This window comes from Streptomyces sp. B3I8 (assembly GCF_030816915.1).
Classification (GTDB): Bacteria; Actinomycetota; Actinomycetes; order Streptomycetales; family Streptomycetaceae; genus Streptomyces.
Genome location: NZ_JAUSYN010000002.1, coordinates 6,979,112 through 7,036,782, shown reverse-complemented (window position 1 = coordinate 7,036,782; position 57,671 = coordinate 6,979,112). Strand labels below are relative to the sequence as shown.

Below are 57,671 nucleotides of genomic sequence, written 5' to 3'. Positions count from 1 at the left end.
CGCTGCGGCTGTCGGGCACCGAGCGGGCCCATCTGTTCCGGCTGGCCGGGTTGCTCGCGCCGGGCGGCAACACCGTGCCGACCCATGTGACGCCGAGCGTGCAGCGGATGCTGGACCGGCTGGCGGAGACGCCGGTCGCGGTCTTCGACGCGTCCTGGACGCTGCTGTTCGCCAATCCGCCGTACGCGGCGCTGATGGGCGATCCGTCGGGGTGGCGGGGCAATGAACGCGACAGTGTGTGGCGGCACTTCGTCGGGCCGGGCAGCCGTGCCCGGCACACCCCGGAGTCGTTGCGGGCGTTCGAGCGGGCGCTCGTGGCCGATGTGCGGGCGACCGTCGCCCGCTACCCCGACGATCCGCGGCTGCGGGATCTGGTGGCCGGGCTGCGGGCGCGGAGCGAGCGGTTCGCCGAGCTGTGGGACTCCGGGGCGGTCGGTGTGCACGAGGCGGCGCGCAAGATCATCGATCACCCGCGGGTGGGGGCCGTGATGCTGGACTGCGACGTGCTCTCCGTGTCCGGCAGCGATCTGCGGATCATGGTGTACACGGCGGAGCCGGGCAGCGAGGACGCCGACCGGCTGGCGCTGCTGACGGTCCTCGGCACGCAGACGCCGGCGCACTGAGCCCTCGCGCGGGACCACTCGGGACCACGCGGGAGCGGGTGGGGTGAGTGCTCAGACGTCGCTGCCCGTGCCCGTGCCGGCGCCCAGTCCCCGTGTCGTATAGGCGCATTCCGTATACACGTACCCGGGGCGGAGCTCGGCCGTGTCGGACGACGGCGTCGTGGTGGTCGAGCCGGAGCGGGACTTGTGGACGAAGTACGTCGTGCCGGCGGGCAGCGTGATCGTCCGTTGCGGGTAGTGCCGGCCGCTCCTGCCGCACGGCTCGAAGCCGGGGGACAGGGTGCTGCCCCAGTCGTACTCCGTGCAGCCGCCGCATCCCCCGAGGGTGAAACTGCCGGTGACCGGGCCCGTGTAGAGGACCCTGATGTCGTCGGGGCTGTCGTTCTTGACCGTGACCGAGATGCTCCCGCCGGAGGCCGTCGTGGGCAGCCGCCTGCCCGCGGCCGGGACGGTCTGCGCGACCTCCGCGGCGATGGCGATCTTCTGGGCGCGGGCCCGGTTCTTGTGATGCCTGTTGTGCTCGAGGAAGTCGTTCATGCTCTTGAGGGCCGCGTCGAAGTCCTTGTCCTTGTACTCGTCGACGCCGCAGGCGTAGGCGCCTTCGTCGGCGCCCCGGCCGGCCCGGTCGGCGTCCTTGGCCAGGGCCTCGTCCACACCGGCCTCCTCCCCCGGCAGATCGGTGATCTGCGCGGAGAGGCCTTCGAGCCGGGAGACCGCGGTGCACGGTTCCTTCCCGTCCACGGCCTCGACCGCCTTGCCGACCGCCGACTTCACGGCCGGTTCCACCTCGGCCGCCTGCGCGGACCGCGGGAACGTGGTCAGCAGGTCCCCGAAGAGCCCCGGCCATTCCGCGCCGCCGTCGCCGCCGCCCGAGCCACCGCCGTCGCCGGAGGTGAGCCCGTCCGACGCGCAGCGGTAGAGGGAGGTGGCCAGCCGGTCGTCGGGCCAGCGGGTCAGCGGGCCGAGCTGCTCGCGGCCGACCGTGCGGGGCACGGTGCGCAGGAAGGTGAGCGCCGGCACGGCGTCGCAGTACTGGCGACGCGCGTAGGGCGCACCGACCGCCGTGTAGAAGTCGTGCAGCCGGTCGGGCACACGAGCGGCGGCGCGGGAGCCGGGGTGGTCCGTGGCGAGGGCGTCGTAGGCGTTCAGGGCGCGGCGGTAGTCGGCCCTGGCCTCCTCGAACGGCTGCTCGGAGGCGGCCTCCACCAAGTGGTCGGCGCGGTCCAGCCGGTCCAGGAGCATCTGCTCGGTGGCCTCGTCGCGGGCGCCGTCGTACAACACGGCGCCGCCCGCGGGGACGGCGAGGAGCAGGACGCCGAGCGCGAGGGCCAGGGGGGTCCGCGGCGGCCACGCGAGCCGGGTGCGCAGGCCCACCACGGCCCCGTGGGCGGCGGCGGCGAGGAGGAGGACGGCGTAGAGGACGAGGGCGAGCGCCGGGACGCCGTCCGGGTCCGCGGGCAGCGCGACGAGGAGCAGGCCGGCGGTCGCGGCGCAGCACAGCAGGGCCGCGAGCGGGCGGCGGACGAGCGCGTACCCGAGCCCGAGACCGCTGAGGTTCAGCAGTGCCACGGCGGCGGCCCGCGGGCCGTCCGCGGGGGCGGGCGGCGGGGAGGAGGGCATGGGCGGAACGTGGAATCCGTCCCCGTACGGCGTGCCGGGCGACCCGTCCGGGGTGCCCGGGGTGTCCGGGGTGCCGTACGGGGCCGACGGAGGTCCCGCGGGGCCGGGCGGAATGCCCGGTGGGCCGTACGGCGTCCCGGGCGGCTCGGGCCGACCGCCCTGGAGCGGGACGGGTCGGCTCCAGCCCGCGTCCGACCGGTTCCCGGCCGCGCCGGCCCGGCCTGCGGGCTCGCCACCCGGCCGTCCTCCGGGCGCTTCCGGCCGGTCACCCGTTCTGCCGTCGCCGGTTCCGTCGTCTCTGCTGCCGCCGGCTCTGTCGTCGCCGCCGAATCCGGACGTGCCGTACTGATCCCCGGACATGCCGTTCCCCCCACTCACCCCGGCCGCGCACGCGCGGGTCGCAGTCCCAACCCGGCCCGCGCACGCGTGGGTTGCAGTGTACGGTCGGTCGACCGGATCTGACAGTGAGTGTCCGGCTCCCGGAGCCGTCCTCATGCCCCGCGGGGTCGGCGTGGCCGAACACGGACGTGCGCACCGCCGTCGAGCGGGTACCCGGAAGGTCCGTGCCGGGAGTGAGCCGGACGGCCCTCTCCGGGCAAACGTCGCCCGTGGGAGCGGCGCACGCGGGTGTGCGCGGCGGTCCGGGAGACGAACACGTGGAACGGTGAGGTCATGTCTGAAGCCGACGGTGTGGAAGCCGCTCGTGTCGTGGTCGGTGCGAGCGATTCCCTCAGCAGCCGAACGGCCCTGTACCGGGCCGCCGAGGAAGCCCGGCGCAGGGGCGCCGAAATGTGGGCCGTGCTCGCCTGGGACGTACCGGGCGGGGAGCTCACCGCCCACCGCCCGGCCGGTATCGAACCCCTGCTCGACGAGTGGCGGCGGGCGGCCAGGCGCGCCCTGCTGACGGTGCTCCACGAGACGTTCGGCACGGCGGGACCCGGGGTGCCGCTGCGGGCCGTCCTCGGACGGGGGCCGGCCGGGCGGGCCCTGGTGCAGATCGCCGACCGTGCCGGTGACCTCCTGGTCGTCGGCGCCGGCCGGCGCGGGCGGCTGCACCGCCTGCTGTCGCCCTCGGTGAGCCGGTACTGCGTCGCCCATGCCGCCTGCCCGGTCCTCGCGGTCCCGCCCTCGCCGCTGGAGGCCGACTGGAAGGCGGCGCACCGGCGCAACGCCCTGCGGCTGCCGCTCGACACCCGTCACCTCACCGACGAGACGCGAGCGACGGTGCGGCCCGAGCGGTGACGGGCCGGTGGCGGTGCGACGGCGGGACGGATTGACCGCCGGGCCGGTGGGGAACCCGGCACTGGCCGCGCGCGGTCCTGGTCCCGCTGCTGGTCCTGTGTGCCGCGCCGCGCGAATGCGCCCGTCCTAGCCGTCCCACCTGTCCGAGAGGTTCGACCATGAGTCTGTTGCGAGTGCTGGGCCGTCCGATGCTGGCCTCCATGTTCATCACGGGCGGCCTGGACTCCGTCCGTCACCCGGAGCGGGTGGCAGAGGCCGCCGAGTCCGTGGTCCAGCCCCTGTCCGACCGTGTGAAGGTGCTGCCCGACAGCACCCTGCAGTCCGTACGGCTCAACGGTGCCGTTCAGGTCGCGGCCGGCCTGCTGCTGGGGCTCGGCCGCATGCCCCGGCTCTCCGCCCTGGCCCTCGCCGGCACGCTCGTGCCGACGACGCTGGCGGCCCACCGTTTCTGGGAGGCGGAGGACGACGCCGACCGCGCCCAGCAGCGCATCCACTTCCTCAAGAACGTGTCGATGCTGGGCGGACTCCTCGTCGCCGCGGACGACACCGGTGGCGTCCCGTCCCTGTTGTGGCGCGGCCGGCACACCGCCAAGGAGTTGCGGCGCGAGGCGAGGCTGGTGCACCGCTCGGCCCGGATGGGCGCGCTTCCCGGGGCCGCGGCGGGCAGCGTCCGGGCCGGCGCGAAGGGCCTGAAGGCCAAGCTCCCCGGCTGAACCCGGGAGGCCGAACGGCCGGTCGAGAGTGCGGAACGACCGAGACGGCCGAACAGCCCGGTCTGTGCTCCCTCGGCCGGGTGGCGCGAGACACCGTCAACTTCGGTGCGCCGCCCGCGCCGAGGCGCCCTTCCCCCGCGCGGCCGCGCGCAATCACGGAACCTTGATTTTCCTGAGACTGCTGTGAACATCCTGTGTCCCGGCTCCGTATAGAGCCCGAGGGCGGTTCCGCCCTGTCCGGTGGCAAGTCGAGGAGGAAGTCGTGACCGGAGGGACCCGCAGGAGACCGAAGGCCGCGCGGCGCAGTACGGCGGCGGCGATCGCACTGATGCTCGGCGGGGCCGGTCTGATCGCGGTCAACACCTACGCGTCGGCGACCGAGACGAATGCGGCGGAGACGGCACAGCTACCGGCCGGCGCCGCCGGGAGCACCATCGACTGTCCCGAAGTCGCCGACCACCTGCCCAAGTTGCCGGAGAAGGCCCTGGCCGGTGTGAGCGACGACCTGGCCGCGATGGACACTCAGATCACCGACGCCTATCAGCGGCTGACCCGGATGGGTACCGCGTCCGGCGACGCCGCCGGGGAGAAGGTGAAGGGCGAAGTCCTCGATCCGCTGCGGAAGTCGCGGGCGGAGAGCATCGGCCGGATCACCGACTCCATCGACAGGACCACCGGCCGGCCTCCCTCGGGGCTGGACGACTTGGCCGCCTGCGAGGTGAAGACCGCCCCGGGCGGCACCGCCGGCGACAGCAGCACCGGCGACGCGGGCTCCGGCGACGCGGGCAATGCCGACAAGGGTGAGGGCAACGGTGGCGGCACCGCGCCGCCGAGCGCCGGCAACGGCAACGGTCCGGACGCCTCGGACTTCGTCGACATCCGCACCGTGAAGCCGAACGTGAGCAGCCCCCCGGCGGCGCGGGCGGACGCCTCCCGGGGTTCGTTCCTCACGGACTGCGGGGTCAACGGGAACAAGAACTACAACACCGACAACGTCATCGCGGCGCCCGGCGTGACCAACGGCGCGCACCACCTGCACGACTACGTGGGCAACCAGGACATCAACGCCTTCTCGAACAACGACACGTTCGCGGCGGCCGCCACCTCCTGCAAGGAGCAGGGCGACAAGTCGGCGTACTACTGGCCGGTGGTCCGCGTCCAGGACGGTACGCAGGACTTCGACCAGAACAGCGACGGCGGCGGCAAGGAGGGCAACGTCGGCAGGATCCTCACCGCCAAGCAGGCCGAGATCAAGTACGTCGGCAGCCCGGCCTCGAAGGTCGTCGCCATGCCGAAGTTCCTGCGCATCATCACCGGTGACGCGAAGGCCTTCACCAACGGCCCCGCCAACGCCAACGCGCACTTCAGCTGCACCGGCTTCGAGAACAAGGTCCAGCTCACGGACAAGTACCCGATCTGCCCCAAGGGCAGTGACGTGGTCCGCTCGTTCTCCTTCCAGAGCTGCTGGGACGGCCAGAACACCGACAGCGCCAACCACCGCACGCACATGGCCTTCGCCGACGCGGACGGCAACTGCGCCAATGGTTTCAAGGCGATCCCGCAGCTCACCATGCGCCTCGTGTACGACGTCCCGGCCCCGACCGTCGAGAACGGACAGGTGAAGAACGCCTACGCCGTCGACGGATTCCCCGAGCAGTTGCACAAGCCGATCAACGACCACGACGACTTCATCAACATCATGGACCAGAGCCTGATGGACCAGGTCGTGGACTGCCTCAACAAGGGCCGAACCTGCGGCGCCGGCGCCCCGCCGGCGAACGGGACCGGTGACGACAAGGGCGACGACACCGGCGGCAAGGGCGACGACGGAAAGAACGACGACGGCGGGACGAAGGACGACGGCAAGGGCGGTGACGACGGCAAGGAAGACGACAACGGCGGGAAGGGCGACACCGGAAACGGCGGCGCAACCGAGACCCCGGGCAAGGGCGGCACGCAGAACGGGCAGAACGGGCAGGGTGACGCCAAGGGGTCCGATGACGGGGCCGTGACGTCCGGCGGCACCGCCGACACCAAGGCCGGGGCCGGGGCCGACACCCCGAAGTCCGAGTCGACCGTGGCGTCCGACGCCCGGCGCACGGAGGCCGGCACGGCGCCCGACGGCTCTGCTTCCCCTTCCGCGGTCTCCCGTGCCGAGGGCGGTGACGACCAGGACTCGGTGGGTTCGGTCAACCCCGTACCGCAGGCCGAGGGTTCGCAGGGCAGCCTGGCCGAGACCGGGTCGCAGCTCTGGCCCGCCGCGGCCGGCGCCCTGATGCTCTGCGCCGGTCTGGTGGTGCTGCTCCGTTCACGGCGTTACACCGCACGCCGCTGAGCGAGGCCGCGGCACCTGATCACCCCGGCGGGACACGTACGGCATCACGCGTCCCGCCGGGGTTCGGCATATTCCGGCGATCTTGGGCACACGTTCGAGGAGAGTGATCTTCGGAGTGTGATCCGCGAGGGGGGACCGCCGTCCATGACCACCACCACGCCTGTGCGCCGGATACGTGCGCGACGCCGCGGCCGCGATTTCGATCTGCGGCGGACCTCGCTGTTCTTCGCTCTGCTCGCCCTGGCGGTGGTGGGGTCGGGGCTCGCCGCGCGGACGGCCGCGCGGGCCGCGGCCCACCGGCCGGTGCCGGCGGTGGCGTTGTGTCTGGTGGTGCTGTCGTCCGTCGCGTTCGCCCTGCGGCAGGGGCGCCGCGGCTTCTCCGCGCGACGAGCTGCGCGACGGGCCGCACGCAACGCGATCACCGCGTTCGACGCGGCGACGACGACGGCCCTGGAGTCGCTGGACTCGCTGGAACCGGCCCCCGTCACCGCCGGTCCCCGGGCGGCCGAGCCCGCACCCGTCGGATGCGCCCCGGCCGAACCCGCGCCCGTCGCCACGGAGTTCGCACCGGAGGGCGCACCGGGCCTCCGCCCCGACCCGGCCCCCGGCCTCGGCCTCGTTCCCGGACCCGACCCCGGCCCGGATCCCGACCCCGTGCGCTACACCACCGTCGACTACGGTCTGCTCGACGCCGACGCGTTCGAGCAGGCGGTCGCCGCGCTGTGCGAGCGGGACGGGTGCACGGAGGTGGAGGTGGTCGGCGGCGCCGGGGACCTCGGCGCGGACGTGGTGGGGCTCGCTCCCGACGGCCGGCGTCTCGTCGTCCAGTGCAAGCGCTACGGCGACACCCACAAGGTCGGCTCGCAGGACCTCCAGCGCTTCGGCGGCACCTGCTACACCGTGCACGAGGCCGAGGTCGCCGCCGTGGTGAGCACGAGCGACTTCACCGCGCCCGCCGTGGAGTACGCAGAGCAGTGCGGCATCCTCTGCGTCGATCGGGACACCCTGCAAGCGTGGAGCGACGGCACCGGTCCGGCGCCCTGGAGCATGGACCGGCCCCCGCGCCCCCACGACCACCAGTGACGGCACCCGGCCACCGGAAAAGGGAGACCCACCATGACGGACCAGGACAGGATCGCGGACGACTCGATGCGCGCCATGACCTACGACCGCTTCGGCGGCAACGAGGTGCTCTCGCAGACCCGCAGGCCCCGCCCCCGCCTGGGCCCGGGCGAGGTGCTCGTACGGGTGCGCTGCGCGTCGGTCAACCCCGTCGACTGGAAGCTCATGGCGGGCGGGCTGAAGGACCTGATGGACACCGTCTTCCCCGTGGTGCCCGGTTGGGACGTGGCCGGTGTCGTCGAGCAGGTGGGCATCGACGTGCCCGAATTCTCGGTCGGCGACGAGGTGGTCGCCTACGCGCGGAAGGACTACGTGCACGGCGGGACCTTCGCCGAGTTCGTCACCGTACCCGTGCGTGCCCTGGCCCGGCGGCCGGCGTCGCTGTCGTGGGAGCAGGCGGGCGGACTGCCGCTCGCGGGGCTGACCGCGTACCAGACGCTGACCCGGCTGGGCACCGGCCAGGGCAGTACGGTGCTGATCCACAACGCGGCGGGCGGGGTGGGCACCCTGGGCGTGCAGATCGCGGTGGCGCTCGGCGCACGGGTGATCGGCACCGCCTCGCCCGAGCGCCACGACACGCTGCGCGAGCTGGGCGCCGAGCCCGTGGCCTACGGTGACGGGCTCGCCGACCGGGTGCGGGAGCTGGCGCCGGACGGGGTCGACGTGGTGGCGGACTTCGTGGGCGGTGTCCTGGACGTCACCCGGACGGTCCTCGCCGAGGGTGGACGGCACGCCTCCATCGCCGACAACAGTGTCGTCGAGGCGGGCGGGCAGTGGATGTGGGTCCGGCCCAGCGGCGGCGACCTGACCGAACTGGGCCGGCTGGCGGACGGGGGGAAGCTGACGGTGCCGATCGCCGCGACGTACCCGCTGGAGCGGCTCCCGGACGCCTTCGCGCGCAGCCAGGAGGGCCACACCCACGGCAAGATCGTCGTGACTGTCTAGACACGCCGTGCCCCCGGGGCAGCGCTGCCGCCCCGCCCCGGAGTGGCGATGCCGTCCCCGCCGAATGCTGCCGCGCGCCGATTCCGGCGTGCCGGGACGTGTCAGGTGCCGCAGCCTGGTTACGCGGTTCCCACGGCACCGCGGGGCTCCGGCCGCCGCGTGCGCCGCGACCGCGTCCCGCCGCGACGGAAGGCTCCCCACGCCATGGACGGTCCGCACCACGAGACAGGCACCGGCGACCGGTCCCGCGACGGCGCCCGGCCCACCGGCTCCGGCCCCGGACGCGGGGCGCCCGCTGAGGGCGGTGCCGTCGGCACCCTGCCGGACCACTGCCGGTCCACGACGACACTCCGCGTCAACGGCGTGTCGCACACGCTCACCGTCGACAACCGGCGTGTCCTGCTGGACCTGCTGCGCGAGGATCTCGACGTGGTCGGGGCGAAGAAGGGCTGTGACCACGGTCAGTGCGGCGCCTGCACGGTGCTGCTCGACGGTCGCCGGGTCAACAGCTGTCTGCTCCCCGCCGTGGCCCTGGACGGCTGCGGGATCACCACCGTCGAGGGCCTCCCGGCGCTCGCCCCGCCCGAGGACCGCACCGACGGCCACGAGAACGGCGAGTACGACGACGGCGACGGCCCGCTCCACCCGTTGCAGCGGGCCTTCCTGGAGCGCGACGCCTTCCAGTGCGGCTACTGCACCCCGGGCCAGCTCTGCTCCGCCGTCGGCGTGATCGGCGAGGCGGTGGCGGGCCATCCCTCGCACGTCACCGATCCGGCCGCGCCGTCCGGCGAGCCGGTGCCGCTGACGCGGGAGGAGATCCGCGAGCGGCTCAGCGGCAATCTGTGCCGCTGCGGCGCCTATCCGCACATCGTCGAGGCCGTGGAGGACGTACTGCCGTGAAACCTTTCACGTATCTGCGGGCCGGCAGCGTCGAGGAGGCCGTCGACGCCCATGCCGCCCACCCCGGTGCCCGTTACCTCGGGGGCGGCACCAATCTGATGGACCTGATGAAGCTGGACGTGGAACGGCCCGGCACCCTGATCGACGTCAGCCGGCTGCCGCTGGACGATGTGCGCGAGCTGCCCGACGGGGCACTGTGGGTCGGGGCCACCGTCCGCAACAGCGACCTGGCCGCCCACCCCGCCGTCCGCGACCGCTACCCGGCGCTCTCCCAGGCGCTGCTCTCCGGCGCCTCCGGGCAGCTCCGCAACGTCGCCACCACCGGCGGCAATCTGCTCCAGCGCACCCGCTGCCCGTACTTCCAGGACGTCACCAAACCGTGCAACAAGCGGGAGCCTGGCAGTGGTTGCGGCGCCCTGACGGGCGTGCACCGCGACCACGCGGTCCTCGGGTACTCCGAGCGGTGCGTCGCCACGCACCCCTCGGACATGGCGGTGGCGCTGGCCGCGCTGGACGCCCGGGTGGAGCTGTACGGCGCGGACGGGAAGCGGACCGTGCCGGTGACGGAGTTCCACCGGCTGCCGGGAGAGCATCCCGAGCGGGACACCGAGATCCGCCCCGGGGAGCTGATCACCGGGGTCGTGCTGCCCGCGGCCGCGGCCGGGCTGCCCTCGGCGTACCGCAAGGCCCGGGACCGCGCCTCGTACGCCTTCGCGCTGGCCTCGGTGGCGGCGGTGCTGGAGGTGGCGGACGGTGTCGTGCGCCGGGCCGGGATCGCGTTCGGCGGGGTGGCGCACCGGCCGTGGCGGGCGCGGCGGGCCGAGGAGGCGCTGCTGGGCGCCGCGCCCACGGCCGACGCCTTCGAACACGCCGTCGACCTGGAACTCGGCGCGGCCCGGCCGCTGCGCGACAACGCCTACAAGGTGCCCCTGACCCGGGGGGTGGCTTTGGACGTCCTCACCCGGCTGGCGCACCGCACCGCGACGCCGGTCTGATCCCGGCGTCCGGGACGGCCACCGCCGCACACCCGGCCGCCGTTCACCCACCGCTCCCCACTCCGCGCATCGCTTCCCGCTCCACTCCGTGCATCGCTTCCCATTCCGTACCCGCAGGGCATGTCAGGAGGACCTCATGGTTTCCGTCGCCGCCACCGGCTCCGCCGTCGGCGCCCCGGCCGAGCGCCGCGAAGGGCGGGAGAAGGTCACGGGGCGGGCCCGCTACGCCGCCGAACACCCGCTGCCCGGCCGGGCGTTCGGGTGGCCGGTGGCCGCGTCGGTCGCGCGCGGCCGGGTGCGTTCCCTGGACACCTCGGCCGCCCTGGAACTGCCGGGGGTGCTCACGGTCCTGACCCCGGACGACGCCCCCCGGACGACCGAGCCCGACGACCCGACCCTGAAGCTGCTGCAGGACGACCGGGTACCGCACCACGGCTGGTTCGTCGCCCTCGTCGTCGGCGAGAGCCCGGAGGCGGCCCGGGCCGGCGCCGCCGCCGTGCGGGTGGAGTACGCGGCCGAGGAGCACGACGTGACGCTCACCGCGGACCACCCGGCCGCGTACACCCCCGAGCAGGCCAACGGCGGGTACCCCGGCCGGCGCCTGCGGGGCGACCCGGAGGCGGCGTTCGCCTCGGCCGCCACCCGGGTGGACGTGTCCTACCGGGTGCCGCCGCTGCACAACCACCCGATGGAGCCGCACTCCTCCACCGCCCACTGGGACGGGGACCGGCTGCGGGTGTACGCGTCCACGCAGGGCGCCACGACCGTACGGGCCACGCTGGCCGCGCTGTTCGAGCTGCCGGAGGACCGGATCACCGTCACCGCCGAGCACGTGGGCGGCGGCTTCGGGTCCAAGGGCACCCCGCGTCCGGACGTCGTGCTGGCCGTGATGGCCGCGCGGCACACGGGACGCCCGGTCACCGTCGCGCTCCCCCGGCGCCTGCTGCCCGCCACCACCGGCCACCGGGCGCCCACCCTGCACCGGCTGCGGCTGGGCAGCGGGCCCGACGGCCGGCTGACCGGGCTGCTGCACGAGGTGACGACGTACACCTCGCGCGTCAAGGAGTTCGTGGAGCAGGCCGCGGTGCCCGCCCGGGTGATGTACGCGGTGCCGCACAGCCTCACCGAGCACCGGGTCGTCCCGCTCGACGTGCCCACCCCGTCCTGGATGCGCGCCCCCGGCGAGGCGCCCGGGATGTTCGCGCTGGAGTCCGCGATGGACGAGCTCGCCACGGCGCTGGACCGGGACCCGGTCGAGCTGCGGATCGCCAACGAGCCGGACGCCGAGCCGGACAGCGGAAGGCCGTTCAGCAGCCGGCACCTGGTGGAGTGCCTGCGCGAGGGGGCCCGCCGCTTCGGCTGGTCCGGGCGCGACCCGCGCCCCGGCGCCCGCCGCGAGGGCCCCCTGCTGGTGGGCACGGGCGTGGCCGCCGCCACCTATCCCGTGCTGGTGCGGCCCTCCGCCGCGAGTGCCGAGGCCCGGCCCGACGGCACCTTCGTGGTGCGGATCAACGCCACCGACATCGGCACCGGCGCCCGTACGATCCTGGCGCAGGTCGCCGCCGACGCGCTCGGGGCGCCGCTGGACCGGGTGCACAGCGAGGTCGGCAGCACGGAACTGCCGCCCGCCCCGCTGGCCGGCGGCTCCGCCGGCAGCTCCTCGTGGGGCTGGGCGGTGCACCAGGCGTGCACCGAGCTGGCGGCCCGGCTCGCCGAGCACGACGGCCGCGTTCCGGAGGGCGGGCTGAGGGCACTGGCCGACACCACGGGATCGGCCGACGCCGAGAGCCCCTACGCGCGGCACGCGTTCGGCGCGCACTTCGCCGAGGTCGCCGTGGACACGGTCACCGGGGAGACCCGGGTGCGCCGGCTGCTCGGGGTGTTCGCCGCCGGCCGCATCCTCAACTCCCGCACGGCGCGCTCGCAGTTCATCGGTGGCATGACGATGGGGATGGGCATGGCGCTGACCGAGGGCAGCACGACGGACCCCGGGTTCGGCGACTTCGCCGAGTCGGACCTGGCGTCGTACCACGTGCCCTCCCACGCCGACGTGCCGGACGTCGAGGCGTACTGGCTGGACGAGGACGACCCGCACACCAACCCGATGGGCAGCAAGGGGATCGGTGAGATCGGCATCGTCGGCTCGGCGGCGGCCGTCGGCAACGCCGTCCACCATGCCACCGGCGTGCGCTTCCGCGAGCTGCCGCTCACCCCGGACCGGGTGTTGACGGGCCTGCGGGCCGCCGGACGCTGACGTCTCGTCAAGGTGTCGGGATGCCCGCCGGGCGGGCGGGGCGGCCCAGTTCCACCGGCACACCGGGCGAGTACAGCACGCTGACCGGCTCCCCCGGTTCGCCGGGCAGGCCGGCCGCCGCCAGCAGGTTCTCCTCGCAGGCCACCAGTTCGGCGCGGTGCAGCGGCCAGCGCGGATGCGCGTTGGGCAGGAAGCCGGTGTCGCCGAAGAAGGCATTGTGCATCCCCCACCGGGCCGTCAGGAAGTGCTCCAGACCCGTCGGCTCGGCGATCGCCTCGCCGCGCCGCACCACCAGCCTGCAGTACGCGCCCCGGGGGCCGGGGCGGCGCCGGGCGCTGGTGTAGCCGACCAGGTCACCCTTGTGGTGCACGGCCAGCCGGGACCACATGTACGGCAGCCGGAACAGCGCCCGGCCCATCAGGACGGGGAGCAGCCGGGAGGCGTCCATGGAGCGGAACACCACCCCGCGCCGTCCGTGCGCGTCGACCGAGTAAAGGCGCACGTTGGTCTCCGGGAACGAGCCGAGGTAGGGCACTCCGGGCGAGCGCAGCCAGCCGACCCGGTGCATGCGGAACGCCACCAGGCCGACGTACGTCCGCCCCTCGTACACGTCCGGCACTGTCCCGGCGGGCAGCAGCGGGGCGACGGCGTCCGGGTCGAACGCCCAGTGGACGAAGGTGAGGTCCAGCCACTCCTGCGTGAGCAACGGCCACTTCAGGGCGGCGGGCGCGTCGGGGGTGACGGGCTCGGGAGGGACGGGCTCGGGAGGGACGGGCCCCGGGATGACGGGCCCGGGAGCGGGCGGGAGCTGCGGGGGCATCGGCATGGCGTCAGCATGACAGGGGCCGAGCTACGCCGTCCGGGTGGCACGCGGGACCACGGTTCACTCCGCGCCGCGGTCCGATCCGGGCCAGAAGTACGGCAGATCGTCCGGAACGCCGGGGAAGTGCGAGGCGTAGAAGTCGGGGTCCTTGCGGACCAGGGCGGAGCGGTGGCTGATGTGCAGCTCGTCAACGCCGAGCCAGGGCGGCAGTTCACCGGCGTCGGCCAGTTCCGCCTGCTCCCGCACCCGCGTCCCGGGGCGGTGGGCGGCGAGGTCGGCGACCATGGTGGCCGCGCAGCTGTCCTGGTGGCCCAGGTCGCGCCAGACGTGGCACATCTGCAGCCCGTAGCGGACGAGGGCCTCCTCGTACCCCGTCCACATCCGCACCGCCGGATGCCGGCGCCAGCCGTAGCCCGGCACGGTCAGCCCGCGCAGCACCTGGAGCGCCTCGACGCGCTGTTTGCCCAACCGGCGGCGGTCCAGGACACGGGCCGACTCGGTGAAGTCCGGATACGGAAGAAATGTCTGCACGGCACATGTCGTACCGCGCGGCGAAGGGATCGAATCACCCGCGTTCGTTGCCGGTGACGCAGCGGGCGGCGGCGTCCGTACTGCCGGCGCGCTCCAGGACTCCGTGAACGCCCGGCGTCTTCGGATCCCTCAGCCGTTCGGCGGGGCGAGGTCTTACGGAGCGGTGACGTGCGGGCGGACGGTGCCGACGCCGGGCCCCGCCCGCCCTACCGTGGTCGGCATGCGCGTACTGGTCACCGGCTCGGCCGGGTTCATCGGGTCCCATGTCGTCGAGGCGCTCGCCTCGCGCGGCCACGAGAGCGTCACCCTGGACATGCGTGAGGACGGCGCCGACGTGCGGGACCCCGAGGCGGTCGCCGCCCGGCTGCGCGGGGTGGACGCCGTCTGCCACCAGGCGGCGATGGTCGGGCTCGGCACCGGCTTCGCGGACGCGCCGGAGTACGTCTCCCGCAACGACCTCGGCACCGCCGTGCTGCTCGCGGCCATGGCCGAGGCGGGCGTGCGACGGCTGGTACTGGCGGGCTCGATGGTGGTCTACGGCGAGGGCGCGTACGCCTGCGCGCGGCACGGGGCGGTGCGGCCGGGGCCGCGGACGCCGGCCGATCTCGACGCCGGTCGCTTCGAGCCGCCCTGCCCGCGCTGCGGCGCGGCCCTCGCCCCGGGACTGGTCGGCGAGGACGCCCCCGTGGACCCCCGCAACGTCTACGCCACGACCAAACTGGCCCAGGAGCACCTGGCCGCCGCGTGGGCGCGTGCGACCGGGGGTTCGGCGGTGTCGCTGCGCTACCACAACGTGTACGGCCCCCGGATGCCCCGCGACACCCCGTACGCGGGCGTCGCCTCCTTCTTCCGCTCGGCGCTGGCCCGCGGCGAGGCCCCCCGCGTCTTCGAGGACGGCGGCCAGCGCCGCGACTTCGTCCACGTCCGCGACGTGGCGGCGGCCAACGCGGCGGCCCTGGAGGCGGACGCGCCCGGGGGCGCGCTCACCGCGTACAACACCGGCAGCGGCACCCCGCGCACGATCGCCGACCTGGCCGAGGCCCTGGCCACGGCCTGCGGAGGCCCGAGGCCGACGGTGACCGGCGAGTACCGGCTGGGCGACGTCCGCCACATCACGGCGGACTCGGCCCGGCTGCGGGCGGAACTCGGCTGGAAGCCGGAGGTCACGTTCGAGGAGGGAGTGCGGGAGTTCGCACGGGCGTGAAGGAGTGCGGGAGTTCGCACGGGCGCCCGCAGGAGCGCGGGAGTTCGTACCGGCGCCCGGGGGCCGCGGCCTGTCGGGGCGCACGCCCGCCGGGGCCGGTCGAGGGGCGCGCCGGGAGGCAGGCGGGGGCCGGGGCGGGCCCTAGACGCCCACCACCGGCAACGTCACCTCGAACCGGCAGCCGCCCACCACGTTCCGCACCTCCGCCCTGCCCCGATGCGCCTCCACGATGCCCCGGACGATGGCGAGGCCCAGCCCGGCGCCCGCCGGAGGTGTCCGCGCGTCGGTCCCGCGCCATCCCGTGTCGAACACGCGCGGCAGTTCCTCCTCCGGAATTCCCCCGCACGCGTCCGTGACCGACAGCACCACCCCGTCCCCCGACCGTTCCGCCGCCACCGCGACCGTTCCGTCCGCCGGTGTCCGCCGGATCGCGTTGACGAGCAGATTGCCCAGGACACGGCTCATCTCCTTGCCGTCGACCTCCACCGGCACCGCCTCGATGCGGTCCCCCACGAGCCGTACCCCGTGCTCACGGGCGAGCGGATCCGCCCCGGCGAGGGCGTCGCCGACGAGGTCGTACACCGACATCCGCGACGGCGACAGCGCCAGCGCGCCCGCGTGAATGCGGGAGAGTTCGAAGAGGTCTCCCACCATGCCGTTGAGGCGCTCCACCTCGGTGCGGATCTGCCGCAGATAGCGGTCGGGGTCGGCGACCACCCCGTCCTCCAGTGCCTCGGCCATGGCGCGCAGTCCGGCGAGCGGGGTGCGCAGGTCGTGCGAGATCCAGGCGACGAGTTCGCGGCGGGAGGACTCCAGGGCCCGCTCCCGTTCCCGCGAGCGGGCGAGTTTCGCGCTGGTGGCGGCGAGTTCGCGGCTGACCTCGGCGAGCTCGGCCGTGCCCGGGCTCGCGGGTGCGGCGAAGTCGCCACCGTCGCCGAACGAGCGTGCTGCGAGGGCGAGTTCACGGCTGCGGGCGACCACCCAGCGGCCCAGCAGCAGGGCGGTGGCCAGGGAGACGACGGCGGCCATCGCGACGACCGTGGTGACGACGGAGAGGTCGTGCGCGGACAGGAACATGGCCTGGGCCACCACGAGGGTGCCGGCGAGCATCGCCCCGACGGCGACGGCGGCGACGACAGCCACGGAGGCGGTGAGCGAACGGCGGCGCAGCAGCCACAGCGCGCCGAGTCCGAGCAGCCCGGCCGAGGCCGCGCCGAGGAAGGCGAACAGGAGGATGAGCAGCGTGTCACGCACGACCGGCGCTCCCTTCGGACGCGGCATCCGTACCCGTGACCGTGCCCGTGCCTTCGAAGGCACCCGCGTTCTCGAAGGTGCCCCGGTTCCCGGCCGGGCCCGTCCCCGTCGTCCCCGTGGGCTCGAAGCGGTATCCCACGCCCCACACCGTCTGGATCAGCAGGGGGCGGGCGGGATCGTCCTCCACCTTGCCCCGCAGTCGCCGGACATGGACCGTGACGGTGGACAGGTCACCGAAGTCCCAGCCCCACACCTCGCGCATCAGTTCCTCCCGGCCGAAGACCTGCCGGGGGTGGGCGAGCAGAAATGCCAGAAGGTCGAACTCCCGCAATGTGAGGGCGAGTTCGACGCCGTTCTTGGTGGCACGCCGGGCCGCGGGGTCCAGGACGAGGCCCGCCGCGGACAGCGGGCGCGTCTGCGGCCCGGGCCGCGTGCGGCGCAGCACCGACTGCACGCGCAGAACCAGTTCGCGCGGGCTGAACGGCTTGGTGACGTAGTCGTCCGCACCCACTTCGAGACCGAGGATGCGGTCGTCCTCGTCGCCGCGCGCGGTCAGCATGACGACGGGCACCGGTCCGCGCTCCCGCAGCCGGCGGCACACCTCCAGTCCGTCCATTCCGGGCAGCATCAGGTCGAGGACGACCAGGTCGGGCCGGTGCGCGGCGGCCCGGACGAGTGCGGCCGGGCCGTCCTCGGCGCGGTCCACCACGTAACCCGCGCGGTCCAGGTATCCGGAGACGACCTCCGAGACGGTGGGGTCGTCGTCCACGACCAGGATCCGGGCTCCGGTGGCGTCCGGCGGTGCCGCTTCGGGGGCCGGGGACTCGTTGGGCTGTCGCATGCGACCAGCCTCCCACCGCGTCGCCCGCGGTGACGCCGACGGCCTGCGACGTCCCTGTTTCGTAAGGAGCCGATGTCCGGGATATCCCTTTCGGATTCGTAGGGTGAGGGCCGTGACGACCCCTTCTTCCCCCTCCCCCGCCCCGGACGACCCGCCGCCCGGCGCCGCGGACGTCGACTTCAACGTCGATGTGAACGTCGACGTGGTCCTGCCCTGTCTGAACGAGGCCGAGGCCCTGCCGTGGGTGCTGCGACGCATCCCGCCGGGCTGGCGCGCCGTGGTGGTGGACAACGGTTCCACCGACGGCTCGGCCGAGATCGCCGCCGCGCACGGCGCCACGGTGGTGCGCGAGGCGCGCCGCGGTTTCGGCGCCGCCTGCCACGCGGGGCTGGTGGCGGCCACCGCCGACATCGTCTGCTTCTGCGACTGCGACGCCTCGCTGGACCCCTCGCTTCTGGTCCCGTTCGTGCGCGAGGTGCGCGCGGGCGGGGCCGACCTGGTGCTCGGCCGGCGCCGGCCGCAGGGGCCGGGTGCCTGGCCCGCCCACGCCCGGGCCGGCAACCTGGCGCTCTCCCGGATGCTGCGCCGACGCACCGGGCTGCGGCTGCGCGACCTCGGCCCGCTGCGCGCCGCCCGCCGCGAGGCGCTGCTGGGCCTCGGCCTCACCGACCGGCGCAGCGGCTATCCGCTGCAGATGGTGGTCCGCGCGGCCGACGCCGGCTGGCGGGTCGCCGAGCACGACGTGCCGTACCTGCCGCGCACCGGCGTCTCGAAGGTGACCGGCACCTGGCGCGGCACCTGGCAGGCGGTGCACGACATGCGCCGCGTCCTCGCCGAACCGCCGGCGCGCCACGCCGCGGAGCCCGCCCCCGCCCCGGAGACGGGCCACACGCCGGAGACGGGCCACGTTCCGGAGACCGGGCACGCCGCGGAGGCGGGCCGCACCGCGCAGGAAGGTACGTCACGATGACACCGTCCCCGCCGTCTCCCACGTCCCCGCCGACGTTGCTCGTCATCGCCAAGGAGCCCCGGCCGGGCCGGGTGAAGACCCGGCTGACGCCGCCGTTCACCCCCGAGCAGGCGGCCGCCCTGGCCGAGGCCGCGCTCGCCGACACCCTGCACGCGGTGGCGGCGGCCCCGGCCGCCCGGCGCGTCCTGGTCCTCGACGGACGGCCGGGGCCGTGGCTCCCGCCCGGCTTCGAGGTCGTACCGCAGTGCGCGGGCGGTCTGGACGAGCGGCTGGCGGCGGCCTTCGCGCAGTGCCGGGGCCCGGCCCTGCTCATCGGCATGGACACGCCCCAGGTGACACCCGCGCTCCTCACGGTCGACCTCGACGACTGCGACGCGTACCTCGGGCTCGCCGAGGACGGTGGTTTCTGGGCGCTGGGTCTCGCCGCGCCCGACCCGGCGCTGGTGCGCGGGGTGCCGATGTCGACGGCGCGCACGGGCGCGGTCCAGCGCGACCGGCTGCTCCGCGCGGGGCTGCGGGTGCGTGCGCTGCCCCCGCTGCGCGACGTCGACACGGCCGCCGACGCCCGTGCGGTCGCCGCGGCGGCTCCGGGCAGCCGTTTCGCCGCCGAGTTCGGGCGTCTCACGACGGGTTCGGGCACGGACCGGCCAGACCGGTATCGGCCGGACCCGGATCGGCCGGACCCGGTGGCGCCGGCCGACCGGCGCCCCGCACGGGCCGCCGCCGCCCCCCGGTCCGTGCGGGGCGACGCCCGATGACGACCGCACGCCCGGCGAACCCGCCCACCGCCACCGCCACCGTCCCGGCCGGGACGGTCGCCCCGACGCCCCGCCCCGCCCGTACGCTCCCCTCTTCGTACCGGGGTTCCCCGGCCTCCTGGTCGGCGGACCCGTACGCCGAGGCCCTGCGCACCGGACGCGGCCCCCTCTTCCTGCGCCGCTCCGACGGGTGGCTGCTGCCGCTGGAGGTGGAACGCTGGTGCGCGGCGGCCGACGCGGCCGACGAGAAGGTGCTGCGGCGCTGCGAGGGCCCGGTGCTCGACGTCGGCTGCGGCCCGGGTCGGCTGGTGGCCGCACTGTCGGCGAGGGGCGGGACCGCGCTCGGGATCGACGTCAGCGAGGCGGCCGTGGCCCGCACGCTCCGGCTCGGCGGACACGCGCTGCGCCGCTCGGTGTTCGAGCCGCTCCCGGACGAGGGGCGCTGGGGCACCGCGCTGCTCGTCGACGGCAACGTCGGCATCGGCGGCGACCCCGTCACCCTCCTCACCAGGATGGGTGAACTGGTTCGCCCCGGGGGCCTGTTGCTCACCGAGACGGTGCCCGCGGCGGACGTCGACGAGCGGGCCTACGTCCGCCTGGTGCGGGAGCCGTACGGCGCGGGCGGCGCCGCCGAACCGCCCGGCGCTCCGTTCCCGTGGGCCCGGCTCGGCGCACCGGCGCTGCTCCGGTACGCCGCCCGCGCGGGCTGGCGGCCCGCCGGTCAGTTCTCGGCCGACGGGCGCCGCTTCGTCGCCCTGCGCAGCCGCAGCAGCAACAGCAGCGCGCTGCCGCCGAACAGGACAGCGGTGATCAGCAGCCAGCGGCCGAGGAACCCGTCGGCCGACAGCGCGGTGGCGGACCGGTAGCGGTCCGCCGTCCGACCACCGATCAGCGGGAACCACACCAGCAGCAGAAGCCCGGAGAGTGCGGCCGGTACGCGTACGTATCCGGCCCACTCCCGGCGGCCGACCGCTCCGAACGCCCGTACGGCGGCGCGGTCGAGCCCCGCGTACAGCGGCAGCAGGACCAGGTCGTGCAGCAGGGCGGCGCCCACGAACCACAGCACGATCCCGAACCGGTCCCCCGTCAGCAGCCGCGTCCCCGCATAGCCGGCGAGCGCGAACGAACAGACGAGCAGCGCCAGTTGAAGCGGGCTGCCGAGGGCAGGCACACGCCGTCGCAGTCGCGGTAGCAGTCGCGGTCGCGGTCCGATCGTCCTCACTTCACACCTCCGAAGGTCAGGCGGGACACCCACTTGGTGTTGAGCACACCGGGTGCCGCGGACACGATCACGCGCGCCGGGTAGCCGTGATCGGGCGTCAATTCCTCACCGTTGACGTCGAGGGCGAGCAGGGAGCGCGGGTCGACCACCTGGTTGGCGCGCAGCGCCGCGTGGCGGAAGGAGCCGTGCCGCTGGAGCGACTCGACGAACACGTCCGGCGGGTCCTCGTACCCGACGAGCGCGGCGAGGTCGCGCAGCCGCACGCCGCGCCACCACTGGTCGGAGGTCGACCACCCCTCCACGCACGCGATCGGCAGGGCGGAGCTGTGCAGGGGCATGTCGCGCAGTGCGGCCCGGGTCAGCCGGACGGTGCCGGTGCGTCCGGTGACGACCAGCCGCCAGGCCTCCGCGTCGGTCTCCGCCGTCGAGATGCCCGCGTAGGCCGCCGTCTTGTTGATCTGGAAGCCGCCGGGACCGCCGCCCGGCTCGGCTCCGCCGTGCGGGGCGAGGAGTGCGGTGCGCCGCAGGGGTCCGTCGAAGCTGCGGCCGGCCGAGGTGGCGAACAGCAGCAGCGACGCGCCGCCGACCAGGCCGAGCGCGCCGCGCCGGGACACGGTGGGGTCGGCGGGGGCGGACGCGGCCAACTCGTCCGGCTCACCGGTTCCGCCGACCTCAGCGGACTCAGCGGGCTTGCCGACCCCGTCGGCGGAATCGCGCATGCGGCGCAGGTTGCGCAGGGCGGTCGGGGTGCGCAGTATCGCGTGCGTGAGGAACGCGGCGAAGAAGACCCACGCCCCGTAGAAGTGCAGCGGGTAGAAGGAGCCGGGGAAGACGTAGTCGAGCTGGATGTTGAGCACGCCCGTGGTGAACTCGAACAGCGCGCCGCCGACCAGGAGCAGCAGGGAGAGCCGCTCCAGCGCGTGGGCGAGGGAACGTGCGGGTGGCAGCGTGAACAGCTTCGGCACCACCGACCAGAGCTTGGCGAGCAGCACCGGGATCAGGGTGACGCCGAGGGTGACGTGGATGCCCTGGGTGAGCCGGTAGAGCCAGGGCGGGTCGGTGGGCCAGTCGAAGAGGTAGAAGCCGAGGATGCCCTTGTCCGGGGTCTTGTCGTTGACCGCCGCGAGGTTCGGGTTGTAGGCGGCGTACGACAGCAGCCCGGTCACGAACAGCAGGGTGATACCGCCGAGCAGGACGACACCGAGCAGCGCGGTGAACCGGGTGCCGCGCACGGGGCTGCGCCAGAAAGAGGGCGCGAAGGGTGAGCGCGTGAGGAGGGAGGTCCGTGCCATGTGCCCGACCGTAGGCGCGGATCACCTGCGCGAAGGGGCTGGGAACCATGACGAAACGCTGACGTGTACCCCGCATGCCACCCCGTCGGCGCCGGTCCGGCCTAGCGTTCCGGTGTGAACCGCGCTCCCCTCCGTGACCGTCTCCTCCGTGACCGTCTCGGCGGTCGTCCGCACGACCGTCGCCCCCGCTCCCCGCACGAGCCCCGTCGGGCCCGTTCCCGTGACCTGTCCGTCGTCCTGGCCGCCGCGCTGCTGGTGACGGCGGCCGCCCTGATCGGCACCGCGATCGAACGCCGGGACGGCACCCTGCATGTCGGATGGCCGCCGCTGTACGCCACATGGCAGCCGCACGTGGGCCCGGGGACCCCGGCCGCGGTGCTCGTGGCGGTGCTCGTGGTGGCGTACGGCCCCCCGCTCGCCGCCCGGCTGCCGTGGCGTGCGCTGCTGGTGTCCGCGTGGGGCGCGGCGCTGGCGTGGACGTTCTCGCTGGCCCTCGTCGACGGCTGGCGGCGCGGGCTGGCCGGGCGGCTGACCACCCACTACGAGTACCTGACCGCCGTGGACCGGTTCTCCGACATCCCCGCCACTCTGCGGGACTTCACCCACCACATCCTGATCGACTCGCCCCGACACTGGCCCCCGCACGTGGCCGGGCATCCCCCGGGGTCGACCCTCACCTTCGTCCTGCTCGACCGGATCGGGCTGGGCGGTGGGGCCTGGGCGGGCGTGTGGTGCGTCGTCGTGGGAACGTCGGCGGCGGCCGCGGTGCTGGTCGCCGTCCGGGCGCTGGCGGGTGAGGAACAGGCGCGTCGCGCCGCCCCGTTCGTCGTCCTGGCTCCGGCCGCGGTGTGGGTGGGGGCGTCGGCGGACGGGTACTTCGCGGGGGTCGCGGCGTGGGCGGTGGCGTGCCTCGCGCTCGCCGTGACGGGCCGCCGGCCGTGGGCCTTCGGCCTCGGTGCGGGACTGCTGTTCGGTCTGACGCTCTACCTCTCGTACGGGCTCACGCTGTTCGTCGTCCTCGCGGGCGCCGTGCTGCTGCTGGGCGCGCGGCGCCGGGCGGTGCTGCCGTGGCTGGTGGCGGGCGGCGCGGTGGTGCCGGTGGTGTTCACCTGCCTGGGTTTCGACTGGTGGGAGGCCTACCGGCTGCTCGTGAAGCGCTACTACCAGGGGGCGGGCGGCATCCGCCCGTACGGGTACTGGGTGTGGGCGAACCTCGCGTGCACGGTGCTGGTGGCAGGGCCGGCGACACTGGTGGGGCTGCGCAGGACCGGGGGCGCACTGGTCGGCGCGGTGGGCCGGACCGGCGCGCGGACCCTGCCCCGTCCGGCGCGATGGTCACCCGAGGTGCGCCTGGCGGTGCTGGTGTGGGCGGCGCTGGGGGCGCTGCTGGCCGCCGACCTGTCCGGGATGAGCAAGGCGGAGACGGAACGGATCTGGCTGCCGTTCGTGATGTGGCTGCTGTCGGCGGGGGCGCTGGTGCGGGAGGTGCGGGTGTGGCTCGCCGCCCAGGCCGTGGTGGCGCTGCTGCTGAACCATCTGCTGCTGACCGGCTGGTGACGCGTCTGCCGTGACCGCGACGGATGCGCCGTGACAGTCACGGCGGGGGGCGAGAGCCTCGTCCGGGACGGGGCGCACCCGGTTCACGGCCCGGCTCAGGGGGCCCGGCTCAGGGGGCCCGGCTCAGGGGGCCCGGCTCAGGGGGCCCGGCTCAGGGGGCCCGGCTCAGGGCCGGGGCCAGGGCCGTCCGCCGATCCGTTCGATGCCGGTGTTGAACCGCTTGAGGTAGGACGCGAAGGCGGCGATGTCCTCGTCCGACCAGTCGGCCATCACCTGGTCCAGCGCGCGGACGATCCCCTCGCGCTCCTCGTCGAGCAGTCGGCCGCCCTTGTCGGTGAGACGGAACTTGCGGGCCATCCCACCGTCGGGGTCCGGGATGCGCTCGACCAGCCCGGCGCGCATCGCGGCGGCGGTCTGCCGGTTGAGGGTGGAGGCGTCGAGCCCGAAGGCGTCGCTGAGTTCGCCGATGGACATGGGTCCCTGCACGCGGATGCGGCTGAGCAGGATGTAGGCGCTCCGTTCCAGCACGCCGTCCTTGCGCCGACCGCCGCCCTTGTTCAGAAAGGTGTGGCGGCTGAGCAGCATCTGCTCGTACTCGACCTCGTGCGCCGGACTGTCCATGCCTACCGCTGCCTCCCGCTTCCTGCCGGGCCGTTCCCGCCTGCCATGTCGCACGCGGGCGGCCCGCTTCATCGTCTCATACACATGTGCATGCCACACGTAACGTGCCGAATGCACACTCCATGTACGATGCATATCGCCCTCCCGGGCTTTCGTACGCACTCCGAGCACGTCCGAGCACCGCCGCGCACCTTCACGCGGCTCCGCGCACCTTCACGCGCTCACCCGCGCCTTCCCCGGAACACACAGTCGAGGAGTCCCGATGGACGCCCCCCAGCCCACGGCCCGTTCGGGCGGCGTGATCGCCACGCTGGCCCTGGCCGGCATCACGGCAGCGATCATGCAGACGCTGGTCACCCCGCTCCTGCCGGACCTCCCGCAGATCCTGCACGCCTCGTCGGCCGACGCCGCCTGGGTCATCACCGTCACCCTGCTGGCCGGCGGCGTGTGCGTGCCGATATCCGGCCGCCTCGGCGACCTGCTGGGCAAGCGCCGGATGCTGCTCGCGTGCGCCGTGCCGCTGATCGTGGGCTCGGTGGTGTGCGCGCTGTCGTCCTCCGTGACGCCCATGATCATCGGGCGTGGTCTGCAGGGGATGGGCATGGGCATGGTGCCGCTGGGCATCGCCCTGCTGCGCGACGTGGTCCCGGTGGAGAAGCTCAGCTCCTCCATCGCGCTGGTCAGCGCCTCCATGGGGATCGGCGGCGGGCTCGGCCTGCCGATCGCCGCGGCCGTCGCCCAGTACGCGAACTGGCGCGTGCTGTTCTGGGGTTCGGCCGGTCTGGCCGCCGCCGTCGGCATCCTCATCTGGTTCCTGATCCCGGACGTCCCGGCGGGCGCGAAGGGCCAGCGCTTCGACGCGCCCGGCGCGCTCGGGCTCGCCGCCGGCCTGGTCTGCCTGCTGCTGGCGATCTCCGAGGGCGCCGACTGGGGCTGGGGTTCGGCCACCACGCTGGGTCTGTTCGCCGTGGCCGTCGTCGCGCTGGTGGGCTGGGGCTGGTGGGAGACGCGCACCACCGACCCGCTGATCGACCTGCGCACCACGGCCGCCCCGCGGGTGCTGCTGACCAACGCCGCGTCGATCTTCGTCGGCTTCGCCATGTACGCGAGCATGCTGGTCATGCCACAGCTGCTGCAGTTCCCCGAGGCCACCGGGTACGGGCTCGGGCAGTCGATGCTCGCCGCCGGCCTGTGGATGGCACCCGGCGGCATCATGATGATGTTCGTCTCCCCACTCGGCGGAAAACTCACCAACGCGCGGGGCCCGAAGTTCACGCTCATCAGCGGGGCGCTCGTCATCGCCGTCGGCTACGGCCTGTCCATGCCGCTGATGGGTTCGGCCTGGGGCCTGATGATCGTAGGCATCGTCATCAACAGCGGTGTGGGGCTCGCCTACGGGGCGATGCCCGCGCTGATCATGAGCTCGGTGCCGCTGAACGAGACGGCCGCCGCGAACGGTTTCAACACGCTGATGCGTTCGCTGGGCACCTCGATCGGCGCCGCCGTCATCGGCGTGATCCTCGCCCGGATGACCACGACGACGGGCGGTCACTCCTTCGCCTCCGAGACGGGCTTCCGCACCGCGTTGCTCATCGGCGGCGGGCTCGCGCTGGTCTCCGCCCTGATCGCGACGGTCATCCCGGCCGTGCGGAGCGGCGGGTCGGACGGCGCCGAGGCCGCCACCGCCGCTCCGGCCGAGGAGGCAGCGGTCTAGGGTCCGGCTCCGCCGGGGGCGTCGTCACTCGCCGGGGCGTTGTCAGTGGCCGGGCCCAGGGTCTTTCGTCTGGATCAGGCCGGCCGGGAGGCGCGGTGCGTCTTCGACCGACCCGAGCGGGGTTTGGTGCGTGCGGCGGCAAGGCGGAGGAGGGCGCCAGGGCGGAGCCCCGGCAACCGACGACAACGCCGCACAGGCGCGCACCAAACCCCGCGACGCCGGAATGATCCAAACGAGAGGCCCTAGTGTGGATGGCGGCGGAATGACGCCGGCACCGGCCCGACCGACGGCACGGTGACCGGCACGACCTCTGGGGGCTTTCATGACCACCTTGTCCGGCCGGCCGCACACCGCGCTGCTCGTGATCGACGTGCAGAACGACGTGATGTCCGGCGCCCACGACCGCGACGGCGTCGTCGCGAACATCGCGGCTCTGGTGGACCGGGCCCGCACCGCGGACGTGCCCGTGGTGTGGGTGCAGCACTCGGACGACGGCCTCCCGTACGGCAGCGACGGCTGGAGTTACGTGCCCGAGTTGCCGCGCCGGGAGTCCGAGCCCCTGGTGCACAAGAAGTACGGGGACTCCTTCGAGGACACGGAACTGGAGAAGGTGCTCGCGGAGCGCGGCGTGGGACGGGTCGTGGTGACCGGCGCGCAGACCGACATGTGCATACGCTCCACACTCCACGGCGCCTTCGTCCGGGGCTACGACGTGACGCTGGTCGGTGACGCGCACACCACGGAGGACCTCACCTCCTTCGGGGCCCCGGCCCCGGCACAGGTCGTCGCCCACACCAACCTCTACTGGGGCTTCCACAACGGCCCCGGGCGCCGGGCGGAGACGGTCACGACCCAAGAGGTGACGTTCACGGCGTCGGAACCGGCGGACGCACCCGCCGCGAAAGCCTGAGCCACCGGGCCCGCGGGGCGCCGCCTCCCGCCGGGGGGCGGTGCTTCCCACCGGGGTGGTGTCTTCCGGGAGACGTCTCCCGAAGGGCGGTGCCGATGCCCCGGCCGGTCCTTTCTCACCGTTCCCGATCCGGCCCGATGCCACGAAACGGTACAGACTGAGTGCAGGGGGAACCGAAGGGGGTCGGACCGTACGGAAAGGCGGTGAGGGGCCGTGAGCGGCGCTGACCGTGCCCCGGGAACGGACTTCTCCGAAGCCGTGCTGCACGACCTGGGCGCCGGTGTGATCACGACGGACCTGGACAACCGCATCACCTCCGTCAACCCCTGGGCCGAGGAGCTGCTGGGCCGGTCCTCGGCGCAGATGATCGGTCAGGACGCGCACGACCTGCTGCACCGCCGGGCCGACGGCAGCCGCGTGCCGCGCGAGCAGTGCGCGCTGACCCGGCCGCTGCGCGAGTCCGGGTCGGCCGAGGAGGGCAGCGACGAGTACTTCCTGCGTGCGGACGGCATTCCCGTGCCGATCATCTGGGCGACCACCCCGCTGCGGTTCGACGGCCGCCGCACCGGCACGGTCGCCGTCTTCCACGACTTCAGCCTGCACCGCAGCGCCACCGAGCAGGCGGCCGCGCACACCGCCGCGCTGGAGGAGCTCACCTCCCGGCTGCATCTGGTGGCCGACATCTCCTCGGTGCTGATGACCGGCGTGAGCACCTCGGGCAGCATGCGCCGGCTGCTGCGGCTCCTCGTCCCCGGAATGGGCGTATGGGCGACGGTCGACGTGTGCGCCGAGCACTGCACGACGCTGGAGCGGATCGCCGTACGCAGCGCGCAGCACCGCCGTACGAGCCGGCTGAAGGGCCCCCTGCCCCCGCTGGCGGAGAAACCCCGGACGGCGGTGGCGCGGGCACTCAACAGCGATCGCCCCACCCGGCTGACCGCCGCCGTGCTGCGCGAGGAGCCGGACGCGCCGCTCGCCGCGACCCACGGGGCGCTGTTCGAACGGCTCGGCGGCGACTTCGCGGTCGTGGTGCCGCTGCGCACCCAGCAGCGGCCGTACGGGCTGCTCACCGTGGCCCGTGACGGCGCCCCGCACAGCGACGCGGAGGCCGCAGTGCTGGCCGACATCGGCCGACGGGTGGCCCTGGTGATGGACAACGCCCGGCTCTACTACGAACAGCGCAACGTCGCCGAGACCATGCAGCGCCAGTTGCTCGCCCCGCTGCCCCAGGTGGACCATCTGCGGATGGCCGCGCGCTACCGGCCGGCCCAGCGGGCCATGGAGATCGGCGGCGACTGGTACGACGCCTTCCTGCTCGGCGACGGGGTGATGGCCCTGGTCATCGGGGACGTGGTCGGTCACGACCTCAAGGCCGCCGCGCACATGGCCGAGGTCCGCAACATGCTGCGCGCCCTGGCCTGGGACCACGGCGAACCGCCCAGTCTGATCATGCGCCGGCTGGACGAGGCGGTGACGAACACGAGTGACGCCCCGATGGCGACCATCGTCTTCGCCCGGATCGAGGGACCCGAGGGCGGGCCCTGGCGACTGCACTGGGTCAACGCGGGCCACCCGCCCCCGCTGCTGATCACCCACGAGGGCACCACCCGTTTCCTCCAGGGCGGGCACGGCCCGCTGATCGGCATGAGCGCCACTCTGCACCTGGGCCTGAGCTGGCCCGACGCCAGCGAGGAACTGCCGCCGGAGAGCACGCTGTTGCTGTACACCGACGGCCTGGTGGAGAGCCGCAACCGTCCGATCGACCTGGGCATGGCGACCCTCCGTCACCACGCCGGTGTCCTGGCCCGGCGACCCGCGGGGAACACCGTGGACGACTTCTGCGACGCGCTGCTGGAGCGGATCGCGCCGAGCGGTGACGACGCGGCCCTGCTCGCGCTGCGGCTGCCCGCGGCCGGCGCGGGAACGGCGGACGACCGGCGGCCACCGCCGCCGCCCCAGTTCCCGTACAGTCCGGCCGCGCCCGACCGGGCGGCCCCGGGCTCGCTCCAGGAACACCCGCAGGTGGAGGACCCGACGCGCGGTTTCCGCGACGAGTGACGGAACCGCCGGATCACCCCGGGGCGGCCAGGCGCCGGTACCGCGGCGGGCCGGCAGCGGCTCGGGCGGTGGCTCAGGCGGCATCGGGGTCCAGCATGATCACCGTCTTGATGTCACCGGGGCGCTGTTCGAACGCCTCCGCCGCCCGTTCCAGCGGCACCCGGCGGGTGAGGAGACGGTGCAACCAGTCGGCGTCGGCCCGGGCCAGGGCGTCGGCGGCCTGCCGGTAGTGCCGGAGGTTGGCGTTGACGGAGCCGATCACGGCGTCGTTCTCCAGGACGATCTCCCGGTTCACCAGGCCCGCGTCCACGGTCGTCCGGCGCCCGGTCGGCGAGACACCGGTGAGGCAGACGATCCCGTACGCGGCGGTCCCGCTGATGCAGTCGAACACCACCGATCCGGCGCCGGTGGCCTCGACGACCACGTCCGGGCGGAGGGCGGAGACGACGTCGGCCGCGTCACCGGCGTGGTACGTGGCACCCAGGGCCCGTACCGCGTCCGGCTTGGCCCCGTCGTCGACCCGGTCCAGCACGTGGACGTCGAGGCCGCGCTGCCGCCCCAGCAGGGCCGCGAGCAGACCGATCGGGCCCGCGCCGGTCACCAGCGCGCGGCGGGGCTCGAACCAGGCGCGGTCGCCCACCCGTTGGATCTGCTCCCAGGCTTTGGCCACCACACTGGTCGGCTCCATCAGGACACCGGCGAGGCCGAGCGCGGGGTCGATGCGGACGGCGTAGTCCGCCTCCACGCACCACTTCTCGGCGCCGTAGCCGTCGCGGCCCTTGATGCCGCGCTCCTCGTAGCGGCCGTTGCGGCACATGTCGAACTCGCCGTGCGCGCAGGCGCCGCAGGGTTCCGGGTCGGGGCGGCGCACCACACCCGCGACCAGGTCGCCCGCGCTGAACCCGCTGCCGTCCGGAGCGCGTTCGACCCGGCCCAGCGACTCGTGCCCGAGGACCAGCCGGTCCCTGCCCGCGGGCGCCTCGCCGTACTCCCCGCGTGCGATCTCCCGGTCGGTACCGCAGACGCCCAACGCGAGGCCCCGGACGAGGAGTTCGCCGTCGGCCGGCGTCGGCTCGTCGACGTTTGTCGGAGTCGGGGTGACGGCGTGGCCGGGGCGGACGGTCAGGGCACGCATGCTGCTCCTTCTCGTGAGGGGTGACAACGACGGCAGCGGCGACGCCGACAGCCGCGGACGGCACGCGGACATCCTCGGCGACCGTCGCCGCGCGAGGACGCGGCGGGAGGGACGGGGCGCCCGGATCCGCCGCGGCCGGGGTGATGTCGGATGCGGGGATGCGGGCACCGGCGTGGCGCCGGAAACCGGGGCGGTGTCGGGCACCGACGTGGCGGCAAGCACCGGGGAGCCTTCGGGCACCGGGGCGGCGCCAGGCGCCAACGCGACCTCGGGCGCCGAAGCGGCCTGGGAGGCCTCGGCGACGTCGGATGCCGGGTCCGGCGGCGTGAGTTGGGCGCGCAGGCGGGACAGGCAGCGCGCGAGGAGGCGGGAGACCTGCATCTGGGAGACGCCCACCGCCGTGGCGATCTGCTGCTGGGTCTGGTCGTGGAAGAACCGGAGGTACAGGATGCGGCGCTCGCGGTCCGGCAGGCAGTGCAGGGCGTTCGCCAGCGTCAGCCGGTCCACGACCATGTCGAGGGCCGGATCGGGGCCGCCCAGGGTGTCCGCCGCACAGTGCCCGCCGGCCGGCTCGCCCCGGTCCGGGGCGTCGAGCGAGCGCAGCCGGCACGCCGTCTCCGACCGCAGCGCCTCGGTGACCGCCTCGGGGGTCAGCCCGCTGACGTGCGCGATCTCCACGGCCGTCGGGGCCCGCCCGCCGAACCGCTGCTCCAGCTCCCGGCGGGCGTGTCCCACCCGGACGCGGGCCTCCTGCACCGGGCGCGGCAGCCGCAACAGCCCGCTCCGGTCGCGCAGATGGCGTTTGATCTCGCCGGAGACGGTCGGCATCGCGTAGGCGAGGAAGGCGTGACCGCGGCCGGGGTCGTAGCCGTCGACGGCCTTGACCAGTCCGAGGCAGGCGATCTGGACCAGGTCGTCCGGGTCCTCGGCGGTGACATTGCGGTACTTGGCGGCGACCCGGCGGGCGAAGGGCACGAGCCGTCGAATGGCCTCCTCGCGCGCCGCCCGGCGCGCGGGTCCGTCGGGCAGGGCGTGCACCCGGCCGACGAGGGCGTCGATGCCGTCGGACGACAGGCTCGCCCCGCCGCCCGGTGGCGGCGGCGTGCTCGCGCTGTCGGTGCCCTGCTCCGCCGGCGCGGAGCTGGTCAGAGGTGTCATCTGGGCCTCGTACTGTCGGCAGGAGTCGGGACTGGAACAGCGGGTGCCCCGCATCATTTGCCGTATGCAAAGGTCTTGCCCTTCCGCTGTGCCGTACGGCCGAGTCGCTGCTCCCGGGGGGTGCGGGGACGGTCGTCCCCTGTTTCCCACCATGTCCCACCATGCGGCCCGCGGGGCGTTCGTGCGTCCGCTGCTCGTCCATCCCGGTGTCCTCATGCTTTCCGGAACCGGCCGTGGACGCGGGCGGCACCCGGGTGCCACGGCGCGCGACCGAACGCCCCGCGAGTGCGCGCGGCGTTTAGCGACGCGCCGCCGGGGCTACCCCGCCCCCGTTCCCGCCGGAGACCGGCTCCTTCGGAACAGCGCGTCGGAGGGCGTCCATGTCGCAGACTCACCCCCGGCCGGCCACGCCGGTCCAGGCGGACCAGAACCCCCGGATCTCCGTGGGTGAGCGGGTCCGGGACTACCTCACCACCACCGATCACAAGAAGATCGGCAACCTGTACCTGGTCACCTCGTTCTCCTTCTTCCTGGTGGCCGGCCTGATGGCGATGCTGATGCGCGCCGAACTGGCCCGGCCCGGGCTGCAGATCCTGAACGCGCACCAGTACAACCAGCTGTTCACGATCCACGGCACGATCATGATGCTGTTGTTCGCGACGCCCACGTTCGCCGGGCTCGCCAACGCGATCATGCCGCTGCAGATCGGCGCACCCGATGTCGCCTTCCCCCGGCTCAACGCGCTGACGTACTGGCTGTTCCTGTTCGGCGGTCTGACCGTGCTCTCCGGTTTCCTCACCTCGGGGGGTGCTGCGCCCTTCGGCTGGTTCGCCTACGCGCCGCTGAACAGCTCCGTGGAGAGTCCCGGGGCGGGCGGGTCGCTGTGGGCGATGGGCCTCGTGGTGGCGGGCCTGAGCACCACACTCGGCTCGGTGAACTTCATCGCCACCATCATGTGTCTGCGCGCCCCCGGCATGACGATGTTCCGGATGCCGATCTTCACCTGGAACATCCTGTTCACCTCGATCCTGGCGCTGCTGGCCTTCCCGGTGCTCACCGCCGCCCTGCTCGCCCTGGTGGCCGACCGCGAGTTCGGAGCGCACGTCTACGACTCCGCCACCGGAGGCGCCCTGCTGTGGCAGCACCTGTTCTGGTTCTTCGGCCATCCGGAGGTCTACATCGTGGCGCTGCCGTTCTTCGGCGTCGTCACGGAGATCATCCCGGTGTTCAGCCGCAAACCCGTGTTCGGGTACGTCGGCATGGTGGGCGCGACCATCACGATCACCATGCTGTCGGCGGCCGTGTGGGCACACCACATGTTCGCCACCGGCGCGGTGCTGCTGCCGTTCTTCTCGATGATGTCGTTCCTCATCGCCATTCCCACCGGGGTGAAGTTCTTCAACTGGATCGGCACGATGTGGCACGGCAGCCTCTCGTTCGAGACACCGATGCTGTGGGCACTCGGCTTCCTGGTGACCTTTCTGCTGGGCGGGCTCAGCGGCGTCATGGTGGCCTCCCCCGCGCTGGATTTCCATCTGACCGACAGTTACTTCGTCGTGGCCCATCTGCACTACGTACTGTTCGGCACGATCGTGTTCTCGCTCTTCGGCGGGCTGTACTTCTGGTGGCCGAAGCTGACCGGGAAGATGCTCGACGAACGACTGGGGAAGATCCACTTCTGGACGCTGTTCGTCGGCTTCCAGACGACGTTCCTGGTGCAGCACTGGCTCGGCGAGACGGGCATGCCGCGCCGCTACGCCGACTATCTGGCGAGCGACGGCTTCACCGACCTCAACACCATCTCCTCCATCGGCGCGTTCCTGCTGGGCATGTCGACGCTGCCGTTCCTCTACAACGTCTGGAAGACCGCGCAGTACGCGCCCAAGGTGGAGGTCGACGACCCCTGGGGGTACGGGCGTTCAATGGAGTGGGCGACCTCCTGCCCGCCGCCCCGGCACAACTTCGACGCCCTGCCCCGCGTACGGTCCGACTCCCCCGCCTTCGACCTGCACCACCCGGAGTTCAAGCGCCATCTGAACCCGGAGGCGCGCGGGGACTCGCAGTCGACCCCCGACACCTTCGAAGGACGCTGAGCACATGAAGCACGAGAGTTACCTCTTCGCCGGTGTGTCGCTGTTCTTCCTGGTCACCGCGACGGCCTACGGATGGTTCTCCCGGGAGCCGGCCGGGACCGTCGCGCTGCTGGTCTCCTGCCTCATGGCCGCGATCATCGCGTTCTTCTCGATGGTCAACTACCGGCGCAAGGGGCTGCGCCCGGAGGACCGCACGGACGCCGAGATCCGCGAGCGGGTCGGCACGGTCGACTTCTTCCCGCCGCACAGCCCCTATCCGGTCGTCACCGCCCTGGGCGTCACGGTCCTCGCCATCGGGGTCGTCTACGGGGCGTGGCTCGGCCTGATCGGCGTCGGCATCCTCGGCAGCGGCGTGTTCGGGCTCGTGTTCCAGTACGTCGAGCGGCAGGGCGCCTGACCCGTCCTCGGGCGAAGCGCCGAGGAACACCGTACGAACGCGACGCCGTCCCGGAAAGGACGTCTCCATGCAGCGCACCCCGCGTACCCGGACCCCACGCCGCCGCGGTCCGGGCGGGCTCCTGGCCCTGCTGATCGCCGCCGGAGCGGCCCTGACGGGGTGCGCCGACTACCGGCTCGAACCGCCCACCGAGGTGCTGGCACAGGTCGAGTTCCCCTACGACGCGGCCTTCGCCAGGGCGCAGCACGAGGTGCCGGACAGCCGTCCGTTCTCCCTGGGCCTGCGCGGCGCCGACCGGGCGGTGCCCGTCTGGTACGGCAGGGTCGTCACGCCGGACGGGACGGTGCACGAGGTGCGCATGGACGCCGTGCGGGGCCGGGTGCTGGGCGCGTCGGTCCCGGCCGGGCAGAGCGCCTCGGCGAAGTCGCGGGCCGCCGCCCTCACGGCGCACGCGAAGCTGCTGCCGTCGGAGGCGGTGAAGAAGGTCAAGGAGCCGGACTTCGGCAAGGTCACGCAGATCGAGTTGACCGACGGCAGGACCGACGGCACGGGGGATGCGGCGGTGTGGCGGATCACGGTCGCCGCGCTCCGCCGTGACGATCTGCGCACCTACCGGGTGGACGCGGTCACGGGCGAGGTGCTGTCCGGGGACGTGGGCGGCCCCGCCGCGACTCCCACGGTGGCCCCGCCGTCCACCGCGTTGCCCACCCTGCCCACGGCCTCGCCGCCGGCACCGCCGACCGCCCCGCCGCGCACGCCGGCCCCGTACCGTCCCTCGCCCTGACGCGCCGCCGCCGACGGGGGCGGCGGCGAGGCGTCGGCCCGCCCCCTGTGTCGCCTCTGCTCCCAGTCAGCGTGCAATATGGATGAAAAAGGGATAAACAGGGCATAAATCACCTGAACGGGGGCACCCAGGCCTCACAGAGCAAAGACCTCCATTCGGAGAGGAGACGACAGTCATGTCGTATCCGCAGCACTCCAACGGGCCGGGAGCGCGTCCGGGCAGCATGCAGGCGCACCCCGAGATGGGCTCGCACTCGGACATGTCGACGCACCCCGAGATCGCCGAGATGCGCGCACGCCTCGAGCGGACCGGGTCCAGCGGTCGGGCGATCGCCCTCGAGGGGCTGATCCTCATGGCGGGCCTCTACGCGGCCATCTCGCCCTGGGTGATCCACTACTCGTTCACCGCACCCAACCTCCGCACGAACAACGTGATCATCGGGCTGGCTGTCGCCCTGATCGCCCTGTGTCTCACCCTGGCTCCGGAACGCATGCTCCGCATGGCGTGGGTGCTCGCACCGCTCGGCGTCTGGCTGCTGATCTCCCCCTGGGTGGTCACCGCGAATCACACCGCGCGGACCGGCGCCATCTGGAGCAACGTGGTGGCGGGCGCCGTCACGTGTCTGCTGGGATTGGCCGCCATGGGGCTGACGGTCGGCATGAACAAGCGCAAGCGTCAGCCTCGGTAGCCCTTCCACCGCACGCCAATGGCCGGCGTGACCCGCGACACCACGTCCGCCGGTCGCGCCGGCCTCTCGTACGTGGGCATCGGCAGCGCGAGGGACCGCACGCTCCTCCCCGGAGGAACGGCACACCCCTCCCCCGGGAGACCTCCTACTCCTCCCCCGGGGCGCCGCCCGCGACCGGGTCGGCGGTGCGGCCGGAGATCTGCAGGCGTTCCTCGTCCGTGAGGGGTGTCTCGACCCGGTCGCCGTAGTACCAGGCGCTGAGCGTGGCCCGCAGCCGCTGCCGCAGCGGCGCGTCCGGCCCCGGGTGTCGAAGGGGCAGGGGGATCTCCCGTACCAGTAGCCGGTAGCGCTCCTCCGGATCCAGCGGCCGGTGGGTCTCGCTCATCCCCCCGGCCACGTCCTGCTGGATCAGCCCGCTCTCCTTCCCCTCCTCCATAAGCCGCAGTTCATGGCGCTGGAGCGCGAGACAGATCCGCCGGGTGAGCATGAACGCGACGGCCGGGGCGATGAACAGCGACGCCCGGAAGATCCAGGTCAGCAGGTTCACGTCGATCCGGAACTCGGTGGCGATCACGTCGTTGCCGCCCGCCATCAGCAGGACCGCGTACCCGACGACGGCGGCGACACCGAGGCCGGTGCGCACGGGCCGGTCACGCGGGCGGTCGCACAGGTGGTGTTCCACCATGTCCCCGGTCACCCACCGCTCGAAGACCGGATACAGGTACAGCACGAGGAACAGCAGGGCGGGGAACACCACGGCGGGCAGGAACACGTTCCACATGACGGTGTGTCCGGCCACGTTCCACTCGACGCCGGGCATGAGCCGCAGCGCCCCCTCCAGGAACCCCACGTACCAGTCGGGCTGGGCGTCGGTGGACACCTGGTCGGCACGGAAGGGGCCGTACGACCAGATCGGGTTGATCTGCGCGACCGCGCTCATCGCGGCGACCAGCCCGAAGACGATCAGGCTCAGACCGACCGACTTGGCGGTGTAGACGGGGAAGAACGGCAGGCCCACCACATTGCGGTTGGTCCTGCCCCTGCCGGACCACTGGGTGTGCTTGAGATAGATCACCATGATCACGTGCAGCACGATCAGTGCCGCCAGCAGGCCGGGCACGAACAATACGTGCACGATGTAGAGCCGCCGGTCGATCACCTCCCCCGGATACTGGCCGCCCCACAGGAAGAAGGCCAGGTAGGTGCCCACCACCGGGATCGACTGCACGATGGAGTCGGCGGTGCGCAGACCGGTGCCGGAGAGCAGGTCGTCGGGGAGCGAGTAGCCGCAGAATCCCTCCATCAGCGCGAGCAGGAACAGCGTCACGCCGGCGAACCAGTTGGTCTCACGGGGCCTGCGGAAGGCGCCGGTGAAGAAGACCCGCAGCATGTGCACGCCGATGGCGGCGACGAACACGAGCGCGGCCCAGTGGTGCATCTGCCGGATCAGCAGCCCGCCGCGCACGTCGAAGCTGATGTGCAGGGTCGAGTCGTAGGCCCTGGAGACCAGCAGGCCCTGCAACGGACCGTAGGAGCCCCGGTAGGGCACCTCGGCGAGGCTGGGGTCGAAGAAGAGGGTCAGGTAGGAGCCGGTGAGGACCAGCAGGACGAAGCTGTAGAGGGCGATCTCGCCGAGCAGGAAGGACCAGTGGTCGGGGAAGGCCTTGCGCAGCAGTTGTCCGGCCAGCTCGGAGGCGGGAGTACGGCGGTCCACGACCACATAGGTCCGGAAGGCGCCCTGCCGGGCCCTCGCCTCGACTCTCGCCCTCCGTCGCCCGAGCAGCATGCCCGCACCACGCTCCCTCCGCCTCGTCGCCGTCCCTGCCGCGCGCCCGGCCGACCGACCGGTGCGCGGCGGCCCGGGGGTACCCGGGGGCCCCGTTCCTCAATCGCCGGCCGTCGCCGCCGGCCGACGGCCCCCGCCGCCCGCATGGCGGGGGCACGCCGGGGGCACCCGGGCACGTGCCTCATGTCTTCGGAGGGAGTGGCGGTGGGCGGTCACGGAGGGGATCATCGAGGAACTCACGGCGGACCACCGGGAGGTGCAACGGCTGCTGGACCGGGTCCGGTGCGCCCCGCCCGGCGGCGCCGAGCGGAAGACCCTGGTGGAGCGGGCCGCCATCGTCCTCGTACGCCATACCGTGGCGGAGAAGGAGTACCTGTACCCGGCGGTGCGGCGGTACGTGCTGGACGGCGACGGCTGGGCGGACCGTGCGCTGGCCGGGCACCGTGCGCTCGCGGAGATCCTGGCGGACCTCGAGGAACGGGGACCCGGGGACGAGGGGTTCGGGCGGTTGCTGCCGCCGCTGGTCACCGAGGTGACGCGGCATGTGGTGGAGGCGGAGCAGCGGCTGTTCCCGCGGCTGATGGCGGTGTGCCCGGAGGAGGAGTTGCGGCGGTTGGGGGCCCGGGTGCGGGAGGTGGAGCCGAAGGCGCCGACACGGCCGCGGCCGGGGGCTCCGCAGGCGGCCCCGCTGGTGAAGGCGGCGGCGCGGGTGTGGGGGCCGTGGGATCGGTTGCGGGACGTGTGGACGCGCAGGGGCCGGAGGTGACCGGGCCGGACGGGTGAGCCCGCACCGGCGGCCTCGCGCCGGGAGCTCGTTCCGGGATGCCGCATCGGGAGCTCGGGCCGGGAGAGCCCGCACCACGGAAGCTTTTACCGCGGGAGGGATTGTCAACAATTTCGTCAGCGGTTAGGTTGGCGTCCACATCGCCCCACCTCTCCCCTTTCGAGGTAGCTCCCGCATGATCATCGACTGTCACGGTCACTACACCACCGCCCCGCCCGCCCTGGCGGACTGGCGCAGCCGGCAGGTGGCGTCCCTGACCGACCCCGCGGCCCCTCCGCCCGCCCCCGGTGACCTGCGCATCAGCGACGACGAGCTGCGCGAGAGCGTCGAGTCCCACCAGCTCCGCCTGATGGACGAGCGCGGCATCGACCTGACGGTCTTCTCCCCCCGCGCCTCCTTCATGGCGCACCACGTGGGCGACTTCACCACCTCCTCCGCATGGGCCGCGCTCTGCAACGAGCTCGTCCACCGCGTCAGCGCCCTCTACCCCGAGCGGTTCGCCCCCGCCGCGATGCTCCCGCAGTCCCCCGGGGTGGACCCCGCCACCTGCGTCCCGGAGCTGACCCGCTGCGTGGAGGAGTACGGCGCGGTCGCGGTGAACCTCAACCCGGACCCCTCCGGCGGCCACTGGACCGCCCCGCCGCTGACGGACCGCTCGTGGTATCCCGTCTACGAGAAGATGGCCGAGTACGACATCCCGGCGATGATCCATGTGAGTACCAGCGTCAACCCGGCGTTCCACACCACCGGGGCGCACTACCTCAACGCCGACACCACCGCGTTCATGCAGCTCGTGCAGGGTGACCTGTTCAAGGACTTCCCGACCCTGAAACTGGTCATCCCGCACGGCGGCGGAGCCGTCCCCTACCACTGGGGGCGCTTCCGGGGGCTCGCCATGGCGCTGGGCAAGCCGGACCTGGAAGAGCACGTGCTGGACAACGTCTTCTTCGACACGTGCGTCTACCACCAGCCCGGCATCGACCTGCTCCTCGACGTCGTGCCTGCCAAGAACATCCTGTTCGCCTCGGAGATGATCGGCGCCGTCCGTTCCGTCGACCCCCGCACCGGCTTCCCCTTCGACGACACCCGGCGCTACACCGAGGCCGCGAAACTGTCCGCCGAGGACCTCGCGGCCGTGCGGGAGCGCAACGCCCGTACCGTCTACCCCCGCCTCGACGCCCTGCTGCGACGCCAGGGCCGCTAGGGCCCGTCCGGCGGCTCCACCCCGGGCACGCCGTCCGCCGCACCCCGAGCACACACCGTCCGCTCCGCCCCGCACCACCTCCCCGACGGGCCCGCTGCCCCCACCGCTCCCCGCCGAGGACGCTCCCCACTCGGAGATCCCATGAGCACCCTCTCCCCCAAGACCCCCGGCTGGCTCGACTGGTACCGCGCCCCCTCCCGGCCCCGGTTCGCGCTGCCGCCCGGCACGGTCGACACGCACTGCCACGTCTTCGGTCCCCAGGCCGAGTTCCCCTTCGCACCCGAACGGAAGTACACCCCCTGCGACGGCGGCAAGGAGGAGTTGTTCGCCCTCCGCGACCATCTGGGGGTCTCGCGCAACGTGCTGGTGCAGGCCACCTGCCACGGCGCGGACAACTCCGCCATGGTCGACGCCGTACGGGCGGCCGGCGGCCGGGCGCGCGGTGTCGCCACCGTCCGCCCCGGCGTCACCGGCCAGGAGCTGCGCGAGCTGCACGAGGCCGGGGTGCGCGGGGTGCGGTTCAACTTCCTGCGGCGGCTGGTGGACACCTCGCCCAAGGAGGACCTGGCCACGATCGCCAAGAAGGTCGCCCCGCTGGGCTGGCACGTCGTGCTGTACTTCGAGGGCGCCGACCTGCCCGAGCTCGCGGACTTCTTCGGGGCACTGCCCACCCCGCTGGTGATCGACCACCTGGGGCGCCCGGACGTGACCCGGCCGGTGGACGGACCGGAGTTCTCCGCCTTCCTCCGGTTCGTGGCCGGCAACGACGTCTGGGTGAAGGTGACCTGCCCCGAGCGGCTCACCCTCACCGGCCCCGCCGCGCTCGACGGCGAGCGGCACGCCTACACCGATGTGGTGCCCTTCGGCCGCCGCGTGGTCGAGGAGTTCCCGGACCGGGTCCTGTGGGGCACCGACTGGCCGCATCCCAACCTCAGGAGCCACATGCCGGACGACGGGCTCCTCGTCGACCACATCCCCCACGTCGCACCCACCGCCGAGCAGCAGCGCCGGCTCCTGGTGGACAACCCGGCGCGCCTGTACTGGCCCGAAGAGCGCGAGGCACCCGAAGCACCCGAAGCACCCGAAGCACCCGAAGAAGCGGTCTCGTCCACCCCGTGACGAAGCGCCCCGGAACGACCCGGAAAGAGAGCCGCACATGCACCACTCCAACGCGCTGAACCGGCTGGACAGACTGCCGATCTCCCGGTTCCACAAGGCCACCCTGCTGGCCGTCTCCTTCGCGTACTTCTTCGAGTTCGCGGACATCAACACCTTCGCCACCACCGCGCCCAAACTGATCCACCTGTGGGGCATCACGGTGGACCAGATCGCCTATGTGACCTCGCTGTCGTTCGTCGGCATGTTCATCGGCTCGGTCGTCGCCGCGTCACTGGCCGACCGGTGGGGGCGCAAGCGGGTCCTGGTGTGGACGACCGTGTTCTTCGGCCTGTTCTCGTTCGCCTCGGTGTTCTCCTGGGACCTGGTCTCGCTAGGTGTCTTCCGGGTGCTGACCTCGGCGGGCCTGTCCGCGATGACCGTCGTGGCGGTCATCTACGTCAACGAGATGTATCCCGCCAGGGTCCGCGGCAAGTTCCAGGCGTACGCCATCGTCGTCGGCATCTGCGGCACCCCGGCCACCAACCTGATCGCCAGTGCCGTCGTCCCGCTCAGTGACTGGTCGTGGCGGCTGGTGTTCCTGTGGGGCTCGCTCGGCCTGCTGCTGGTGCTGTTCACCCGCCGGCTGAAGGAGTCGCCGCGCTGGCACGAGAGCCGGGGCGAGTACGACAAGGCGGAAACGGTCCTGCGCGAGATCGAGACGCGGGTCTCCGCCGAGCTGGGCCCGCTGCCCGAGCCCGCGGCGCCGGTGAGGGAGACCGCGTCGACGAAGGCGCCGCTCAAGCTGCTGCTGCAGCGCAAGTACCTGATGCCCACACTGCTGCTGACCGTGCTCTGGGTGACCCAGACCATCGGCTTCTTCGGCTATTCGAGCTGGGCGCCGACCCTGCTGGCCAAGGAGGGCTTCAGCGTCCAGAAGTCCGTGTTCTACGTCGCCCTGACCACCGTCGGCGCCCCGCTCGGCTCGTACCTGGCCGCCCTGGTCACCGACCGGTTCGAACGCAAGTGGTGCCTGGTGGGCTTCGGCACGCTGATCGCGGTGTGCGGCCTGCTGTACGGGCTGACGTTCGACCCGGTGCTCATCGTGGTCTTCGGCTTCCTCGTCAACATGTTCGAACGCGGCTACACGGCTCTCGGGTACGCCTACTCCCCCGAACTGTTCGACACCCGCAGCCGCTCGCTGGGCACGGGCGTCTCCTACGGCCTGGGCCGGCTGTCCAACGCGGCGGGCCCGCTGATCGTCGCGGCGCTGTACGACACCAGCGGCTACCGCAGCGTCTTCTTCTTCATCGCCGGCACCTGGCTGGTGGGCGCCCTCGTCCTGGCCGTCTTCGGCCCCCTGACCCGGGGCGGCGCCCGCTCCGCCCCCGGCACGGACCCACAGCCCGGGGACGGCACGGGCGACGCACCCGGCGCGGCCGGCGGGCACCTGTCCCGCCTCACCCGGAAGACCCCGAGTCCGTCCTGACCGCGGTCCGGGAAGTGCCCCGCACCCACGGAGGTCCGTGGGTGCGGGGCACCGGCGCGCCGGGGCGGCCGGGCGGTGTGCGGGTCAGCTCGTCGTCAGGGCCGTGTCGTCGACGACGAAGCTGGTCTGCAGGGAGGAGTCCTCGGCACCGGTGAACTTCAGGGTGACCGTGGAGCCGGCGAAGGAGGACAGGTCGAAGGATTTCTTGCCGTAGCCGGAGGCGGCGTCGAGGTTGGAGTACGTCGCCAGTGTCTTCGACCCGGCGGTGACCGTCAGCTTGTCGTACTGCGCGCTGCCGGTGGTCTCCGCGGTGTCGATGTGCAGGTAGTAGGTGAGGGTGGCCTTGCAGCCGCTCGGGACGGTCACCGACTGGGACAGCGTGTCGGTGTGGGTCGAGCCGTACCCGTCCAGCCATGCCTTGTACGAGCCGCCGTGCGCCGCCTGGTCACTGTCGTTGGTGATGACACCGCTGGACGCGGACCAGGTGGTGTTGCCCGACTCGAAGCCCGCGTTGCCCAGGAGCTGCGCCGGGGTGCAGGTGCCGCCGCCGGTGGGGCTGACCGTCCAGGTGAAGCCGGCGGTGCCGGTGGCACCGGTGGAGTCGGTCACCGTGACGGTCGTGTTCGAGGTGCCGGCCGCGGTCGGCGTACCGGAGATCACGCCGGTGGAGCTGTTGATCGACAGCCCGGCGGGCAGCCCGCTCGCGGCGTACGACAGTGATCCGCTGTTGCTGCTGCTCGCGGAGATGTGCAGGCTGACGGCGGTGCCGACGGTCGAGGACTGGCTGCCCGGGTTGGTGACCGTCACCCCGTTGGCGGGCGGGGTGATGTGGCTGCCGACGTTGATGCCCGCGAAGGCGTTGCCGACCCCGGCGTACTGGGTGGAGTTGGTTCCGTACAGCGCGGCGGCCGCGTTGAGGGCGGCGGTGCGGGCCCCGGCGTAGTTGGTCGAGGACGTCATGTACGTGGTGAGCGCCTTGTACCAGATCTGCAGCGCGGCGGCCCGGCCGATGCCCTGCACGGCGACGCCGTCGGCGGTCGGGCTGTCGTAGGTGACACCGTTGATGGTCTTGGTGCCGCTGCCCTCGGACAACAGGTAGAACATGTGGTTGGCCGGGCCCGAGGAGTAGTGCACGTCGAGGTTGCCCACCCCGGAGTACCAACTGTCCGCGGAGCCGCCGTCCTTGCTCGGCTCGTCCATGTAACGCAGCGGCGACCCGTCGCCGTTGATGTCGATCTCCTCGCCGATGAGGTAGTCGCCCGGGTCGGCGGAGGTGTTGCTGTAGAACTCCACGCCGGTGCCGAAGATGTCGGAGGTCGCCTCGTTCAGCCCGCCCGACTCGCCGCTGTAGTCGAGGCCCGCGGTGTTGGAGGTGACGCCGTGGCTCATCTCGTGACCGGCGACGTCCAGCGCGGTCAGGGCGTGGGTGTTGCCCGAGCCGTCGCCGTAGGTCATGCAGAAGCAGTCGTCGTCCCAGAAGGCGTTGACGTAGCCGCTGCTGTAGTGGACGCGGGAGTAGGCGGCGACGCCGTCGTCGCGGATGCCGCTGCGGCCGAAGGTGTTCTTGTAGAAGTCCCAGGTCTCCTGGGCGCCGTAGGCCGCGTCGGCCCCCGCGGTCTGGGTGTTGGAGCCGGTGCCGTCGCCCCACACGTCGTCGGCGTCGGTCATCAGGGTGCCGGTGCCCGACGTGGCGCGGTTGAGGCTGTACGTCTTGTGACCGCCGCGCGTGGTGTCGTAGAGCTGGTACGTGGAGCCGGACTTGGTGGTGGAGAGCGTCACCGTCCCGCTGTACTGGGTGTTGCCGGTGCCAGTCTCCACGGCCTGGTAGCGGTGGAGTTCCTTGCCGGTGGTGGCGTCCGTGACGACGTGCAGTTTGCTGGGCGTGCCGTCGTCCTGGAGGCCGTCGACCACCGTCTCCCAGGCGAGCTTCGGGCTGCCCTGGCCGGCCCAGATCACCTTGCGGGCGCTGTCGGTGGAGGGCGTGCCGGCGTCCAGCGACCTGGCGGTCCTGAGCGCCTTGACCCCGGCGTCCGACTTGGTGACCGAGGCGGTGGTCGTGGGCACCCTGAGGGTGCGCTTGTTGTTGAAGGTGGTGCTCACCGTGCCCTTCGCCCTGGCGGCGGGCGGGGTGTGCACCACGAGGTCGCCGCCGAGGACGGGCAGGCCCGCGTAGGTGCGCTCGTAACGGGTGTGCACGGTGCCGTCGTTGTCCTTGACGACGTCCTTGACGACCAGTTTCTCCTTGGCGCCGAGGCCGAGGGCGCGCGCGGTCTCGTCGGTCGTCGCCCGTGCGCTCTTCACCAGCGCGGTCCGCTGGGCGGGGCTGATCTCCGCCTGCACGCCGCCGGTGCGCAGAGGGCTGGGGTGGGGAGTGGCCTTGGCGGTCGCCGGGACGGTCTGTATGCCGACGACGAGCAGGGCCGCGGTGGCCACGAGGGCTCCCGCGGCGGCCGGTCTGCGGGGGTTGCGTCTCACGCGCACTCCTCTATCTGCGGCGGCCGCGGTGCGCGGCCGGTGACAGACCGGACAGCCGGGGTGTGCTGTCCGGGTCCAACTGAGCTGTGCGGGACGTGCCGTGCGGAGCGTGCTGGGTCGTACGGTCGTGCCGTGCGCTGCCACGGGCACGCCGCCGGGACGGGCGTGGTCACCCCGCCGGACGGACGTGGCCCCCTGTCCGCCGCGCGTGGCGGTCGGGCCGCCGAGTGGGCGGCGGAGGGCCGGCGCGCGGACGGAACCGGGGCTGTGACCAGCCGAGAATGACACTGTTGACCAGTCCATGCCATCTCCGGGGGCGGCATCGTAGGGTTATCCCTCGGCCGACCCTCGCCCCCCTCGTCGCCCCAGCCGACCCTCACCCCCCTTGCCTCTCTCGCCCCTTCGGCGAGCTCTCACCTCTTCCGACAGGCTCGCGCCTCTCGCCGCCTCGGCCACCCGCGCACGGAGGCACCTCAACGGTCACACCCGGCCGCGCGCGCCCGGCCGCCGTCCCGCCCGCCCGCCCGTTTGACGCTCCGTCACTTCTCCGACGTGAACGGATCGTCCGGGAACAGAGGGGGGACACCCCTGCCGACCCGCCCGCTCTCCAGCCTTTGAATCGTTGCCCAACCTCTTGACCCTGCGCGATCACACGGTTAGCGTCCAGGCACCCCCCTCGATTGAAACGTTTCACCGCTCGCTCTCCCTTTCGCAAGCAGTACGTCACCTGAGGCTGGAATCATGCACGAACCCCTCTCGCAGCGTCGCGGGATCACCCGTCGTACGGTCCTCGCCGCCGGAGCGGTGGCCGGTACCGTCGCCGCCCTCGGCCCGGTGCTCCCGGCGGCCGGCGCGGTCGCGGCCCCGGCCGCGGGCACCGGGAAGGCCGGCGGCGCGGACTGGTTCACCGACCCCGCGCGCGCCGTCCGGCCCAAGTTCCGCTGGTGGTGGCCGGACGGGCTGGTCGACGCGGACGAGATCGCCCGCGAGGTGGACCAGATCGCCGACGCCGGTTTCGGGGGCGCCGAGATCGCCGCCGTCCACCACAGCATCAGCGACAGCTCCGTGCTGGACACCGCCCACCACGGCTGGGGCAGCAAGTCCTGGTACACGGGGGTCGAGGCCGCCCTGCAGCGCGCCGCGAGACGCGGACTCACCATCGACATCACCCTCGGCCCGGCCTGGCCCACCGCGGTTCCCGGCGTCACCCCCGACGACGACGCCGCGGTGAAGGAACTCGCCTACGGCAAGGCCACCGTGGCGGCCGGCACCACCTATGAGGGTGTCGTCCCGGCCTCCGTCCGCGCGGCCTCCTCGGGCGTCACCAAGCAGACCCTGGTCGCCGTGCAGGCCGCCCGCGTCAACACCGCCAACTCCACGCGCAAGGAGACCGGTCTGGACGCGGACAGCGTCACCGACCTCACCGACCGCGTCAGCGACGGGAAGCTGAGCTGGACCGCGCCCGGCGACGGCGACTACGTCCTGATCTCCTACTGGCAGCGCGGCTCCGGCCAACAGCCCGAGGCGGGCCCGCACTCCTCCCCCGCCGCCTACGTCGTCGACCACTTCAGCCCGGCCGGCACCGCCGCCGTCACCGGCTACTGGGAGGAGGAGATCCTCACCTCCTCCCTGCGCAAGCTGCTCAAGGCCGCCGGCGGCGCCTTCTTCGAGGACTCCATCGAGCTGGAGACCAACGGCCTGCAGTGGACGCCGAAGCTGCCGGAGGCGTTCGAGAAGCACACCGGGCGCCCGTTGCTGCCGTACCTCCCGGCGCTCGTCCTGGACAAGAGCAACCAGGTGTTCGCGTTCGAGGCGCAGCTCACCCGGGAGATCCGGCACGACTTCTGGGAGACCGTCTCCGAGCTGTTCAACCGCCACCACGTCACCGCCCTGCGCGACTGGGCGCACCGGCTGGGCATGCGGCTGCGCTCCCAGCCCTACGGGCTGCAGACCGACGCGATCGCCACGGCGGCGCTCCTGGACATCCCCGAGGGCGAGTCGCTCGGCTTCAAGAACCTCGACGACTACCGCTGCCTGGCCGGCGGCCGGGACATGGCCGGGCACACTGTCCTGTCCTGCGAGGCGGGCGCCTACTCCGGCTCGGCGTACACCACCACCTGGGACCGGTTCCTGCGCACCATGGGCGGCGCGTACGCGGCCGGCGTCAACCAGACGGTGATCCACGGCTTCTCCTACGCGACCGCGCCCGGGGTGAGCTGGCCCGGTTTCGCCGCGTTCAGCCCCTACAACGGCACGCCCGGCTACAGCGAGTCGTGGGGGCCGCGGCAGCCCACCTGGACGCACATCGAGGACATCTCCGGCTACCTCGGCCGCGTGCACCAGGTGCTGCAGTCCGGCACCGTCCGCGCGGACGTGGCGATCTTCCGGCAGACCGGCTACACCGCCACCGGCATCGGCGCCTCCTGGTTCACCTCCACCGGCGTGCCGCTCGGCTGGACCCACCAGTTCCTCAGCGGCCCGCTGCTCGACCTGCCCAGTGCCACGGTCTCGGGCGGGCGGCTAGCGCCCGAGGGCCCGGCCTACAAGGCGCTCTTCGTGGAGGGCGACTTCTTCTACTCCTCCTCCCCCACCCTCGCTCTGGCCGACGCCCGCAAGGTGCTGAAGTTCGCGAAGGCGGGACTGCCGGTGGTGCTGCTCGGCGCGTTCGACCAGGCGTACACCCCGGGTGTCCCGGCCGACGGCGAGACGGAGGCACTGCGCGCGGTCCTGGCCGAGCTGCTCGCCCTGCCCCACGTCGTCCGCGTGACCGACAAGACCGCCGTCGGCGACGCGCTCACGCAGGTGGGCGTGGCCCCCGACGTCCGGTACGCGTCCTCCTCGACGCTGCTCAACGCGCACCGGGCGACGAAGGACGCCGACTTCTACTACCTGTGCAACGGCAAGCACGCCGAGACCGTGAAGCCGGCCGTCGCCGCGATCGACCACGAGGTCACGCTGCGCCGCACCCGGCGCGGCAGGACCGTGCCCTACGTCCTGGACGCGTGGACCGGTGAAGCCGTACGGCTGGGCCAGTACACCGAGGACGGCGACGACTTCACCCTGCGCGTGACGCTCCAGCCGGGCGAGACGCTCATCGTGGCGCTGGGCCGGCCGGGCCTGTTCGGCGACCGGAACGGCGCCCGGCCGCACGCGGAGTCCACCGACGCCGACCGGGCGCTGTTCACCGGCGACGGGCTCGCCGTCCGCGCCGCGAGCTCGGGCACGTACACCACCAAGCTGTCCCGGGGCGGCTCGGTCACCACGCGCGTCCCGGTGGTGCCGGACCCGGTCACGCCGACGGCCTGGACGCTGGAGGTGGACGACTGGCAGCCCGGTTCCTCGGCCACCCGCACCGAGGTGAAGCGGCACAGGCTGACGCTCGACAGTCTCCTCCCCTGGTCACAGATCCCGGAGTTGGCGGACGTGGCCGGTGTCGGCACCTACCGCACGACGGTCACCCTGCCCTCGGACTGGACCGCCGCGCACGGCGCCTACCTGGAGCTGGGCCAGGTCAGCGACACCTGCCGGGTCTCGGTCAACGGCAGGCGGCTGCCGGCCGTCGACCGGATCGACCCGGTCGTCGACCTCGGCGGGCATCTGAGCAAGGGCACCAACGTCATCGAGGTCGAGGTGGCGACGCCGCTGATCAACCGGCTGCGGGTGTCCGACCCCGCCGTCTTCGGCACCTCGGCCCGGCAGGCCTACGGGCTGGTCGGACCGGTGCGGGTGGTCCCGTACGCGCAGGCCGCGATCAGGGCGTGAGGACGACCTGACACCCGCCGGCACGTCACTCACTGACACCCACTGGTACTTCACCCGCGGGTGAAGTACCAGTGGGTGTCGTCCTGGGAGCTGTCGTTGCAGGTGCCGATCTGCAGGGCCGCGTCGTTGCGGCCGGTGGCGGCGCCCGCGACGTTCAGACACAGGTTGCGGCTGGCCAGGTTGCGGATCCAGTACGTGCCGTCGGAGCGGCGGTCCAGCCAGTAGAACTGGTTGTCGTTCCTGGCCGGCCGGCAGTGGTACTCGGTGATTCGCGTGCCGCCCGAGACACCGGTGAAGTTCGGCAGGTCCAGGCAGAACCCGTCCTTGCTGTTGCGGATCACGAAGAGCACCGAACCGCCCGGGCCCTTGCCCGCCTCCGAGTGCGGGACGAGGTCCCAGAGCTGGTTGTCACCGGACGTGCCGTTGCACGGGTACTGGTTGACCGGGCCGTCCACCCGTCCGTTGCCGTAGTTGGGCACGTCGGCGCACTGGCCGGTGCTCACGTTCTTCAGCAGGACACGCGACTGGGAGGAGGCGGCGTCGGCCCGTGAGCGCGCGGTGGCCGCGGCGGACTTCTTCTGCGTCTTCTTCGTCGTGTGCTTCCCGGTCGTCCCCTGCTTCCCGGACTTCGGCGCGTTCTCGGCGTCGGTGCCGGGAGCGTCGGCCGTCGGCGCCCCCCTGCCGACCGAGGCCTCGTCGCCTGCGGCCTTGTCGTCGTCCTTCTTGGGCTTCGCGGAGGGCGAGGCGGACGAGGTCGACGACGGTGACGCGGCCTCGGCGCGGTAGGCGGCGCCCGGACCGCCGGACAGGCCCGGATCGAGGGTCGCCCCGCCGACCGCCTCGGTGCGGACGCGGTCCGACGGCGAGTCGTCGTCGTTCATCGCCATGACGAGGAAGGGTACGGAGATCAGCAGGGTGCCCGCGATACCGGCGGCGGCGAGCAGCGAGCCGCGCGGGCGTCCGGGCGGCGCCCCGGCGGCAGCCGCCGCCGTGCCCGTCGCGCCGGAGTCCTCGGCGACGGCCACGGCGAGTGCGGTGGGCGCGGCTTCCGCCTCCGGGGCGCCTGCCTCCTCGGCGGCGACGGCCTTCGGCTCCCGCGCGCTGGACTCGGGGGCCGGCTCCTCGGCCGCGGCCGGCCGCTCCGTCTCGGCGGGGGCCGGGGCCGGGGCGGCTGGGGCTGCTGCGGGTGCGACGGCGCTCGCGGCGGCGGTGGTGGTGGGCGGGGTCGTGGAGGTGGCCTCGGACGGATCGGCGGCGGGGTCGTGCGAACGGGACATGATCAGGCCTTCCGGGACTGGGGGCTGCGGGGTCACGGAGTGGGACGGTCGTCCGGCACACCCTCGGCCGGTGCCGCGTCCGTGACATCCGTTGTGTCTGTCGCGTCCTTCGCGTCCGGCACGTCCGTCTCCGGCACGTCCGCCTCCGTCACATCCGTCGGGTCCGTCGGGTCCGTCGTATCCGTCGCCTCGGCCAGGACTTCGGGCGACAGGACCGCGTCCGCGGGGCCTGCCGGGTTGACGTACAGCCGGTGGCCGGGCGGGAGGTCGCGCAGCAGCTCCGGCGCGGTGCGGCGGGCGGAGGCGAAGCCGCCGACGAGGTCGAGGTGGGCGGGGGCGCTGAAGACAGGAACGACGGGGGTGCCGTCCGCCGCCATGGCAGTCACCGGAGATCCGTCGGACAGCGTGAGCACCAGCAGCTCCGCCCCGGCCAGGGCCCTGGCCACCTCCTCGGGCGGACCGTAGCCGGTGACGGCGCCCTGGAGTGCGGCGTCGAGGGCGTCCGTGGGCTCGGGCCAGCCGAGGGCGCGGGGTGAGGGCCGGTACTCCTCGTTCTCCTCCCACTCCTCGATCTCCCCTGTGAACCCGGAACGCCAGCGGCCGGCCACGGCGAAGGCGGGCGGCGGGCCCTCATCGGTCCAGCCGGGGTCGATCGCGCTGATCCAGTGGTCCGGGGCGAGTCGCGCGGCCTCGAGGAGTTCTGCGGGCGGCTCCGGGGGGCCGGACGGGACGGCTTCGACGGCGACGGCTGCCGGTCCGGTCGGAACCGTCTCCCCGGGCGGGGTCTCCGGCCGTGGGGAGGAGAGCGGGGTGGTCACTGTAGCGACTCCAACGGGTCACCGGTCGGGGCGGGTTCGACCGGAGCGGGTACGGCCGGGGCGGGGGCAGGCGCGCCCGGCGCGGGTGCGGCGGGTTCCGGACGGACCGGGTCCGGGTCCGGTCGCGGTTGCGGTTGCGGTTGCGGTTCCGGACGGGCGGAGGGCGGGTCGAAGTGCCGTGCGCGGCCGTCCGGTCCGGTGAGTGTGACGCGCAGGCCGAGGTCGGTCGCTGCCATGGCGGCGGCGATGTCCGTCAGGGTCTCGCCGCGGTCGCCCCACAGCCGCAGCAGCCGGTAGCGCTGGGCGGGCGAGAGCGTGACCTCCGTCAGAGGCACGCCGCCGCCCGACATGACGGCGAAAGCGAGCTGGTCGTCGAGCAACTTCACACCAGCGGACTTTAGTTCATCGATGGTCAGGACGGTGCGTCCGCCTGCCCAGTCGTCATCGGTGAGTTGCTGCGCACGTCGGGCCGCGTCCGGTGCGGCGAGCCGGAACTCCACCCAGCGGTGCAGCGCGTCCGCCGGGTCCGGACCGGAGAGGAGGGCGCCCAGACCCGGCCGGCTCAGCAGCCCGGGGGCATGCTCCTTCAGCGCGCCCGCGAGCGCCCCGGGCAGCCAGTCGTCCGTGCCCGGCACCGGAGCGAGTGTCAGCTCGTCGGCCGTCCTCTTCTCCGTCCCCGTGCCCTCGTCCTGCCGCGGTGCCGCGGACTTCACCTGGACCGGCCGTACGGTGAAGCCGAGCCGCCGCGTGAACAGCGCGGCCACGTTCTCCAGCCAGCGCGCGGCCTCCTCGGGAGGCAGGTCCGGGCGGACGGCCTTGCTCATGTAGCGCCCGGACTTGTCGTTCACCGTCCATGAGCCCAGTTCCTCGCTCCACAGGAACTCGCCCGACACCCGGCTCGCGCCGGGTTCCAGCCTGCCGTCGGTACGGAACCGGGCGGCGATGCCCGTGTGTCCGAGTCCGTCGACGGTCCGGCGCAGTTCGTCGGCCGTCGTCTCCGGGTGCCTGGTGCGGACGCCGTCGAGCAGCGCGGCGAACTGGTCGTCGGGAAGGACGTCCGACGGCTTCTCGCTGCCCAGCAGGACCCGGCCCTCCCTGGTGACCGTGTAGATCCATACGGCGTCCCGGCTGCCGGCGACCAGGAGATCCGGGTCGATGTCGTCGAGCGGGGTCCACAGCGGGTTGACGCGGACCTCCCGGTCGGCGTCCAGTTCCTCGTCCTTGACCCGCTTGGGCAGTACGGGCGCGGCGAGGGCGTCGTCGCGCCGTCGGGCGCGGGCCCGCAGCTCGGCGACGGTGTCCGGCGACAGGCCGGCGGTCAGCTCCGCCAGGTACCCGTCGGCGGCCCCGTACCCGCGGGCGAGGTCCGCGAGCCAGTCCCGGTCGGCCCGGTCCGCCCGGTCCGCCGGGTCCGCCGGGTCCGCCCGGTCGGGCGGGTCGGACGGGAGGTCGGGCGCGGACCGCGAGCTCTGCCGGGAGGGATCGAAGGGCGCGGGCACGGGCGCGGCCGTTCCGTCCGGTTCCAGGGACTCGTAGTGGTTGATGCCGTTGTAGTGGACGTGGACGGTCGGCCCCGTGGCGTCGGCATCCAGCGGCCGGGCCGAATGGCCGCCACGGGCGCCGGGCTGTACGACGACGAGGTCGATGCCGAGCGCGCGGGCCACCAGGAGGGGCACCTCGTCGTAGAAGGGGGACTGCCACAGGTCTGCGGAGGACAGGGCGCGGACGACGACGTCGTTCAGGCTCAGTGTGAGGAACTCGGTGCGGTCGTGCGGGAGTCCGCCCTCGCGCACGCGGTGCGGCAGTGCGGTGCGCACCCGTTGCCACAGGGCGTCGGCGGCCGGGTTCCCGGGGTCGGCCCGCAGCACGTTCAGCACCTCGGCCCGCAGGGTCTCGACGTGCGCCAGGGCGATCTGGCGCTGCTCGAAGTCCCGGTCGACAGGGGGGAGGGTGGACGGGTCGTCCGGGAGCAGGGTGCGGGCGACACCCGTGGGCAGATCGCGCAGCAGTTCCCGGTCGCCGGGATCGGAGGCCAGCGCGACCAGGGCGGCACGCATCCTGGCGTCCGACACCCGTTCGTCCACCCGCTCGCGCTGGGCGGGGGTGAGCTCCGGGGGTCGGGTGCGGCCGAGCAGGTCGAGGAGGGAGGCCCGGTCGGGGAACTGATCCCGGATCAGGATGTCCAACGGGTCCTGGTCGGCGTGCCCGGCACGCAGCTCGGCGGCCGCGTCGGAGTGGGCGTACCAGTGCGCGAGGTGCCGGCGCAGTTCCGGTACGGCCATGCGTCCGGCGGGCAGTCCGGGCGCCTGCGTCCGCAACCCGTGTCGTACGGCGTGCAGCAGACAGTCCCCGTCGGCGCGGACCGCGCGCCGTACGAAGCCGCGGTCGCCCACGGTGACACGCGCCCCGGCGGCAGGCGGGCGGGGAGCCGCCCGAACCGGAGACGGCGGTGCGGTCTCCGGCCCGGCCGGCGGTACGAGGGACGCGGCGGCAGGTGCCCGCCGGGCACCGTCCGCCGCGGAGGGGGACGTGCCTCTCGCGGCGCCGGGCGCGACGGGAGGGGCGGCGGGGGGCGCGAGCTTCTCACCGCTCGGCGCGGCGGGCGGCGGCGCGACCGTGGACCGGGCGGCGTCCGCCCCGAGCGGCGGAACCGGCGGCGGCGCGACCGACGACTTGGCCTCCGCACCGCTCGGCGCGGCCGGCGGCGACACCACCGACGGCTCGGTCCCCGCACCACCTGGCACGACCGACGACTCGGACCTCGCCCCGCCCGGCACGACCGAAGGCGCGATCGGCGGCTCGGGCGTCGTGTCACCCGGCACGACCGGCGGCGGCGCGATCGGCGTGTCGGTGTCCGTGCCGGGGGAGGTTCCGGAAAGGGGCGCCGTGGTGCGGGGGACGGCGGACAGATAGGAGTCACCCTGCCGGTAGATCGTCACCTCGGGGAGGCGGCCGGTGTGGCGCGGGGTCCTGCCGGAGTAGCGCTGCTCGGTGCCGTCCTCGTCGACGACGACGAGGTCGACGCCGAGGCTCCTGGCTGTCACCGATGCGGCCAGCACGGCCGTCGCCGCGTCCCACCGGCGGGCCCGCTGCACGTGCAGGCGTACGAGGGCGGCCCGCTGCACAGGGTTCAGGGCCGTCCGCACGGTCTCGGGCAGGCGCCCCCCGTCCGCCTCGACCGCGGCCAGGTCGAGCCGCTCCCTGGCCGGGTTGCGGCCGTAGTCCGTGCCGCCGATGCGCCGGTCCAGCTCCTCCGTGCGGAAGACCGCGTCCGGGTCCAGGGGCGCGTCCTTCGGCATCTCCTCGCTCCGGACCACCGCGGCCGCCAGCAGGGCGGGGTCGCGGTACCGGCCGTCGACCACATGTCCGACGGCGGCGAAGAAGCCGTTGCCGTCGGTGGCGGGCCGGTGGAGGTCGTAGACGCGGGTGCGGCCGTCGGGTCCGGTGGCCGTCAGCGTGCGGTGGTCCGTCGCCGCGTCGAAGCGGACGCCGGATCGCTTCGGATCCGGCTGCCAGGGCGGACGCGCGTACGCCGGGCGGGCGCCCGGGAGGGCGGCCTCACCGCTCCCGTCAGCCCCGTCACCCTGCTTGCCGACGCCCTTCTTCGGCTCCTCCTTCTTCCCGTCGTCCTTCTTCTTCCCGTCGTCCTTCTTCTTCCCGTCGTCGCTCTTCTTCCCGTCGTCGCTCTTCGCCTCCGTCCCCGGCGGGATGAACGTCACCTCGTCCGGTTCGGGTGTGGTGCCGAGCCGTTCGCGGCCCTGCTCCGTAACCTGCAGCTGGTGCCAGCGCGTGAGCCGGTCGGCGCCCTCGCGGACCCGGGCGTACTCCAGTGCCAGCGCCTCGGCCTCCTCGCGCGCCGTCCGCAGCATGGCGTCGAACTCGTCCACCCGGGCACGTGCCGTGTCCCGGGTCCGGGTCACCTCCGCCAGCGCCTCCCGTTTCACCTGCGCCAGCCGGTCGACGGCGTCCTGGCGCTGTTCCTCGCGCAGTTCGGCCCAGCCCTCGTGGGCGGGCTCGGCGGTCCGCGCCTCGTCGTCGAAGGCGTGCAGCGCGTCGCGCGCCGCGACGACCTCCGGCAGGGTGTCCAGGACGGCGATCCGGGTGTCCAGGTCCCGCTGGGCCGTCTCGAGCGCCGCGTCCCTCGCGGGCCCCTCGTCGCGGCGCAGGTCCCAGTACTTCTTGTCGGCGGCCGTCCACGCCTTGTCCGCCTTGGTGACCGCGTCCCACGCCTTGCCCACCTTGGGCGGGAATCCGGTGTCGTCGATCAGTCCGAGGGAGCGGGCGATGTCCTCACGCACCCAGGCGAGCACGGTGGTGTCGGTCTCCACCGCCTGCGGTGCCCGCCTGGTCTGCCCGAAGGGGCTGCGCAGCACCTGTACCGCCTTGCTGTCCTTGGCGTGGTGATGGACGGCGGCGACGCTGAGCCAGGTGGTGGGGATGGCGAAGAGAAAGGAACGGGTGGCGTTCGGCTTGACGTTGACGGAGGCGAGCCGGTCGCCGGACTGGGCGAGGGCGTCGGACTCGGTGGAGGAGTCGCCGGGGCCGGAGGCGCCCATCTGGTTGGAGCCGGTGTTCTGGGAGGACGTGAGGGGGCCGCCGCCCAGCGACGACTCGGTCGTGCCGACCCGGGCCGCCGACATGCCGCCGCCCTGGATGTCGCGCCTGGGCGCCTCGTGCTTCATCCCGTCGGCGACGGTGAGGAGTTGGGCGCCACGGAAGTCCGGCTTGGAGTACATGCGCAGATCTCCGTCGGCACCGCCGAAGAAGCTACTGTCGGTCAGTCCGGGGATCTGGTAGCCGTCCGGGTTCAGCGTGTGGTCGTAGAACGAGGTGAGCGCCCCGTTGCCGGTGCCGTCCTCCAGGTTCTGCGCGCTTCCGCTGCCTGCCCGGGTCAGCGGGGTGTCCAGTGACTTGGCGACGAGCGCCTCACTGGGTGCGCCGGTGCGCGGCAGGTCGAGCGAGGCGTCGTACGCGGCCGCCAGCGCGAGGGTGTTGGCGGTGTGCAGGTGGTCGATGCCGACGACCCGGCGGATCTTGAAACCGTCCGTGGGCAGGGTGAACGGTTTCGTGGTGCCGTCGCCGGGATGTGCGACGTCGTGCCAGCCGCCCGCGCCCATGACGCGCGGGACGTCCACCTTGTGAGGGCCGGCGGCCGGGCCGAGTGGCGGTGGGGCCAGCGGGTCGGGGTCGGTGCTGCCGGTGGCATCGGCGCTGCCGGTGGTGTCGGTGCCGGCCGTGCGGGGCGGGTCGGGGCGCATGAGGCTGAGAGGCAGGTGCTCGATGAGCTCGCCCACGTCGCCCTCTTCGACGATGGTGTGCCGACGGTGCCCGGTCCACTTGTGCCACCAGCGACCGAGTCCCCGCCGGAGTGCGGCGACGCCACCGGCGGGGGCCGGCACGATGCCGGTGGTGTCGGCCGGTTCGCCGGTGTCGGTGACTTCCATGGTGAGGCGGAGCCGGTAGCGGGTGACGTACTCGCCGTGGGCCTGGGTGGTGGTCGCGGTGGCGATGCGCACACCGCCCTCGGTGTGGGACTGGTTCGCGTTCTGCTGGGTGGCGCCGACCTCGGAGTAGTTCGGTCCCGCCGCCCTGACGACGTCGTTGCCGGTGTGCACGCCCTCGCTGACGGTGGTGCCGACGCTGGCGCCCGCGGCCCGGGTGCTGCTCTCCTGCTCCGTCTCCACGGCCTGCCGGTGTTCCTCGAACTCCACGCTGTGTCCGAGGCCGTTGAAGCCCGGCTCCCCGTCGTTACGGGCGGTGTCGGCGGGTCGGGGCACCTTCACCGGGATCAGTTCCGCCCGGACCCTGACCTGACGTTCGCCGACCCACAACTGCGCGGTCCGCGAACCCCAGCGGCCGATGCTCGCGGGCACCGAGGAGCCGGAACCGACCATCTCCTTGCCCAGGGCGCGCACCACGCGCGCCGACACCAGCCGGTGGACGGCGTCCTGGTCCGCCTTGGACAGACCCAGCGGACGCAGTTTGCGGTCGAAGTTCCGCAGGACGGGCGCCGCGTTGAGGGAGTTGACGGTGAAGCCGCCGAACGGGTTGTCGAGCAGCCAGGGCTGCGGCGACCAGGACCGCGCGGTGTACAGGGGGACATCGCCCCACCGGTCGGTGAGCAGGCCCAGCCGGTGGGCGCTCTTCTCCGGGAGGTGTCCCGTCCAGCCGTCGTCGACCGTGACCCGGCGCCCGGCGGCCCCGGCCAGCCAGCGCGGGACGTACCGCCGACCGGTCGCCGCCCGGCCGACGGTGGAGGAGGCGGCCGCGATCTCGTGCTGGACGTCGCCGGTCACGAGGACCTGACGGTTGAAGTCCTTGCGGTTGATCTCCGCGAGCGCGACCCGGGATACGGTGCGCGCCTGCGTGCGGTCGAGCCGGTAGGGGCTGACGACGAGACCGTAGTTGCCTGTGATGCCGGGCCCGGTGCGGTGGGAATGCAGGTAGACCAGCTGGCCGCCGAAGAACGTGGTGCTGGTGCGGCTGGTGCGACCGGCGGCCTGGGTGGCACCGCCGAGCGTGGTCTCGGTGTCGACGGGGACGGCACCGGTCAGCGCGGTCATGCTGCCCGGCACCAGCCGGGTGCGGTGGGCGAGGACCGACGAACGGTTGAGGTACGGCGCCTTCGCCCACAACCCGGAGACCCGCCATCCCGAAGGTGTCGAGGTCTGGTCGAAGTTGGACGTGAGGTACTGGCTCTGGAAGGCCCGCATCGCGGCGTCGTGCGCGGGGGCGCCCTCCTCGGACAGCAGCCAGGAGTCGCCGGACGCCTCCTCCAGCACCTGCTGGGCCGCGTCGGTGATCCCGGGGTGGGCGGTGACGGCGAGGGTGAGGAAGGGGTGCCGCTGGTAGTCCTCGGGCTTCTGCCGTGCGGCCCGGTCGAAGAACCGGCTCGTGGACAGGGCGAGGTCGCGGGCGCCGCGGGCGGTCATGCGCAGGGGGTGCCCGTGGAGCGGGGAGAGGCGCCGGGGGGTGAGGCGGGTGGGGACGTGCTCCGAGGGGATGCTCAGCAGCACGCGCCCGGTGACGGGTCCGCCCGGACGGCGCGGGTCGGCGGACAGGGTCGGGGCCGGGGTCGTTCCCACAGTGACCCCGTCCGTGCCCGTGCTCCCGTCCCCACCCGTGACCGCCGTATCCGTGACGCCGTCCGTGCCCGCATCGGTGCCCGGGGTCGCGGTCGGCGCGATCAGGTCGGTCCGCGGGTCCCGGAAGACGAACGGCTGGGTACCGAGCAGGTTCAGGAACAGGATGCCGCGCAGCATGCTGCGGAACCGCCAGAACCCGCCCCGCCGGGCGGTGAGGGTGAGGTCGTAGCTGTAGAGCTGCGCGCCCTTGGTGCTGATGGCCATGCCCTCGTGCGTCGCGCTCGGCCCGTACCCGCTCTCCACGTCGGTGCGGCGCCCGTACCGTCCGCCGAGCGAGGCCGAGCCCGCGCGGTTCGGCCGGCCGATGTCGTCGCTGGCCGGGTCGCGCACGGAGAGCAGGCCCTCCACTCCCCCGTGCAGACCGCGTCCCGCGGTCTGCTGCCCGCCGAGGTTCTCGCTGCCGGGCGCGCTGAACCGCAGCCGCAGGTCCTTCTGCTTCCCCTCGTAGCGCCGCCCGGTCAGCCGGGCGTCGATCCACACGTGCCGCAGGCCGCGGGTGGCGCGGCCGGAGTCGACCAGCGAGAGGCGCAGGCCGCCGGTCATCATCGTCTCGAGGTTGCCCGCCATACCGTGGTGGGTCAGCGTGTTGAGCACTTCCAGGGTGTTGTTGAGGACGATCTCGTAGTGCGCGGCGTCCCGCCAGCGCGGGTTGTCCGGGTTCAGTTCACCGATCGGCGCGACCAGGTCGGGGTGGACGCGGGCGACCTCGGTCAGCACCCGCTCGGCGACGTACTCGGGGAACGTGCGTTCCTCGCCCCGCGCGGTGCGGGTGGTGGAGCCGTCCGCGAAGGAGAACTCCTCCACGCGTGCCATGCCGAGGGTGGTGGGGTCGTTCTCCGCCAGGTAGGGCGGGACGGCCGGTTCGGGTCCGGTGGGCGGGGTGCGGTCCTCGCCCGCCAGCCGCAGGGCCTCGGTGCGCGTCATGCGCTCCACCGCCCAGGTCTGGAAGGTCTGGCTGCGCGGCGGCGAACTCCACGTCTGCGGCGGGTTCTTGCGCAGCTTCCCACGCCTGCCGTCGCCGTCCCCGCGCTGGTTCGGCAGCGGTGCCTTGCTGTCGGGCGGCGCCGTCACGGTGAT

39 protein-coding genes and 1 pseudogene (2 of these 40 running past the window's edge) are annotated in these 57,671 nt (G+C 73.3%); 26 read left to right on the top strand and 14 right to left on the bottom strand.

The window, feature by feature from the left end; all coding sequences use genetic code 11:
* Positions 1-623, top strand: partial view of a helix-turn-helix transcriptional regulator gene (locus tag QFZ64_RS33030; RefSeq protein ID WP_307071144.1) — the 3' portion only. Its footprint begins 217 nt before the window's first position; 623 of the gene's 840 nt are visible here — the last part of the coding sequence; the start codon falls outside the window, past its left edge; it ends in the stop codon at positions 621-623.
* Between the two features lie 51 nt (positions 624-674).
* On the opposite strand, the gene QFZ64_RS33025 is transcribed toward QFZ64_RS33030, so the two are convergent.
* On the bottom strand, positions 675-2,243 hold the full coding sequence (locus QFZ64_RS33025) for a hypothetical protein (protein WP_307071143.1): 1,569 nt from the start codon (positions 2,241-2,243) through the stop codon (positions 675-677).
* A 672-nt stretch (positions 2,244-2,915) separates the two neighbouring features.
* On the opposite strand from QFZ64_RS33025, the gene QFZ64_RS33020 reads away from it, so the two are divergent.
* The 8 genes from QFZ64_RS33020 to QFZ64_RS32985 all read left to right on the top strand — a co-directional run bounded on the left by QFZ64_RS33020 (position 2,916) and on the right by QFZ64_RS32985 (position 12,749).
* Entirely contained in the window at positions 2,916-3,485 is a 570-nt protein-coding gene (locus tag QFZ64_RS33020) for a universal stress protein (protein ID WP_307071142.1), read from the top strand.
* 158 nt (positions 3,486-3,643) lie between these two features.
* Positions 3,644-4,198, top strand: coding sequence for a DoxX family protein (locus QFZ64_RS33015; RefSeq protein ID WP_307071141.1), 555 nt, complete (start codon positions 3,644-3,646; stop codon positions 4,196-4,198).
* A gap of 262 nt (positions 4,199-4,460) precedes the next feature.
* Complete coding sequence (locus tag QFZ64_RS33010; protein ID WP_307071140.1) at positions 4,461-6,533, top strand: DUF1996 domain-containing protein; 2,073 nt, start codon at positions 4,461-4,463, stop codon at positions 6,531-6,533.
* Positions 6,534-6,677: 144 nt separating this feature from the next.
* Positions 6,678-7,616: a restriction endonuclease gene (locus QFZ64_RS33005; RefSeq protein WP_307071139.1), complete on the top strand. Its 939-nt coding sequence runs from the start codon at positions 6,678-6,680 to the stop codon at positions 7,614-7,616.
* Between the two features lie 66 nt (positions 7,617-7,682).
* Complete coding sequence (locus tag QFZ64_RS33000; protein WP_307071955.1) at positions 7,683-8,600, top strand: NADP-dependent oxidoreductase; 918 nt, start codon at positions 7,683-7,685, stop codon at positions 8,598-8,600.
* A 204-nt stretch (positions 8,601-8,804) separates the two neighbouring features.
* Positions 8,805-9,500, top strand: coding sequence for a 2Fe-2S iron-sulfur cluster-binding protein (locus QFZ64_RS32995; protein WP_307071138.1), 696 nt, complete (start codon positions 8,805-8,807; stop codon positions 9,498-9,500).
* Positions 9,497-10,495, top strand: a complete 999-nt coding sequence (locus tag QFZ64_RS32990; protein ID WP_307071137.1) for a xanthine dehydrogenase family protein subunit M — start codon at positions 9,497-9,499, stop codon at positions 10,493-10,495. The genes QFZ64_RS32995 and QFZ64_RS32990 overlap by 4 nt, the downstream gene beginning before the upstream one ends.
* Positions 10,496-10,631: 136 nt before the next feature.
* Positions 10,632-12,749, top strand: a complete 2,118-nt coding sequence (locus QFZ64_RS32985) for a xanthine dehydrogenase family protein molybdopterin-binding subunit (protein ID WP_307071135.1) — start codon at positions 10,632-10,634, stop codon at positions 12,747-12,749.
* Positions 12,750-12,756: 7 nt separating this feature from the next.
* On the opposite strand, the gene QFZ64_RS32980 is transcribed toward QFZ64_RS32985, so the two are convergent.
* A complete protein-coding gene (locus QFZ64_RS32980) occupies positions 12,757-13,569 on the bottom strand; it encodes a YqjF family protein (RefSeq protein WP_307071954.1) in 813 nt (270 codons plus the stop codon).
* A 63-nt stretch (positions 13,570-13,632) separates the two neighbouring features.
* Positions 13,633-14,103: an MSMEG_6728 family protein gene (locus tag QFZ64_RS32975; protein WP_307071134.1), complete on the bottom strand. Its 471-nt coding sequence runs from the start codon at positions 14,101-14,103 to the stop codon at positions 13,633-13,635.
* A gap of 220 nt (positions 14,104-14,323) precedes the next feature.
* Here QFZ64_RS32975 and QFZ64_RS32970 point away from each other — a divergent pair, with 220 nt between their 5' ends.
* Positions 14,324-15,307 carry an NAD-dependent epimerase/dehydratase family protein gene (locus tag QFZ64_RS32970; RefSeq protein WP_307071133.1) on the top strand — a complete coding sequence of 328 codons (984 nt, stop codon included), beginning with the start codon at positions 14,324-14,326 and terminating at the stop codon, positions 15,305-15,307.
* A gap of 141 nt (positions 15,308-15,448) precedes the next feature.
* On the opposite strand, the gene QFZ64_RS32965 is transcribed toward QFZ64_RS32970, so the two are convergent.
* Entirely contained in the window at positions 15,449-16,561 is a 1,113-nt protein-coding gene (locus QFZ64_RS32965) for a sensor histidine kinase KdpD (RefSeq protein WP_307071132.1), read from the bottom strand.
* Entirely contained in the window at positions 16,554-17,402 is an 849-nt protein-coding gene (locus QFZ64_RS32960) for a response regulator transcription factor (protein ID WP_307071131.1), read from the bottom strand. The genes QFZ64_RS32965 and QFZ64_RS32960 overlap by 8 nt, the downstream gene beginning before the upstream one ends.
* A gap of 103 nt (positions 17,403-17,505) precedes the next feature.
* On the opposite strand from QFZ64_RS32960, the gene QFZ64_RS32955 reads away from it, so the two are divergent.
* From QFZ64_RS32955 to QFZ64_RS32945, 3 genes are read left to right on the top strand one after another with little or no spacing between them, the layout of a single operon-like run.
* Entirely contained in the window at positions 17,506-18,372 is an 867-nt protein-coding gene (locus QFZ64_RS32955) for a glycosyltransferase family 2 protein (protein WP_307071130.1), read from the top strand.
* Positions 18,369-19,130: a DUF2064 domain-containing protein gene (locus QFZ64_RS32950; protein WP_307071129.1), complete on the top strand. Its 762-nt coding sequence runs from the start codon at positions 18,369-18,371 to the stop codon at positions 19,128-19,130. Before QFZ64_RS32955 ends, QFZ64_RS32950 begins: the two co-directional genes overlap by 4 nt.
* Entirely contained in the window at positions 19,127-19,996 is an 870-nt protein-coding gene (locus tag QFZ64_RS32945; RefSeq protein ID WP_307071128.1) for a bifunctional 2-polyprenyl-6-hydroxyphenol methylase/3-demethylubiquinol 3-O-methyltransferase UbiG, read from the top strand. Before QFZ64_RS32950 ends, QFZ64_RS32945 begins: the two co-directional genes overlap by 4 nt.
* 352 nt (positions 19,997-20,348) lie before the next feature.
* Here the strand turns inward: QFZ64_RS32945 and QFZ64_RS32940 are convergent, their stop codons facing one another.
* On the bottom strand, positions 20,349-21,644 hold the full coding sequence (locus QFZ64_RS32940; RefSeq protein ID WP_307071127.1) for a molybdopterin-dependent oxidoreductase: 1,296 nt from the start codon (positions 21,642-21,644) through the stop codon (positions 20,349-20,351).
* Between the two features lie 114 nt (positions 21,645-21,758).
* Here QFZ64_RS32940 and QFZ64_RS32935 point away from each other — a divergent pair, with 114 nt between their 5' ends.
* Positions 21,759-23,201: a hypothetical protein gene (locus QFZ64_RS32935; protein WP_373430707.1), complete on the top strand. Its 1,443-nt coding sequence runs from the start codon at positions 21,759-21,761 to the stop codon at positions 23,199-23,201.
* Positions 23,202-23,366: 165 nt separating this feature from the next.
* On the opposite strand, the gene QFZ64_RS32930 is transcribed toward QFZ64_RS32935, so the two are convergent.
* Entirely contained in the window at positions 23,367-23,822 is a 456-nt protein-coding gene (locus tag QFZ64_RS32930; protein WP_307071126.1) for a MarR family winged helix-turn-helix transcriptional regulator, read from the bottom strand.
* A 262-nt stretch (positions 23,823-24,084) separates the two neighbouring features.
* Between QFZ64_RS32930 and QFZ64_RS32925 the strand changes: the two genes are divergently transcribed.
* The 3 genes from QFZ64_RS32925 to QFZ64_RS32915 all read left to right on the top strand — a co-directional run bounded on the left by QFZ64_RS32925 (position 24,085) and on the right by QFZ64_RS32915 (position 28,504).
* A complete protein-coding gene (locus tag QFZ64_RS32925) occupies positions 24,085-25,536 on the top strand; it encodes an MFS transporter (RefSeq protein ID WP_307071125.1) in 1,452 nt (483 codons plus the stop codon).
* Between the two features lie 322 nt (positions 25,537-25,858).
* Positions 25,859-26,446 (top strand): cysteine hydrolase family protein, encoded by a 588-nt coding sequence (locus QFZ64_RS32920; RefSeq protein ID WP_307071124.1) that lies wholly within the window; start codon positions 25,859-25,861, stop codon positions 26,444-26,446.
* Between the two features lie 213 nt (positions 26,447-26,659).
* Positions 26,660-28,504 carry a SpoIIE family protein phosphatase gene (locus QFZ64_RS32915; protein WP_307071123.1) on the top strand — a complete coding sequence of 615 codons (1,845 nt, stop codon included), beginning with the start codon at positions 26,660-26,662 and terminating at the stop codon, positions 28,502-28,504.
* A gap of 73 nt (positions 28,505-28,577) precedes the next feature.
* Here the strand turns inward: QFZ64_RS32915 and QFZ64_RS35505 are convergent, their stop codons facing one another.
* Positions 28,578-29,639, bottom strand: a complete 1,062-nt coding sequence (locus QFZ64_RS35505) for a glucose 1-dehydrogenase (RefSeq protein ID WP_373430784.1) — start codon at positions 29,637-29,639, stop codon at positions 28,578-28,580.
* Between the two features lie 339 nt (positions 29,640-29,978).
* Positions 29,979-30,797, bottom strand: a pseudogene (locus tag QFZ64_RS35500) (sigma-70 family RNA polymerase sigma factor); the annotation flags it as partial.
* Positions 30,798-31,177: 380 nt separating this feature from the next.
* Here QFZ64_RS35500 and ctaD point away from each other — a divergent pair.
* From ctaD to QFZ64_RS32890, 4 genes are all read left to right on the top strand, one after another.
* The gene (ctaD, locus tag QFZ64_RS32905; protein ID WP_307071121.1) at positions 31,178-32,890 is read left to right on the top strand and encodes a cytochrome c oxidase subunit I; all 1,713 of its coding nucleotides are present in this window, start codon (positions 31,178-31,180) and stop codon (positions 32,888-32,890) included.
* A 4-nt stretch (positions 32,891-32,894) separates the two neighbouring features.
* On the top strand, positions 32,895-33,287 hold the full coding sequence (locus tag QFZ64_RS32900) for a cytochrome c oxidase subunit 4 (RefSeq protein ID WP_307071120.1): 393 nt from the start codon (positions 32,895-32,897) through the stop codon (positions 33,285-33,287).
* Positions 33,288-33,354: 67 nt separating this feature from the next.
* Positions 33,355-34,071, top strand: a complete 717-nt coding sequence (locus tag QFZ64_RS32895; protein WP_307071119.1) for a PepSY domain-containing protein — start codon at positions 33,355-33,357, stop codon at positions 34,069-34,071.
* Between the two features lie 241 nt (positions 34,072-34,312).
* Positions 34,313-34,759, top strand: coding sequence for an SPW repeat protein (locus tag QFZ64_RS32890; protein WP_307071952.1), 447 nt, complete (start codon positions 34,313-34,315; stop codon positions 34,757-34,759).
* A 145-nt stretch (positions 34,760-34,904) separates the two neighbouring features.
* Here the strand turns inward: QFZ64_RS32890 and QFZ64_RS32885 are convergent, their stop codons facing one another.
* Positions 34,905-36,545: a ubiquinol-cytochrome c reductase cytochrome b subunit gene (locus QFZ64_RS32885; protein ID WP_307071118.1), complete on the bottom strand. Its 1,641-nt coding sequence runs from the start codon at positions 36,543-36,545 to the stop codon at positions 34,905-34,907.
* 223 nt (positions 36,546-36,768) lie between these two features.
* On the opposite strand from QFZ64_RS32885, the gene QFZ64_RS32880 reads away from it, so the two are divergent.
* The 4 genes from QFZ64_RS32880 (at position 36,769) to QFZ64_RS32865 (ending at position 41,117) form a co-directional block, all read left to right on the top strand.
* The gene (locus QFZ64_RS32880) at positions 36,769-37,311 is read left to right on the top strand and encodes a hemerythrin domain-containing protein (RefSeq protein WP_307071951.1); all 543 of its coding nucleotides are present in this window, start codon (positions 36,769-36,771) and stop codon (positions 37,309-37,311) included.
* Between the two features lie 193 nt (positions 37,312-37,504).
* Positions 37,505-38,533 carry an amidohydrolase family protein gene (locus QFZ64_RS32875; protein ID WP_307071117.1) on the top strand — a complete coding sequence of 343 codons (1,029 nt, stop codon included), beginning with the start codon at positions 37,505-37,507 and terminating at the stop codon, positions 38,531-38,533.
* A gap of 141 nt (positions 38,534-38,674) precedes the next feature.
* Positions 38,675-39,652, top strand: coding sequence for an amidohydrolase family protein (locus tag QFZ64_RS32870; RefSeq protein WP_307071116.1), 978 nt, complete (start codon positions 38,675-38,677; stop codon positions 39,650-39,652).
* Positions 39,653-39,689: 37 nt separating this feature from the next.
* Positions 39,690-41,117 (top strand): MFS transporter, encoded by a 1,428-nt coding sequence (locus tag QFZ64_RS32865; protein WP_307071115.1) that lies wholly within the window; start codon positions 39,690-39,692, stop codon positions 41,115-41,117.
* Between the two features lie 84 nt (positions 41,118-41,201).
* Here QFZ64_RS32865 and QFZ64_RS32860 read toward each other — a convergent pair whose 3' ends face one another.
* The gene (locus QFZ64_RS32860; RefSeq protein WP_307071114.1) at positions 41,202-43,592 is read right to left on the bottom strand and encodes a M4 family metallopeptidase; all 2,391 of its coding nucleotides are present in this window, start codon (positions 43,590-43,592) and stop codon (positions 41,202-41,204) included.
* 741 nt (positions 43,593-44,333) lie between these two features.
* On the opposite strand from QFZ64_RS32860, the gene QFZ64_RS32855 reads away from it, so the two are divergent.
* Positions 44,334-47,354 carry a glycosyl hydrolase gene (locus tag QFZ64_RS32855; RefSeq protein WP_307071113.1) on the top strand — a complete coding sequence of 1,007 codons (3,021 nt, stop codon included), beginning with the start codon at positions 44,334-44,336 and terminating at the stop codon, positions 47,352-47,354.
* Positions 47,355-47,404: 50 nt separating this feature from the next.
* Here QFZ64_RS32855 and QFZ64_RS32850 read toward each other — a convergent pair whose 3' ends face one another.
* The 3 genes in view from QFZ64_RS32850 to QFZ64_RS32840 are tightly spaced (at most 32 nt apart) and all read right to left on the bottom strand, a layout consistent with a single transcriptional unit that may run on beyond the window.
* Positions 47,405-48,631, bottom strand: coding sequence for an RICIN domain-containing protein (locus QFZ64_RS32850; RefSeq protein ID WP_307071112.1), 1,227 nt, complete (start codon positions 48,629-48,631; stop codon positions 47,405-47,407).
* A 32-nt stretch (positions 48,632-48,663) separates the two neighbouring features.
* Positions 48,664-49,449, bottom strand: coding sequence for a type VII secretion system-associated protein (locus QFZ64_RS32845; RefSeq protein WP_307071111.1), 786 nt, complete (start codon positions 49,447-49,449; stop codon positions 48,664-48,666).
* Positions 49,446-57,671: the 3' portion of a lonely Cys domain-containing protein gene (locus QFZ64_RS32840; protein WP_307071110.1), read on the bottom strand. Its footprint extends 11,271 nt past the window's final position; the window shows 8,226 of its 19,497 coding nt (coding positions 11,272-19,497); its start codon lies beyond the right edge, outside the window — the gene reads right to left on this strand; it ends in the stop codon at positions 49,446-49,448. Before QFZ64_RS32840 ends, QFZ64_RS32845 begins: the two co-directional genes overlap by 4 nt.

Bases quoted from the DNA above. Each gene is read 5' to 3' on its own strand.
- QFZ64_RS32995 (WP_307071138.1), top strand. From the start codon at position 8,805: ATGGACGGTCCGCACCACGAGACAGGCACCGGCGACCGGTCCCGCGAC.
- QFZ64_RS32900 (WP_307071120.1), top strand. From the start codon at position 32,895: ATGAAGCACGAGAGTTACCTCTTCGCCGGTGTGTCGCTGTTCTTCCTG.
- QFZ64_RS32980 (WP_307071954.1), bottom strand. From the start codon at position 13,569: ATGCCCCCGCAGCTCCCGCCCGCTCCCGGGCCCGTCATCCCGGGGCCC.
- QFZ64_RS32945 (WP_307071128.1), top strand. From the start codon at position 19,127: ATGACGACCGCACGCCCGGCGAACCCGCCCACCGCCACCGCCACCGTC.
- ctaD (WP_307071121.1), top strand. From the start codon at position 31,178: ATGTCGCAGACTCACCCCCGGCCGGCCACGCCGGTCCAGGCGGACCAG.
- QFZ64_RS32930 (WP_307071126.1), bottom strand. From the start codon at position 23,822: ATGGACAGTCCGGCGCACGAGGTCGAGTACGAGCAGATGCTGCTCAGC.
- QFZ64_RS33005 (WP_307071139.1), top strand. From the start codon at position 6,678: ATGACCACCACCACGCCTGTGCGCCGGATACGTGCGCGACGCCGCGGC.
- QFZ64_RS33025 (WP_307071143.1), bottom strand. From the start codon at position 2,243: ATGCCCTCCTCCCCGCCGCCCGCCCCCGCGGACGGCCCGCGGGCCGCC.
- QFZ64_RS33020 (WP_307071142.1), top strand. From the start codon at position 2,916: ATGTCTGAAGCCGACGGTGTGGAAGCCGCTCGTGTCGTGGTCGGTGCG.
- QFZ64_RS32870 (WP_307071116.1), top strand. From the start codon at position 38,675: ATGAGCACCCTCTCCCCCAAGACCCCCGGCTGGCTCGACTGGTACCGC.
- QFZ64_RS32925 (WP_307071125.1), top strand. From the start codon at position 24,085: ATGGACGCCCCCCAGCCCACGGCCCGTTCGGGCGGCGTGATCGCCACG.
- QFZ64_RS32920 (WP_307071124.1), top strand. From the start codon at position 25,859: ATGACCACCTTGTCCGGCCGGCCGCACACCGCGCTGCTCGTGATCGAC.
- QFZ64_RS32875 (WP_307071117.1), top strand. From the start codon at position 37,505: ATGATCATCGACTGTCACGGTCACTACACCACCGCCCCGCCCGCCCTG.
- QFZ64_RS32940 (WP_307071127.1), bottom strand. From the start codon at position 21,644: ATGGCACGGACCTCCCTCCTCACGCGCTCACCCTTCGCGCCCTCTTTC.
- QFZ64_RS32885 (WP_307071118.1), bottom strand. From the start codon at position 36,545: ATGCTGCTCGGGCGACGGAGGGCGAGAGTCGAGGCGAGGGCCCGGCAG.
- QFZ64_RS32970 (WP_307071133.1), top strand. From the start codon at position 14,324: ATGCGCGTACTGGTCACCGGCTCGGCCGGGTTCATCGGGTCCCATGTC.
- QFZ64_RS33015 (WP_307071141.1), top strand. From the start codon at position 3,644: ATGAGTCTGTTGCGAGTGCTGGGCCGTCCGATGCTGGCCTCCATGTTC.
- QFZ64_RS32865 (WP_307071115.1), top strand. From the start codon at position 39,690: ATGCACCACTCCAACGCGCTGAACCGGCTGGACAGACTGCCGATCTCC.
- QFZ64_RS32855 (WP_307071113.1), top strand. From the start codon at position 44,334: ATGCACGAACCCCTCTCGCAGCGTCGCGGGATCACCCGTCGTACGGTC.
- QFZ64_RS35505 (WP_373430784.1), bottom strand. From the start codon at position 29,639: ATGCGTGCCCTGACCGTCCGCCCCGGCCACGCCGTCACCCCGACTCCG.
- QFZ64_RS32850 (WP_307071112.1), bottom strand. From the start codon at position 48,631: ATGTCCCGTTCGCACGACCCCGCCGCCGATCCGTCCGAGGCCACCTCC.
- QFZ64_RS32895 (WP_307071119.1), top strand. From the start codon at position 33,355: ATGCAGCGCACCCCGCGTACCCGGACCCCACGCCGCCGCGGTCCGGGC.
- QFZ64_RS32950 (WP_307071129.1), top strand. From the start codon at position 18,369: ATGACACCGTCCCCGCCGTCTCCCACGTCCCCGCCGACGTTGCTCGTC.
- QFZ64_RS32890 (WP_307071952.1), top strand. From the start codon at position 34,313: ATGGGCTCGCACTCGGACATGTCGACGCACCCCGAGATCGCCGAGATG.
- QFZ64_RS32960 (WP_307071131.1), bottom strand. From the start codon at position 17,402: ATGCGACAGCCCAACGAGTCCCCGGCCCCCGAAGCGGCACCGCCGGAC.
- QFZ64_RS32985 (WP_307071135.1), top strand. From the start codon at position 10,632: ATGGTTTCCGTCGCCGCCACCGGCTCCGCCGTCGGCGCCCCGGCCGAG.
- QFZ64_RS33000 (WP_307071955.1), top strand. From the start codon at position 7,683: ATGCGCGCCATGACCTACGACCGCTTCGGCGGCAACGAGGTGCTCTCG.